The sequence below is a fragment of the Enterococcus sp. M-BR2 genome, from assembly GCF_056612775.1.
Map to the genome: position 1 here is coordinate 2,388,529 of NZ_CM152743.1, position 57,671 is coordinate 2,446,199.

Genomic DNA, 57,671 nt, shown 5'->3' on the forward strand with positions numbered 1-57,671 from the left:
TGGAATGAGCTTTATGGATAAATTAGCCAATGTTTTAGGGAATGTGGCAACGAGAATCAATAATTTAAGGTATATCATGGTGATAAAAAACGCATTTGCTGCATTGATTCCGGTAATTATTACGGGTGCTTTTGGCACGTTGTTTTCAGCAATGGTCTTTGATTCGGAAAATGGGTTAGCACAGATAAGTTTTTTGCGTTTTTTAGAAGAATTAAAACCTATCGCATCTGCCATCAGCTATGTCACGCTAAGTTTCTTGACCATCTATGCTGTTTTTCTGATAGGGATCGAATTAGCAAAGCTGAATAAAGTGAATGGTGTATTCCCTGGTATCATCGCAGTGATGTCTTATTTATCTGTTAATCCAACTGTTTATGAATTAGTGAATGAAAATCAGACTGTTATAGTAGAAAACGTATTGGCTAAACAATATACAGATACGAAAGGGTTATTTTTGGGAATGTTGGTCTCCATCCTTTCCATTGAACTTTATTGCTGGTTGAGGAAACAGAAGAAACTACAGCTGAGAATGCCTGATACCGTGCCAACGAATGTTTCTGCCAGTTTTTCTGCGTTATTTCCCACGATTCTGACAGTATCAGGTATCGCGGCTGCGGGATTTATCATCAAAGAACTTACAGGGATGTACCTTTATGATATCATTTACAATATCGTACAACGCCCATTAGAAGGTGTCGTTCAAGGGCTACCTGGTATCTTGTTACTGATGTTTATTGCACAAGTCTTTTGGGTGATTGGTATCCATGGGAATCAAATGGTGAAGCCAATTCGAGAACCGTTGCTTTTAGCGGCAATTGCTGTAAATACGGAAGCTTTTGAAGCTGGAAAAGAAGTACCAAACATTATCACTATGCCATTTTGGGATATGTATATGAGTATGGGCGGGTCTGGGGTCACGATAGGTCTACTGATAGCAGTATTGCTAGTGGGAAAACGAGAAGATATGAAACAAATCACCAAGTTATCTCTTGCTCCTGGGATCTTCAACATCAATGAACCAGTTATTTTTGGTATGCCGATCATGCTGAATCCTATTTTAGCTATCCCGTTTATCTTAACGCCGCTTGTTACAGGAACGATTGGTTATTTTGCAACCGCTTTAGGATTTGCGGCAAAAGCAGTTGTAATGGTTCCTTGGCCGATGCCGCCGATCGTCAATGCTTATCTGGCCACAGCAGGAAATATCGGTGCAGTTATTACGCAACTTGTTTGTATTGTTGTTTCTATTTTGATTTATCTGCCATTCGTAAAAGTAGCAAATCGTGTGGAAAATGATGGGATCTAAAAAAACAGGAGGAAATCATGAAAATTACTATTCCAGAAAATTTTATTCTTGGTGCAGCATCTTCTGCTTGGCAAACGGAAGGTTGGAAAGGAAAAAAAGAAGGACAGGATTCGTTTATAGATAGCTGGTATAAAAATGAACATTTTGTTTGGCATAATGGATATGGTCCAGCCGTAGCAACTAATTTTATGGAGCAGTACCAACAGGATATAGATTTGATGAAATCCATCCATCTGACACATTATCGGACTTCTATCAATTGGGCTCGTTTTTTCACTGATTACGAGAATTGTATAGTAGATGAAGAATATGCTCAGCATATAAGTGAAATGATCGACTCTTTGATCGAAGCAGACGTAGAACCGATGATTTGTTTAGAACACTACGAAGTCCCTGCTTTTCTTTTGGAAAAATATGATGGCTGGTCTTCAAGAAAAGTGGTTGATTTTTATGCTAAGTACGCAAAGATTGCTTTTGATCGTTACGGTGACAGGGTAAAAAACTGGTTTACATTCAACGAACCAATCGTTCCCCAAACGCGTTGCTATTTGGATGCTGTTCGCTGGCCGCATGAACAAAACACAAAAAAATGGATGATGTGGAATTATCACAAAGTTTTAGCAACGGCTAAAGCTATAGAAATTTACCATAGTGGCAATTATGGCGGAAGGATTGGCTGTATTTTAAATCCTGAGATGGTCTATGCTCGTTCCAGTTCTCCAGAAGATCAAAAAGCTGCTTATATGTATGATCTGTTTTATAATCGAGTATTTTTTGATCCGATGGTAAAAGGATACTACACAGAAGAGTTCCTGGAGTTGTGTCGAAAACAATCGATTTATTTCGATCCTGCAACAGAGGATTTAGAAACGATCCAGCATCATACAGTAGATTTCCTTGGAATCAATCAATATTACCCTAAACGCGTTCGTGCTCCTCGTTATCAATGGAATGAACAGACACCGTTTCATCCAGAACGATATTATGAAGTCTTTGATTTACCTGGAAAGAAAATGAACAATTCCAGAGGGTGGGAGATCTATCCAAAAATCATGTATGATATAGCTATGTATCTAAAAGAAAATTATCGTAATATTCCTTGGCTGATAACAGAAAACGGTATGGGAAGAGAACATGAAGAACAGTATATGGATGAGAAAGGGATCGTGCAAGATGACTATCGTATCGAATTTATCGGACAGCATTTGCGTTATTTGATCAAAGCAGCAGAAGAAGGTGCCAATTGCGAAGGCTATATGCTATGGGCATTCACTGACTGTGTTTCACCAATGAATGCATTTAAGAATCGATATGGATTAGTTCGAATCGAATTGAACGATGAACGAAGCAGAACACTGAAAAAGTCTGCTTCATGGTATCAGTCTCTGATTGATAAGAGAGAATTAAGCTTACCTGATGAAGTCTATAAATAACTAGAATTTTTTCGAAGATATTGATTCTATTTGCTGGCTATTTGAAATAAAAGAGGTTGTGAAAGTAGCATTTTAACCTCTTATTCAAAAAAGTTGTGACAAAAGATTTGTCATAACTTTTTTTGTGCACGTTAAAAGAAATAAACACAATAAAAAAGAATTTGTGTGTTTAGTGTGCGCTTTCTTTTTTAGTGTGTATGCAACTTGGTATAGACCATAAACGTGATAATATCAACTTTTTAAAGCGCTTTTAAAGTTGGCACACTACTTGCTTTATATACAAGTGTAAGAATAGAAAGGAACATGTTTAAAATGGAAAAGAGAACAATCATGCTTGTATGTTCAGCTGGAATGAGTACAAGCCTCCTAGTCACAAAAATGCAAAAGGCAGCAGAAGCAAAAGGAATGGAAGCAGATATCTTTGCTGTCTCTGCCTCAGATGCAGATAATCAACTAGAATCTAAAAATGTAGACGTTTTACTTTTAGGTCCGCAAGTACGTTTTATGCAAAATCAATTTGCTGAAAAGCTAGCACCTAAAGGCATTCCTTTAGATGTAATCAATATGGCTGACTATGGCATGATGAATGGTGAAAAAGTACTTGACCAAGCAGAAAAACTAATAAACAAATAATAAAAATATCGGAGGAAACAAGAAATGGAAGATCAAAAAAATCTAGAAGCCATCATGGGTCTGATTATGTTTGGCGGAAATGCAAAAAGCGATGCAATGGAAGCGATTGCTGCGGCGAAAAAAGGAGATTTTACTTTAGCAGAGGAAAAAATCAAAGATGCAGAGGAATCTTTAGTCCAAGCACATCACTCTCAAACAGAGATGCTGACGCAAGAAGCACAAGGAAACCACGTTGAAGTAACACTTTTGACAGTTCACAGTCAAGATCACCTGATGACATCTATTGCTTTTACAGATTTAGCAAAAGAGATCATTGATCTGTATCGTCGGTTGGACGCGTAATCCACAGTAAAGAAAAGAGGGAAGATTTATGGATAAATTTGTTGCATTTATGGAGAAACATTTTATACCTGTCGCATCAAAAATTGGTGCACAACGGCATTTAGTTGCGATTCGAGATTCATTTATGGTGAGTATGCCGTTAATGATTTTAGGAGCATTAGCAGTAATGATCAATAACTTACCCATTCCCGGTTTCCAAAAATTGATGAATTCAATTTTTGGCGGTGAATCATGGAAAGGATTCGGGGCTGCAGCTTGGAACGGCACATTTGCCATTCTTTCTGTCTTGATTGCTTTCTTACTTGCGTATCATTTAGCTAACGGCTACCGAAAAGACGGTGTTTCCGCAGGTGTGATTTCTTTAGGCTCTTTCTTTGCTTTAGGCGGAGCATTAGGTATGAGCTCAAACGGTTTGTTTATTGCTATTATTGTTGGGATTATTTCAACAGAAATCTTTGTACGTTTAAGCGGAAATGAAAAATTGATCATCAAAATGCCTGATGGTGTGCCACCAGCAGTTGCGAAAGCATTTGCTTCATTACTGCCAGCAATGATCACTATCTCTGCCTTTGCTTTAGTTGCTGCAATTTTTGCTGCATTTGGGGTTGATGATATCGTGGGTTCATTCTATACAGTGGTCCAAGAACCATTTATGGGACTTGCGAACTCTTATCCATCTGCATTATTGCTTGCATTTATCACCCCATTCTTATGGTTCTTTGGTTTACACGGGGCGAATATGGTCGATCCTTTGATGCAAACGATCAATGCGCCAGCAATCGAAGCAAATGTCAATGCGATCGCAGCTGGACATAGCGCGCCATTTATCGTGAACAAACCTTTCTTCGACAGCTTTGTCAATTTAGGAGGAACAGGTGCAACATTAGGTTTACTGTTAGCTATTTATTTAGTAGGACGTAAAAACAAACCATATATGGTTGTAACAAACTTGTCGATTGCGCCAGGTGTTTTCAATATCAATGAACCAACGATGTTTGGTTTACCAATCGTATTGAATCCAATTATGTTCATTCCATTTATTTTGACACCAATGGTTTTAGTTAGTGTTGCGTACTTTGCGACTTCTACAGGTTTAGTGCCAGCAGCTACCGTTATGCCACCATGGGTAACGCCACCAATTATTGGCGGTGTATTGGCAACGAAGAGTATTGCAGGTGGTGTACTGGCCGCTGTCAATCTGATCCTTTCTATTTTGATCTATCTGCCGTTCGTCAAGGTAGCTACGATCCAAGAAAGAAGAAAAGAAGCTTTGGATGCTTAATGAATAAAGAAAGCAGAACCGGTTATCTGGTTCTGCTTTTTTTATGAAAACAAGTAATTTAAAACTTAGGATCGAATAATGAATGAGAAAATCGAGGTATATTTGTCTTGGAATTTGTGTATAAAATAAAAAATCCCATTCATTCAAAAAAATCGAGCGATTGAAAAGCTATTTGAAATACAAGGTGCTATAATAGACCAAATATGAATGGGAGAGAGTACAAATGGAGAGAAGAACAGTCATAAAATTGCGGGATCGACCGACGTTGATAAAAGAAACAGCCGAATGGTTTGCTTCAAAATGGCATCTGCCAGTTGCTGTTTATGAAGAAAGTATCCAAGCAAGCACGAGAAAAAACGCATCGGTTCCGCAATGGTATGTGGTGTTGGATGAGTGGGGAGAGATTATTGCAGGTGCAGGTGTTGTTGACAATGATTTTCATGATCGAGTAGATTTGACTCCAAATGTCTGTGCGCTGTTTGTTGAAAAAGACTACCGAAACCAACGGATTGCCAAAATGATTTTAGAAACGATCAAGCAAGACTTTGCAGAAATGGGCGTAAAGATGCTTTATCTTGTGACGGACCATACGGATTTTTATGAAAAATACAATTGGCAATTTATCGGGATGGCTCAGGATAATGAAGGAATTCCTGTGCGAGTGTACCAAATGCCGCTGTAAGAGTAGGTACATGAAACAGCATATAGAGAAGGAAACCGAAAAATTGTTCTATACTTAGAAATTTTTTCGAATCGCAGTAGGCGAAATATGCACAACACAAGAATAACAAAAAAGCATGGAGAAGGCTAAACGGCCTTCCCATGCTTTTTCCTTGTTCTTTTCTCGTCGTAAATAAAAATGTTCCTAACGATTCTGAGAATAGGACGAATCGTCAAGAAAATAGCACCAGCCAAATAAAAATAGGTGCCATATCGATCGGGGATTTTAGTTAAGGAAGCAAGGCTTCCAAAAATATAGAAAATCCCGGTTAATAAATCGACAGCTAGTGAGATCAATGTGTAACGGTTTTGGAAATAGAAGCGGAAGCGACGCCCTCGTATTTCGATATCTTCTTCTTTTCCTATTTCAATCTCATGGGTATTTCGTTTGATTTTGGGCATAAAGAAAATCACCTGTATTTTTTACTGATTTCAAGGTTTCAAAACAACTTTTATATTTTTATCTTCTTTTTTGTCAAAGATCTCATATGCTTGTGCTGCTTCTTCTAGTGGTAGCGAATGAGTAATGATCTGTGTAGGATCAAATAGTCCTTCTGCAATCATTTCGTAGATTTTCGGCATCAGATGGATAATGGGTGCCTGTCCATGTTTGACCGCAATATCTCGCATGAAAAACTCTTGAAGCGGGTAAGAAGAAGCTGGCGTCATATACACACCAGTTACTTGGACGGTTCCGAATTTTTTGACAGCTTGCGAAGCCATCTGTAAAGGCGAAATCGTGCCACTTTGTAGGCTCACCAAATTTTTTGCTTTTTCTTTTACAGGCTCTAACCCGTCCATTCCTACACAATCGATGATGACATCGGCACCACCTTTAGCCAACTCATATAATTCCGTTCCAGCTTGTGCTGTGTCTTCTAAGAAATAAGTTTCCACGCCGTTGTAATTAGCCGCTTTATCTAAACGATGTTGTACTGGATCCACTGCAATCACGCGCTCTGCTCCAGCCATTACAGCGAATTTTTGAGCAAATAGACCGACTGGACCAGATCCTAGAATCACAACTGTATCGCCTTTTTTTACGCCTGCATTTTCAACGCTCCAATAAGCTGTAGGCAAAATATCTGATAGAAACAAAACTTTTTCATCAGGAAGATTATTATCTGGAACGACAAACGAAGTAGAGTCTGCATAAGGTACTCTTAGGTATTCTGCTTGCCCACCCCAATGATTGCCATTCAACTTGCCAAATCCGAAAAGCCCGCCATATAACTGATCTGGATTTGATTCATCACATTGGCTTTCCATGTGATTCAGGCAGAAATGACAATGACCACAACTGATATTAAAAGGAATAACCACTCGTTGCCCTTTTTTCAATGTTTGAACTTGTGATCCTACTTCTTCAACGATTCCCATAGGTTCGTGACCTACAACATACCCTTTTTCCAAAACTGCTTCACCATGATGGTAAAGATGCAGATCGGATCCGCAAATGGCGGTTGCTGTGATACGGATGATTGCGTCTGTTGGTTCTAATATTCTTGGATCATCTACGTTTCTGATTTCCATTTTTTGTTTTCCTTGCCAAGTGACTGCTTTCATTGGAGATGCTCCTTTCAGATTCACAAAATTGTCTGCATTATTGGTACTACAGATAGTTTCATTATAAAGGAGTTCTTATCTTTTTGATAATGAAACGCTTTTTTCTCAAAATAAAAATCCTCAAAAAAGCAAGAGTTCCAAAATTTTTTTTTATTAGAAAAAGAAGGTGTGTGCCTTCATTGTATCCTTACGTACAGTAAAGTATAGTTGAACTATTGAATCATTTTAACTATTTAAACAATAACCAATCATCATTCGTTTCAGTGAAAAAACAAATACGAGGAGGCGTAATGAAACAAATCCAAAATAAATGGAATAAACGGATCATTGTTATGATTAGTTCTGTCTGCCTGTTTTGCCTGACTGTTATGCTTTGTTTAATAAGCACCTTGGCAAATCAACATTTTATGTTAGAGCAAAACATGCAATCGGACTATGCGAAAAAAGTAGCTGCTGAGATCAATCAAGAGATCCAAAGCTATCATTATGAGATTGGAGCTCCGGCTGAAGCATTGGAAAAGATTGTTTCTGAAGAACTAGTACAAAAAAATATCGAGCTTTTCATCCGCAACAGATATGAAAAAGAACCAGTAGAACTGATCGGAGAAAAGGAAGTAGAAGAAAAGCTCCAAGAGATAATCAATACATACAAACAAGAAGAAGCAGAGGATGATCCATTTGCTAGTGAAGAAAACAATTTACTCATCTATATGACTTCTGGGATTTTTCGACGAGGAATACAATCAATTTATTTGATGTCGTTCATCGATCAGATATTGACGATACGAGAGCGAATGGTTTCTTTTCTTCCAGTGATTAGTAGTATCTTACTTGTATTGCTGAGCGGAGTGTTTTATTTATACAGAATGTCTTGGAAAAAAGTTCTTTGGTCATTTGCAGTGGTGATTGGAGGAGCAGGCTTCCAATTATTAAGTCTGTCAGTCAGTCTCTATTTGTACGATATGACCAGTCAGTTAGATATTCGAACCCAAGCACTGCAACATTTGTTAGACACATATATTTTGTCATTCATCCAATTTTTTAGTGTAGTGGCAATCGTTGAAGTAGTGATAGCAGCTGGATTATGGTGGATTGGCAAGAGAGTGAATACTGAAAAAAAGGTTTTTTCAAAAAGAAACGAATATAAATAACAAGAGGTTGTGACATGAAATCTGTCACAACCTCTTGTTATGAATAAACGGTGTTCCCCTACCAACTCCTCGGTCACAAGTCACAATATTCATAAAACATAGGAAGCTATTTTTTGAAATTGTTCCTTGTGACTCGGAGCTGAACGGTAGGCTCACAACCTCTTGGTAAACGGTGTTCAAAAGCCAGTTTCTCGGTATTAAGCCAAATTTATGCAAAAATGTAGAAAGCCATTTCCCCAAAATTTTTCTTAATACTCGAAACTAAACGACTTTTTCACAACCTCCTGATTATTCAAACATTTTTTTTGCGGCACGAGCTAGAGTAGGGATGTCTTTGTCGTAACGCGGTGTTTTGACAAGACGGGACATAGGGATGCCCGCAAAATGGAAAGCAGCGATTTCTCCAGAACGTACAGCACTTTGTTCAGTAAAGATCATCTGATAAGGCTGCTCAACAAATTCTCCTGTAAAGGCCAGATTAGTTGAATGTTTAGGAATGACTTTTGGTCGATCACTTTTTGCACGGTTATTAAATAATGCGGAAGCATAAGGCATATAGACAGGGATATTATTTATTACGCTGTCGAAAATCTCTGTTTCTTTTTCACGAATATTCACTGGTCCAGGATCTACTTTTGAAAGTTGTCCAATCAGTTCTTCCAACATTTCTTTTCCGTTCATCTTAATATACTGTTTATCCACAAACTCGCCACGTCGTCTTGGATAAAGGAAATAACCCCAAATAACTGTTTCATTTGGTTTTTGAGACGTAAAATGCGGTTGATGATGCACGACGATAGACATATTGACATCTTTTTGGCCTAACGGCGTGATCGGTGTGGTTGAAATAAATGAATTCAAGGCATTTCCTGGTTCTTGAGTCGTGATACGGGTGATTTCATTCAACAACAAATGGTTTTTCGTCGTCAGGGTAAAGCTGACCCATTCGCTCGCATCTCGATCCGCGAAAAATTTATCGGGATTTCCTAAGTTATAGAAACGTTCGCTGGCTTTTTTCCAGAGACTAGAAGCTGCACCATAATCCATATTTTCTACAGCTGGTGTTTCGTAATCTCCCAAAGTAGCTGAATCTGTAATGGAACCATTCGTGAAAATGACCGCTGTATCTTCATCTACCGTGACATGTTCCTCTTCCTGAGTCAATGTATTGGTCATTTTCAAACCAGTCACAGTGATTTCATCTTGCATCGGTGTTTCTTTGAATTCCCAGTCAGTGACACGGCGGTTCAAAATGATTTTGCATCCTTGTTCTTTCAAGTACTCGATCAAAGGAAGCATGATACTTTCGTACTGATTGTAACGTGTTCGATTGACGCCCACTAAATGTTCGATTTGAGTGAATTCATAAATCATTTGATGCATATAGCGACGCAATTCTTGAGCAGAACTACGTGTTCTGAAAGCAAATGTTGTTTCCCACATAAACCAGAAGTTTGTTTCAAAAAAGTGTGGATCATCTTTGAAATATTCTTCGATAGTGATATTGTCTAGTTTTTCTTCTTCTGAATCAGGCATGGCAATCAGTTTAGTCAGAAGAATACGGTCCTTGTTGTTGAAGCCCAGTTTTCCGCCGTCAATGATCCCTTTACCACCTTCCATCAAACGTGCTTTGTCAAAGGTACGGTGTTTTGCATCAAAATCTCTCGTATCTTCTTCAGCAGTCATTCCTGGCTCAGTAACAGAAGGTATTCGACTTAATAGATCCATCAAATCTACATAGGTACGGTAATTAAGCATACGACCGCCTCGAGCAATATAGCCTTTTTGGTTTTCTAATGGATGATTTTTATTCCAATATTCATCCACTACAGTGTCGGTCGGTGCACCATCATTTGAACCGTGATCATCCAATGAATAAAAGGCAATCTGATCCCCTTTCCATTTGCCTTCTTGAATCAAATAAACAGCCGCTGCCATATTGGCAATACCGGCACCAATCATTATTGCTTTACTTTTTCTCATTGTGATTCCTCCAATGTCTTCCAAGTATGTCCGTAGTGATTCAACGAAATAGGATGCTAGATGGATTCAAATTCATCATATAAATGACTGTCATCTTCGAATAGCCCTGTTTTTTTTCCTAGATATGCAGCGCCAAGGGCAAGCAAACCTAAACCGATGCCGACTTTGATTAATTTTTTACTCATGAAAAACGCCTCCTTGTTTTCTCTTTCTATATCCAAGGATAGTTCGTTTTTATGAGAATGCCAAATGATAGGGTGAGAAGAAAAAGGAAATTTTGACAAAAAAGAAGAAGTGTCTGAATGCCGTGTAAGAAAACAAGAAAATGGAAGAAGGAAAAAAGTAGAAAAAGACGTACAAAAAATAACAATAAATATTTTTGATGAATGATAAAACAACGTACAAAAAGTCTGAATAGCAGAAAAAAGTGAATCATATTAAAAAAATTATATGATATAATTTTAGTGAAAATGGTTTCCTGTCTGGCAAGAAGATGAAGGGATGATTTTGAAAAGCAAAGCACAAAAAAAGCGCCGAGAACAGCGCTGCTTTAAAAAAGCTGATGACGGACAAAGCCTTATTTTAACTTGCTATATTGATTTGAATGCTACCAATATATTTATTATAGCAAAAATCACAGCTTTTACAATAGGTGTTTTCGTTTTTTCAATTATGATGAGCTGTTGGATGAAAGGATGATTTAGCGCATGAAGAAAGAGTATACGATCGGATTAGATATCGGGACCAATTCCGTCGGGTGGTCCGTATTGACAGATGACTATCGACTGGTTTCCAAAAAGATGAAAGTAGCAGGAAATACAGAAAAGAGTAGCACGAAGAAAAACTTTTGGGGTGTTCGACTTTTTGACGAAGGCCAGACTGCCGAAGCAAGAAGAAGCAAGCGGACTGCGCGCAGGAGGTTAGCGAGACGCAGACAACGAATCCTTGAACTGCAAAAAATATTCGCACCAGAGATTTTAAAAATAGACGAACACTTTTTTGCTCGACTGAATGAAAGTTTTTTAGTCCTAGATGAAAAGAAACAGTCGAGACATCCGGTCTTTGCTACGATCAAGCAAGAAAAAAGCTACCATCAGACTTACCCGACGATCTATCATTTGAGACAAGCGCTAGCTGACTCTTCAGAGAAAGCGGACATCCGTCTCGTTTATTTAGCGATGGCTCATCTCTTGAAATATCGGGGACATTTTTTGATTGAGGGTGAATTAAATACGGAGAATTCCTCAGTGACAGAGACTTTTCGTCAATTTCTGAGCACATATAACCAGCAATTCAGCGAAGCAGACGACAAACAAACAGAAAAATTAGACGAAGCGGTCGATTGTTCTTTCGTTTTTACAGAAAAGATGTCGAAAACAAAAAAAGCAGAAACGCTCCTGAAATACTTTCCTCATGAAAAATCCAATGGTTATCTCAGTCAATTTATAAAATTAATGGTAGGGAATCAGGGGAATTTCAAAAATGTATTTGGATTAGAAGAAGAAGCAAAACTGCAATTTTCAAAAGAAACATATGAAGAAGACCTTGAAGAATTGTTAGAGAAAATCGGAGATGATTACATCGATCTTTTTGTCCAAGCGAAAAATGTTTATGATGCTGTCTTGTTATCTGAGATTCTTTCTGACAGCACGAAAAATACACGAGCGAAGCTTTCAGCAGGGATGATCAGACGCTATGACGCACATAAAGAAGACTTGGTCCTTCTGAAACGATTTGTGAAAGAGAATCTGCCGAAGAAATATCGCGCCTTATTTGGGGATAATTCAGTCAACGGATATGCAGGGTATATCGAAGGGCATGCGACACAAGAAGATTTCTATAAATTTGTCAAAAAAGAACTGACAGGTATCCGAGGCAGCGAGGTGTTCCTGACAAAGATCGAACAAGAGAATTTTTTGAGAAAACAGCGCACATTTGATAACGGTGTGATCCCGCATCAGATCCATTTGACCGAGCTGAGAGCAATTATTGCAAACCAGAAAAAGCATTATCCTTTTTTAAAAGAAGAACAAGAAAAGCTGGAAAGTTTATTGACCTTCAAGATACCGTATTATGTTGGTCCGTTAGCAAAAAAACAGGAAAATAGTCCATTTGCGTGGCTTATCAGAAAATCAGAGGAAAAGATCAAACCTTGGAACTTACCTGAAATAGTGGATATGGAGGGCTCTGCTGTCCGGTTTATCGAACGAATGATCAACACAGATATGTACATGCCACACAACAAGGTATTGCCAAAAAACAGCCTGTTGTATCAGAAATTTTCGATCTATAATGAGTTGACTAAAGTAAGATATCAAGACGAACGTGGTCAGATGAACTATTTTTCCAGCATAGAGAAGAAAGAAATCTTTCATGAATTGTTCGAAAAGAATCGAAAGGTAACCAAAAAAGATTTACAAGAATTCTTGTATTTGAAATACGATATCAAACACGCGGAACTGTCCGGCATCGAAAAAGCATTCAACGCTTCCTATACAACGTACCACGATTTTTTGACCATGAGTGAAAATAAAAGAGAAATGGAACAATGGCTGGAAGATCCTGAATTGGCATCAATGTTTGAAGAAATCATCAAAACGCTGACTGTTTTTGAGGATCGGGAAATGATTAAAACAAGGCTGAGTCATCATGAAGCGACTTTAGGTAAACACATAATCAAGAAACTTACAAAAAAACATTACACTGGTTGGGGTAGATTATCGAAAGAACTGATTCAAGGAATCCGAGACAAACAATCGAACAAAACAATCTTAGACTATTTGATCAATGATGACGATTTTCCTCATCATCGAAATCGTAACTTCATGCAGCTGATCAATGATGATAGTTTATCGTTCAAAAAAGAAATCAAAAAAGCACAAATGATCACAGACACAGAAAATCTGGAAGAAATTGTCAAAGAATTAACAGGCAGTCCGGCTATCAAAAAAGGTATCCTCCAAAGTTTGAAGATTGTAGATGAAATCGTTGGCATCATGGGCTATGAACCAGCAAACATCGTGGTCGAGATGGCCAGAGAAAATCAAACGACGGGCAGAGGACTCAAAAGTTCACGGCCGCGGTTGAAAGCTTTGGAAGAATCACTTAAAGATTTCGGCAGTCAATTGCTGAAAGAGTATCCGACCGATAACAGCTCCCTGCAAAAAGACCGATTATATCTCTATTATTTGCAGAATGGTCGAGACATGTATACAGGTGCGCCTTTAGATATCCATCGATTATCAGATTACGATATCGACCATATTATCCCAAGAAGCTTTACGACCGATAACTCAATCGATAACAAAGTTTTAGTTTCCTCAAAAGAAAATCGTCTGAAAAAAGACGATGTACCAAGTGAGAAAGTCGTGAAAAAAATGCGCAGTTTCTGGTACGACCTTTATTCGTCTAAGCTGATCAGTAAAAGAAAACTTGATAATCTGACAAAAATCAAATTGACGGAAGAAGACAAGGCAGGATTCATCAAACGGCAGTTGGTGGAAACGCGTCAGATTACCAAACACGTAGCCGGTATTTTACATCATCGGTTCAATAAAGCAGAAGACACAAATGAACAGATACGTAAAGTTCGGATCATCACGCTCAAATCTGCACTAGTCAGTCAATTCAGAAACCGTTTCGGGATCTATAAAGTACGTGAGATTAATGAATATCATCACGCACATGATGCATATCTGAACGGTGTGATCGCTCTTGCTCTTTTGAAGAAATATCCGCAACTAGCACCGGAATTCGTTTATGGCGAATATCTGAAGTTCAATGCGCATAAAGCAAACAAAGCGACGGTAAAAAAAGAATTTTATTCGAACATCATGAAATTTTTCGAAAGTGACACACCGGTTTGCGATGAAAATGGCGAGATTTTCTGGGACAAATCAAAAAGTATCGCACAGGTAAAAAAAGTCATCAATCACCACCATATGAATATCGTGAAAAAAACAGAAATTCAAAAAGGAGGCTTCTCAAAGGAAACAGTTGAGCCTAAAAAAGATTCTTCTAAGCTGTTACCTCGGAAAAACAACTGGGATCCAGCTAAATACGGCGGGTTAGGTAGCCCAAACGTTGCTTACACAGTCGCTTTCACTTATGAAAAAGGAAAAGCGCGCAAACGGACAAATGCGCTAGAAGGCATCACAATCATGGAGAGAGAAGCATTTGAACAATCCCCCGTTTTATTTTTGAAAAACAAAGGGTACGAACAGGCAGAAATTGAGATGAAATTGCCTAAGTACGCGCTATTTGAACTAGAAAACGGGCGTAAACGAATGGTCGCAAGCAATAAGGAAGCACAAAAAGCCAATTCATTTCTCTTGCCGGAGCATCTGGTCACACTTCTTTATCATGCAAAACAGTACGATGAGATTTCTCATAAAGAAAGTTTTGATTATGTGAATGAACACCACAAGGAGTTTTCAGAAGTGTTTGCCCGTGTCCTCGAATTTGCAGGGAAATATACCTTGGCAGAGAAAAATATTGAGAAACTGGAAAAAATTTACAAAGAAAACCAAACGGATGATCTAGCTAAACTAGCAAGTTCTTTTGTCAATCTCATGCAGTTCAATGCGATGGGCGCACCGGCTGATTTCAAATTTTTTGATGTGACGATTCCGCGAAAAAGGTACACTAGCTTGACTGAGATCTGGCAGTCAACGATTATTCATCAATCAATCACCGGATTATATGAAACTCGTATCAGGATGGGGAAATAAATGGGATGGCGCACAGTAGTGGTCAACACACATTCAAAATTAGCATACGTAAATAATCATTTGATTTTCAAAAATGCTGAAAAAACCGAACGTCTCCATCTGTCAGAAATTGATGTGCTGTTATTGGAAACCACAGATATCACTATCACAACGATGCTCTTGAAACGATTAGTCGATGAGAAAATACTCGTGTTGTTTTGTGATGACAAGCGACTTCCTGTTGCTAAGCTGTTGCCGTTCTACAGTAGACATGACAGCAGTTTGCAGTTAACGCGACAATTGGCGTGGTCTCCTGAAAAAAAGGGGCAGGTATGGACAGCAATTATTTCCCAGAAAATCCAGAACCAAAGCAATTTCTTGCAAAAGCAATCATTTACTGAAAAAGCAGAATCAATACAAGAATTGCACGAAGGTTTACTTGAATTTGACCCAACGAATCGCGAAGGCCATGCTGCAAGAATCTATTTTCAAACATTGTTCGGCACGAAGTTTACTCGTGAAGAAAACAATGAGATCAATGCAGGATTAGATTACGGATATACACTGTTGTTGAGCATGTTTGCCCGAGAAATCGTCAAAAATGGTTGCATGACACAATTTGGATTGAAACATGCGAATCAATTCAATGATTTTAATTTGGCTAGTGATTTCATGGAACCATTCCGACCGGTCATAGACGAGATTGTTTATCGCTACCGCAACTGCGAATTTCCTGTGATCAAGCGGCGTTTGTTTGATTTATTTACCAATAAATACAGTTATGGAAAAAAAGAAATGTTTCTTACCAACATCGTATCGGATTATACGAGTAAAGTAATCAAAGTATTGAATAACGAGACGGAAGGAGTCCCTCAATTTCGGATATGAGTTATCGTTATATGAGAATGATTTTAATGTTTGATATGCCTACTGAAACAGCCGATGAACGAAAAGCATACAGGAAATTCAGAAAATTTTTATTGAGCGAAGGATTCATCATGCATCAGTTTTCCGTGTACAGTAAATTGTTGCTGAATCCTACAGCTAGCCAAGCGATGCTGAAACGATTAAAAAGCAGTAACCCTAAAAAAGGATTTGTCACACTACTCACGGTAACGGAAAAACAATTCGCGCGTATGGTTTATTTGAGCGGGGAAAGAGATACAAGTGTGGCTAATTCGGATAAGCGAGTCATTTATCTAGGGGAGGACGAAGATGCTGAATCTTAATTTTCCATTATTGGAACAGCCTCTGTCACTGGAAAAAGCTACATTTTTAATCGTAGAAGATGTCACTGTGTTTGCAAAAATCGTGAAATGGTTCTATCAGTACAGTGAATCCCATGAACTAAAGCTGTTCAACGATAAATACAAAGAATTAAAAGAGTCAGATTTACTGATTATCACAGATGTTTTAGGTTTTGACATCAATTCGGCATCGACTTTAAAATTGATCTACGCAGATTTGGAGCGCCAGCTCAATGAAAAAGTAGAAGTGAAATCAATGATTGATAAACTGACAGCGACAATCAGTGAGCTGATCGGGTACGAGTTGTTGGATCACGAACTCGATTTAGAAGGAGACGAGATCACGGTCTTGGAATTATTCAAAGCATTGGGTATCAAGATCGAGACAAGAAGTGATACTATTTTTGAGAAATTACTTGAGTTGCTTCAGGTTTATAAATACTTGTCTAAGAAAAAATTATTGGTTTTGATCAATGTGTGTTCCTATCTCACGGAAGAAGAAATAAGCGAAGTGCAAGATTATATTTCGTTATATCATATGGAAGTGCTATTTGTAGAGCCGCGTTCGATCAAAGGGATAAAACAATTTGTCTTGGATAAAGACTATTTCTTGAACTTGGAAAACATGGTATAATGGTAAAAAAGAGAAGCGTTCAAAGCTGAAGTTTTGCTATGAACGAGTAGCGTGATTATGAAACATTGACGGAAAAATTTTTTCTGCGAGGTTTTAGAGCTATGCTGATTTGAATGCTTCCAAAACAAAAAGATTATGAAGTATATGAGGAAGTTCGTTTTAGAGCTATGCTGATTTGAATGCTTCCAAAACTACTGGTAAAACTATTGCTCAGAATATTGAGTTTTAGAGCTATGCTGATTTGAATGCTTCCAAAACCAAAGAAATAATTGCAGAAGTCCAAAAGCTGTTTTAGAGCTATGCTGATTTGAATACTACTCTAGCAAAAACAGCCTTGCACTTATCGAAAGAGGATTAGTGTCAAGGGTGTTTTTCATATGAGTGGACGGAATTATCTGTTTTCTTTTACAATTGATAATAGATACTTTGCTGTATAGTCAGTAGCTGATATAAAAGTATCGGCTCTTAAATGGAAAAAAGATAGGTGGCGACGCAATGTTTAACACACAATTGATCGGTTATTTAGAATGGATCATTGCTATTTTAAATATTTGTTCTATCGGTATCTTAATTGCTGGGATCGTTCTTGTTCTATTCAAACTTTTTGATTGGTCTCATGTCAAGAAAAACTATGCAGAACGTAATGCTCGTAATGCAGATACAAGAAAACTGTTAGCAAGTTATATTTTGTTAAGCTTGGAAGTACTAGTCGTTGCTGATATCATCGAGTCAGTTATCAAGCCGACTTGGACAGATATTTTGAAGCTTGCACTTATTATTATCATTCGAACAGTCATTTCTTATTTCTTGAATCAGGAAATAGAAGACAAAGAGAAACAAAGAAGAGGAGAGGTAGGATGACGACAGAGTTGATGCAGTTTCTTCTTCCATATTTTGAAAAACTTGTACTGGGACTTGATATTTTTGCTATCTGTTTATTGATTTGGGGAGTTTGTCTGTCGATTAAGGATTTCTTGAAATACTTATTTGTCCATACAGAAGCGAAAAACGACCGAGTCAGCGAGAACAATGCTATTAAAAAGATGTTAGGAGGCTATATACTTCTAAGTTTGGAAATTCTTGTTTCAGCTGGGATCATCGAATCGATTATCAAGCCTACTTTGCAGGATATTTTCCAACTAGCTGCATTGGTAGTTATCCGAACGATCATTTCTTATTTTTTAAATAAAGAAATCGGGCCAGTAGACGTTCCAAATAAGTGAGGTTATGAGCCCGCTGTTTATCGAGAGGTTGTTAAGAAGTGGGCAGATTCAAGGAATGAGAAGAAATTTACGAAAATTTCGGCTTATTTCCGAAGAAGTTACTTTTGGAATATTGTTTACTCAGAATAAGAGGCTGTGACATGATGTTTTGTCACAGCCTCTTATTTATTTTGCACAGCTGAAACGATTGCTCGTTCGATCGTATTGATTGAAATAGGAATAATATTCTCATATTGGACTGCATCCGGTGTATATAATGTACGTTCACATAACACTCGGTTCGAGGATTGCTGTGCATACTTCTTTATATCAGATATACTTGCATAAATTGTTGGTGCAACTTGAAAATCAAAAATAGTTACAGCTTCCAAGGCTTCCCGATAAATCAGATAATGAACATCCGAATTTGTGACGATATAGATAGTCAGACGTTCTTTTGTCAGACGGAGAATTCCACTTAATTCGATGACAAAAGCTCGCATGCAATTAGGATTAAACCGTAGATCATAAGGTAGTCGTTTGGCCCAACTGGAAAAAAGAGTTTGGACTTCTTTATACAAATTTGTCTGTTCCTCATTTAGAAGATAAAATTTTTCTGGCATGAATAATTGATAGTTATCCCAAGCCGAACGCATCAGATGAATCAGCGCACGTTCAAATGGCTGATTCCCGAATAATTCTTGATGGAAATGAGTTTCAAAGATAGCAACTAGTTCTTTTATTTCGGGAGTATTGTCAATAAACACTTGGTGTAGCTGTTGAAAATCTTCCGCAATCAACTGATAAGAATGGAAACCATAATTACAAAGATTGAACAGTGTCAAAATAAAGGCAAATTCTTCTTTTTTATAATAGGTTTGGAAATCAGTGGTTTCCCATGCTGACTCGACATAATTGTAAATAGGACGTTTTTTGATTTCTTCGATAAATGTTGGATCTATTGTCACAGTACATAACTGTTGGCGTAAGAAACTAATAGCAAAACCAATCGATAAGATTTCTTTATTTTCTTTATCATAAAATCTACCGCTATTCTCCGTTACAGATTCAATGAAACGATCCGCACGTTCAAAAAATGATTCAGGTAGCTCCCAGGACTTAAAGCTGCCTAAACGATAAGCCACATTAAGAAGCAACAGACGTCTTTCCATTTTAGTGAATCGAGGGGAGTAGCGGTCGATTTCGATCCCACAATCATGAAAATAAGCCAATACTTGTTTTTTTTAAGGAGTAAGCTTTGCTGACAGAGATGAATTCACACTCAGTTAGTTGGAGATAATCAGGTTCATTTTCTTCCAAATAAAGCAGGCAAGTTTTTAAAAACAACGAATTTTGGGTCAATTGCTGCATGATCTTACATCGAGGTATATGTTCTGAAAAATATAAAGTGTAACAATCTTTTTCTCGATGCGTATAAACAATTTGTTCTTCAAATTCTTTTTTTATGTTATTGATATCATTGAGTAAAGTGGTTTTGCAAACATGTAGAAGATAGGAGAGCTTTTCTAGATTGACTTCTTTATTTACATAGAATTGCCCACATAAAAACAGCTGTCTCAAAATATTCTTCTCAATATATTCTTCAATCATAGTAAAGCCTCCATCTTGTATTTTTTTGCACAATATGGAAAACATTATGACATGTTTTCTTTTTGAAATCATCAGTTAATTTCTAAAAAAGCCTTTAAAACCCGTTAATAAAAGATTTTTATGTTATAAAAATTGAAAAATAAATATTTTCATTAGAAAATAGATTGTGAATTTTTAACAATTAAACGGAATGCAAATACAGTTGATGAATGAATGATAGTCATTTAAGTTATTTGTTCGTTTTTTTTAGACTATCCATTTTAGAAGTCTGATTTATTAAAAAATTGTTCGTTTTTCCACGTGCAATTATCAGAAAAATCCGACTTTATTTATTTTTGTTTGAAATATTCTACGTGAATCTGATGTTATAAAAAAAATTTTCTCATTTTTGGCGCTATAGTGAAGAGGTGTTACAGATAAGCACATGTATCTGCGAGACATTGACAAACGAAATATGGAGGGAAGAAACATAATGGAAAATAGACAACTGGTTATTCTGGCAAATTAGTTGTATTCCCCCTGTTTTCCATCTATTTTTCCCACGAGATAAGTGCCGTTATCCTATAAGAGGCAACAAGCGACAATCTAATATTTATGTTTTTTGCTCGGCAAAACGAATTATTTCAGACTTCCCTGAAATAATCGATACGCCTGAAAAATCTTCCTACGTATAATAAAAGTATCAATTAAGTAGGAGGAGATAGGATGAACTGGTACAAATTGACGGTAGAAGATACATTGAAAAACCATCAAACATCAACAGAAGGGTTGTCGCAAGAAGAACGGCAGAAACGCCTGACTGATCAAGGATATAATGAGATAGAAGCAAGACAGCAGACAAAACGATGGAAAAAAATAGCAAAACACTTTACTGATCTGCTGATGATCGTGTTGATCATTGCCTCTTTTTTGAAATTTGCTTCGAGCGAATACATCGAAGGAAGTATTATTTTATTCGTAGTGATCGTCAACGGACTCGTTAGTTATTGGCAAGAAAGAAAAGCAGAAGAATCGTTGAATGGTTTGAAGCAGCTGATGGAACAAGAAGCGATAGTACTATCGAACGGGATGCAAGTAAAAATCCCTGCGAAAGAACTAGTAAAAGGAGATGTCATTGTCTTACGTGCCGGATATGTCGTTCCAGCAGATGTTCGGTTGATCGAAGTACATGATCTACTAGTAGAAGAATCGATTTTGACGGGAGAATCAGAAGCATCTGAAAAAAATCATTCCGTTTTGGCAGCAGAAGAATCAATCGGTGACCAGAAAAATATGGCTTTTTCAGGAACACTTGTACAATTTGGTTCTGCAGTCGGTGTCGTTGTAGAAACAGGAAACACGACAGAAATCGGTAAAATCAATCAAGCACTGCAATCGGTCGAACAACAAACGACGCCTCTGATCAAAAAGATCAACCGATTGAACAAACAAATTTTTCAAGGCATTCTTTGTTTAATCTTGTTCTTAGTTGTTTTTACAACATTCCGCTATGGCATGGATTGGCATATCCTTCTTTCAGCTATGATCGCTTTGGTGGTGTCAATGGTACCCGAAGGATTACCAGCTGTTTTGACCATGATCCTATCCGTTGGAGTACATGAAATGGCAAAAGAAAAGGCGATCATCAAAGGACTTCCTTCGGTAGAAACATTAGGTTCTATGACAGTGATCTGTTCAGATAAGACAGGGACATTGACAAAAAATGAAATGACAGTTGTGGATGTAGCAGCAAAAGAAGAAACTCGCGTACTGTCTATTATGAAAAATTGTCAGGAATTAAAGACGAAAGAAGAACAGAAAATAGAAAATTTAAGTGGCAATCCGACAGAACTTGCACTGATTCGACACACAGAAACAGCCAATCTGCCTTTGAAAAAAATAGAAGCAAAGATTCCGTTCAGCTCTGAATACAAATATATGGCAACGATGCATACGGAGGAAAAAGGAACGGTGATTTACGTCAAAGGTGCGCCAGAAGTATTATTGGCTAAATCAACTCTTTCTTATTCAGAACAAGAAGCATGGGGTCAAACAGCCACAGCGTTTGCGAAAAAAGGTCAGCGTGTTTTAGGATTTGCTTACAAAAAAGTAGATTCGAAACAGGAACTCACGCATGAGTCTTTAACCCAATTAACTTTTGCAGGGATTGCCGGGTTGATTGATCCGCCAAAAGAAAGTGCAGTCAAAGCTGTAAAGGAATGCCAACAAGCAGGGATCTCAGTGAAAATGATTACAGGGGATCACAAAGATACAGCAAAAGCAATCGCGGAACAAATTGGCTTAAAACATACTGCTAAAGTTTTAGAAGGAATCGATTTGGATCTTATGTCTGAAGAAGAGTTGACTCGACAAGTACCAAAAGTCGATGTCTTTGCTCGAACGACACCAGAACACAAACTGCGAATCGTGAAAGCTTTGCAGAAAAATGGAGAAATCGTCGGAATGACCGGAGACGGCGTAAATGATGCACCTGCTTTGAAAAGAGCCGATATAGGAATCGCTATGGGAATCAAAGGTAGTGAAGTAAGCAAACAGGCAGCTGATATGGTTTTAGGAGATGATAATTTCCATACGATTGCAAAAGCCGTAAAAGAAGGTCGGCGCATTTTGGATAACTTGCAAAAGACCATCAATTTCTTCTTACCAACTGCATTAGCTCAAGGATTGATTTTGATTTGGGCGCTGATACTGAATCGCCCGCTACCTTTGTCCCCAGTACAGATTTTATGGGTCAATATGGTAACGACAATCACTTTATCTTATGCATTAGGGTTCGAGTCGCCAGATCCAGAAATCATGAAGCGTCCACCGAGAGATCCAAAGCAAGGAATCCTATCTGGTTATCATTTGTTTCGGATCATCTATGTCGCACTACTGATCATGGTTCCTGCCTATTTATTGGCTATGCAATTTGAAGGGCAAAGCTTACAGCAAACCATTCTTCTGCAAAATATCGTCTTAGCTCAAGCTGTTTACATGATCAATTGCAGAGAGTTGTCCAAGCCGTCACTGAACCAAGGTCTTTTGCAAAACAAATCGCTTTTTCTTTCATTAGGTATCCTTGCTTTATTGCAGGGGATGGTTATTTTTCTGCCAATCGGTCAGCAGCTGATCGGTACAGTAAGTTTAACGATGACACAACAGTTATTGATTGGGGCAAATGTGATTCTTCTATTCTTAGTTGTAGAAATAGAAAAAGGGATCATGAATAAACTGTTTCGCAAAAAAGAAAAAACAGCTAGAGAATTCAGTCGCTAGCCGTTACTATAAAAAAGTTTTGAAAGTGAGTTCAGTCAAACGATTGAGCTCATTTTTCGTTGGAATAGAAGAAATGTATACAATAGGGATATCTAGAGAATCCAACGGGAAATTGGAAATCAAGATATCTGTTTTTTCAAAAGAAATAGTGGAAAGATCGGTTAGTTCGATAGGTAAGAAGCAGACACGTTTTCCCAAGTAATCTTTTAATTCCTGCTGCAAGAACGCCTTCCATGAAGGTTCTCCTTGGAAAATAAAATAGACATTGAACAAATTCGGTTTGATAGAAAAAATCGTTTGTTGGATCAGTAAAGACAAGAGTTGAAGAAAGTAATTTGGTTCATTGATTTCCATTTCTTTTTTTAGATCGTTCAGTAAATTCTCTTTCTGCTGATACAAGTGTGCATATTGCTGATCATACGTCTCTAAAAAACGATGGTATTGGCGTTCCAAAGGTTCGATCAGTATTGGCGATTCATGATATTTTAATACGAGGAGAGCCAAGTTATCAGTCAGAGATGTTTTTTTTAGTTGATCAAGAGACAGCTCTGAAGCTAGTTCCTCTACAAACGTTTCGAGGACCTCTAAAAATGGAGAATGATGCAGGCAGCGAGCGATTTCTTGTCCATAGTTATTGTTGTAATTCCAACTTTCCAGAAAGCAGAAAGAAGCAAAAGAAAGCTCAGTGTCTTTAAGGTAAATACCTTCCTTTAAATACAATTTTTTCAATGCAGAGTCATACAGGGAGGAGAGTGTGCTGTTGATATGGATAGAAGAATCTAACCGGCAATTCGCTTTTATACGGATCGTATTGATAAAGAACCAACATGTTCCGAAAATCTCTTCTGTTTCAACAGCTAGTTCAGTTTGACTGAGGTTTCTTAAAAATTGAAAATAATGGGATTCATGGATTGAATAATCCTCGAAAAAATAGTTGTTATGAGTGAAAGGAATCAGCAATCGATGATAGAAAGTACGAATCGCACGCTCTTTTCCAAGAATACAAGCTGTATATTTCGTCAAATCGATCTGCAAGTCGTAACTTGCTAAACGCTGATTGATTTTAGTCACATGTCTTTTCAATGTCCCATAAGAAAGCCCATGATCCGCTAGAAAATCAGGGACAGCAACTTTTTTTGTAAAAAGCAGATTTTTCAGCAGTTCGACACTGACTGATTGTTTGAAAAAAATCTCCCAAAGGTCATTTGTTAATAAATTTTGCTGGTTTTGCAAACTGATTCCTGCTTGATCGCTGAAGATGTCCCAGCCTTCGGGCAGATGAGAGCGAATAGATTGAAGGTCAGAAAAAATCGTTCGTTCGGTTGTCCCTATGATTTCAGCTAATTCATTTACGGTTATCTTTGTATGATTCAGCAATTGTTCGACTAAAGAAACATGACGTCGAATATCTTTTTCGGTAATGATTTTTTTCATTAGTGAATACATAAATCAGACTCCCTTCTATTCTAAGAATACGGAGAAAATAAACGGTGGTCAAGTTTCATCTGATCTTTCAACCAGTATTCATTTTTCTATTCTTACGTGGTATCTTTGAATAAAGAGAATCAATAAGAAAGAGATGGAAGCAGATGCTAACGAAAAAAGAATTAATCGATCACATCGATGAAACATACAATTTGTCTCCAGAATATATTTTTAAAAAATTTCCTGATTATTGCGTATTCAGACATCAAAAAAGCAAAAAATGGTTTGGGGTCCTGATGTCTGTTCCAGAAGAAAAAATCTATGATGATGCAAGTGACCATAGGATCATCGATATCCTTGATTTGAAGGTCGATCCTGAACTTGGCGGTATTTTGCGAGGAAAAGAGGGGTATTTTCCAGCCTATCACATGAATAAAGAACATTGGATCTCTGTTGATCTACGTAAAATAGAAAAACTAGATGAACTAGCAGGTTTGATTGATGAAAGTTTCAAATCAACGCAATGAATGTATAGGACAATAGAGAAGAGGTTGTGACAGAAGTGTTTAGCTTCAAGAAATAAGAAGGAATTTACGAAAATAGCTTCTCAAATTTTTGGGAAATTTGGGCTTATTTCTGAAGAAGTTACTTCTGGAACACCGTTTGTTCGAAAAAAAGAGCTGCGACAAGAATTTTGTCACAGCTCTTTTCTTTTTATTTTCCTAAATAAAATTCTCGCATCGTTTTTGCAATCATTTTGATCAAAGGATGATCTTCTGTGAAGCTAGAAGATAAATAAATTGTTCGTGTCAAGGGCAAATCTTTGATTTCCCGCAAGACGAAAGGATCATTTTTGTCGTAAGACCAAGAAACTTTTGGGAAAAAGCTAACAGCTAAGCCTTGCTTGACAATAGAACGTAATGTCGCAGGATCATCTGTCGTCGAACTGATCGTCAATTCGATACTTTTCGCTTCAAGTGCTGCATCCAGTGTATGACGGAAGGCATTGCTCTTTGACAGCATCAAGATGGGGGTGCGTTGGATATCTTCTAATTGCAGATGTTCTTTTTTCGCAAGAGGATGTTTCTTAGGAATGGCTACATAAACAGGTTCTTTCATGATAGGAATATTGGTCATGCCAGGCTTCATCTCCGAAGTGATGTACAGTACAGGGTCGGTAATATCATCTGGTAAATGATGTTGCATGATCGTTAATTGGATATCAGGATGCTTTTCCATAAAAATTCGGACCAAGTTCGGAATAGAAACAGAGGCTACCTCTAAATACAAAATGACGGAAGTAACGATCTTCTCATTGACCGAAGACAATAATTTGATTCCTTCTTCTAATGTGTCTAATGTCTTGACTGCATATGGATAGAATTCTTCTGCATAAACAGTTGTCTCAATGTTTCTGCCGCTATGGTAAAACAAAGGGACTCCTAATTCGTTTTCCAAATGTTTGATCGCACGGCTCAAGGCAGGTTGAGAAATAAATAATTCTTTGGCTGCTTGGGTGACATTTTTTGTTTCGAACACTTTTTTAAAATACTGTAGATGAAGCAATTTCATAATTATCCATCCCATCCATACCTTTTTGTTATGGTTTTTTCTTTTTTTGGCATTTTTTATTATAGCAGAAATTGACTAAGATAGCAGTGGAAAAAGTAAGTGCTAAGGAGGCGAGGCTCATGAGTACAGGTTTCTTATTTCCTGGGCAAGGCAGTCAGAAGTTAGGGATGTTAGCGGATATCCCTGAAATGTACATGGAACGTTTAGAAAATGTGACGGGGTATCGGTTAGTTGATAAAGAAGAAAACTATCAAGATACGGTTTTTATCCAGCTAGCATTACTGACAAAAGCAGTATTTTATTTAGATGAAATGGAAAAAAACGGTATTCAGCCTGATATTGTAGCAGGACATTCGATCGGTGCTTTTTGTGCAGCTGTTGCTTGTCGATCTTTGACATTTGAGAATGCAGCGGAACTAGTCTATCACCGCGCAGTCTTAATGAAAGAAGCTTATCCAAGCAGTTATGCAATGGGCGTAGTAGTAGGTGTGACGAGAAGTGAAGCAGAGGAAATTGTAGCAAAAACATTTGATCCTGACCACCCAGTTTATTTGTCAAATGAAAATTGTCCCATGCAACATACGTTATCTGGGAGTATCGAAGGTTTATCCGTTACGTTGGCAGAAGCCAAACGGCACCAAGCGCAAACAGCGAAGCTGCTGAAAGTTCCTGTGCCATCTCACTGTCTCTTGATGAATGATACGGTCAAGAAATTCAAGCCGTATATGCAGTCTGTCCATCTATTTGATGCTAGATGTTTGTATATAAAAAATACGGATGGAAGAGCCACTCAGGAGGCAGAAGAGATTCGTAAAGATTTGTTGGAAAACCTAGCTTTCCCTGTGCAATGGAACCAAATGATGGACTTGGCAAAAGAATTAGGAATGGATCTGACGATTGAATTTCCCCCCGGCAATACTTTGACAAAGCTGATTCATACAAAATTTGGTGTAGATAAAGGGATCCGTACGATCAATCTAGACCAACATGGTATTGATGACGCCACGTTTCTATATCAAAAATGGAGATGACTAATTATGGAAAAACCAAACCGCAACTGGGCTTCTAAACGCGAAAAAAAAGCGCAGCGATTGGAAAAAATCAGCAACTTGCTCAATGGCAAGTATGTAGAAACTGAAAAAATCGTAGAAGTGATGGAAAAACTGATTGCTCCCGGCGACAAAGTTGTATTAGAAGGCGACAATCAAAAACAAGCAAGTTTTCTTTCAGAAAGTCTTGAAAAAGTAGATGCAGAAAAAGTGAATGATCTGCATTTGATTATGTCTAGTATCTCACGACCAGAACATTTGAATATTTTTGAAAAAGGAATCGCAAGTAAGATCGATTTTTCTTATGCAGGTGCACAAAGCTTGCGTGTCGCCCAAATGATTGAAGACGGCACAATGAAATTAGGTGATATCCATAATTATTTGGAACTTTATGGACGCTTATTCATCGATTTGATTCCAAATGTCGTTTTAGTAGCTGCAGATAAAGCAGACAAAGACGGCAACTTGTATACAGGTTTCAATACAGAAGAAACACCAACAATCGTCGAAGCCGCAGCTTTCAAAGACGGCATCGTTATTGTTCAAGTCAATGAAGTCGTTGATAAACTTCCTCGTGTCGATATTCCTGGAGACTGGGTAGATGTTGTTGTAAAAGCAGATCAACCTTATCAATTAGAAGCCCTATTTACGCGCGATCCTCAAAACATCACAGAATTGCAAATCCTAATGGCGATGATGGCAATCAAAGGAATCTACGCAGAACACGGCGTACAATCTTTGAATCATGGTATTGGATTCAATACAGCAGCTATCGAATTGTTACTGCCAACTTATGGCGAATCACTAGGGTTGAAAGGGAAAATCGCGAAGAACTGGGTATTGAACCCACATCCAACGATGATTCCAGCTATCGAATCAGGTTGGGTTGAAAGCATCCATAGTTTCGGTGGCGAAGTCGGTATGGAAAAATATATTGCTGCTCGTCCAGATGTATTCTTTGTCGGAAAAGACGGCACGATGCGTAGTAACCGAACATTATCACAAGCTGCAGGACAATATGCCATCGATATGTTTATCGGTTCAACCTTGCAACTAGACTATGAAGGAAATTCTTCGACCGTAACAAAAGGACGTCTATCTGGCTTTGGCGGTGCGCCTAACATGGGACATAATCCTGGCGGTCGTCGTCATTCTACACCAGCATGGCAATCACTTCGCAACAATGATGATCCATTAGGGAAAGGACAAAAATTAGTTGTTCAAATGGTGGAAACATATGGTTCAAATAAAAAACCAGTCTTTGTCGAAGAATTAGATGCACTAGCTGTTCAAAAACAAGCAGGCTTAGCCAATGCACCAGTGATGATCTATAGCGAGGACACCACACATATCGTGACAGAAGAAGGAATTGCTTATTTGTACAAAGCAAAAACAAAAGAAGAACGCCAAGCAGCAATTGCAGCAATCGGCGGTGTTACACCTCTTGGAATGACAAGTACGAAAGAATCACTAGACCGTTTGCGCGATGCCGGCATCGTGAAATTGCCAGAAGATCTAGGCATCAAACGTAGTGAAGCGAAACGTTCATTATTAGCTGCACAAACCATCGATGATTTGATCGAATGGTCAGATGGCCTGTATGAGCCGCCAATGAAATTCAGAACTTGGTCATAAAATTGGCGAGAAAAACCTTTTGTCGCCATTTACCCAGGTGGAAGAAGAAAGACGAATAAGCAGAACGTGTATGCTCTGTTTTACAAAAAGGGGAGAGATCCATGGAACAATTAGATTATAAATATCCAACGAAACAGCCGATCAATAAGAAAATCCATGTAGGAGTGGTCGGTTCAGGTGATTTGGAAATCTTGATGTTTCCAACAGAAAAAAAAGAATCTACTGTAAAAATCTGTACAGGAAGCGATGGCTTCGGCGAAGTATGGAACAACGTATTAACGAGATTTTTTGATCGTTATCCAATTTCAGCAGATATCGTGATCAATGACTTCGGTGCTACACCAGGAGTTGTGTACCTACGATTGACGCAAGCAATGGAGGAACTTTCAGATGAAAAATAGTTTTGTAGAATTAAACGCCAGAGAACGAGTGAACGCTCTACTTGACAATGGACGTGAATTGATTGATCCATTCGATCAAATCATCGCGCCAAGTTTGCCGGCACAAGGAATCGTCCCTGAAAGTGATGACGGGATTGTTGTCAGCCGTGGCACGATCAATGGCAAACAAGCAGTAGTAATCGCTATGGAAGGAAAATTCCAAGGTGGCGGTATCGGTGAAGTTTCCGGTGCAAAAATCGTTGCTGCACTCGAACATGTATTAGAAGAAAACAAAAAAGGAAATGAAATTTTTCCAGTCATCGTACTAGATACAGGCGGTGTTCGTCTGCAAGAAGCGAACTACGGACTGTTATCTATTTCAGAAATCGGAAATGTAATCATTGCTTTGAAACAATATGTACCAGTCATCGGTTTGATTCCAGGACGTGTAGGATCATTTGGCGGTATGTCGATTACTTCAGCATTGATGAGTTATTTGATCTCAACAAAAAAAGCGAGAGTCGGTTTGAATGGTCCAGAAGTTATTGAGCAAGAAGCAGGTGTTCGAGAATTTGATTCTAGTGACAAAGACTTGATTTGGAATACATTAGGATCTCGTCAACGGGTAGAATCAAAAATCATTGATGAACTAGTGACTGATAGTGTAGAAGCAATCAAAGCTGCTGTCATCGCAGCAATGGACGAACGAAAAGACACGCATCGCAGTGAAAGCTCAGCATTTTATTTATCATTACTTGATTCTTTGGATCTTTCAAAACCAATGAGCATTGACGATTACAATGAAGCAATTGCTAACCATCAAGCAAAATCAATGGACTTACCAGAAGTAGCAGAAGGAAATGAACCAGCTGCAACAAGTGTTGGTTACGATTGGTTTGCGGCACTAACTGGCATGAAAAATCCAGCTTCTTCTATTAGTACTGTGTATTATGGCAAATCAAGTAAATTCATAGAAGAAGCCATCGTGACATCGATCGTACCTGATCCTAAAAATCCGATGTACCGTGTACGAAACGGTGAAGTTGGTTTAGTTGAAGGTTTCCGCATGGGACAAATTTTAACTCATGTTTACGAAGAAGATAAAGATAAAAAAGTGAAACGGCCAATCGTCGTTGTGATCGATGTACCAAGCCAAGCATACGGTTATAACGAAGAATTGATCGGTATCCATGTGGCTTTGGCTAATAGTGCTGCTGCTTATGCAAAACTCCGTCAAGCTGGACATCCAGTTATTGGATTGATTGCAGGAAATGCTATTTCAGGTGCGTTTTTAGCACATGGATTACAATCAAGCCGCTTGATTGCTTTAAATAATAAAGAAATCACTGTCCAAGCGATGTCTAAAGAAAGTGCTGCACGTGTGACAAAACGTTCGGTTGCTGAAATCGAAGCAGCTGCTGAAAAAGTTCCAGCTATCGCTTACGATATCAATAATTATACAAAACTAGGAGCAATCTATCATTTCCTAGAAGATATCACCGACCAAGCTGCTTCAGAACAAAATGTCAGCAAAGTCATCGAAGCAATCAATGAAGCCATTCAAGATGTCCGCAATACAAATGATACGATGCTGACAAATCGATACACGAATGAAACAGCCAAAACATTCGGACGTGTCGAAACAAATAAAGTCCGTGCCAAAATGGACGAAGAATGGGATGCATAAAAAATGATTCAAGCACATGATATTGTTGTTTTTGATAAAAAGGAAATCAAGAAAGAGTTGCCAGAATGGTTGAAGCTTTCTCAACAAGTGTATGGTGTCGTTCGGCGTGCTGAACCTGCTGATCGGGGGTTTTTGCCGATTGGTCTGCGAGGTACGGCACGAAATCAGCGCTTGGCTCTTGAGATTCCAAGTGACTCTGTTCAAAAAGTGATCTATCCATGGACAATCATTGATCGAGAATCTTTTCGAGAAAAGGAAGTTGCCCCCTTTCCTGTTTATCAGCAATTTCATGCGGCTAGAAACATATTATCAGGGTGCAAATGGGGGATCGGCGGCAGCTTAGGATTTGAATTATCAACTGGGATTCCGGCAGTAAAAGAAACCAGCGATTTTGATTTGCTGCTGTACGCAGATTCACCGATTGAATTGCCAATTCAGGCAATTCAATCGCATCCTGCTTTTTTTGAGCAATTCGATACCCAAGTCATTACATCAAAAGGCGGATTTTCGCTAAAAGAATACTTGCGGACACCAGAGAAAAAACTCCTGTTGAAAACAACAACAGGGCCAAAACTAACCAAAGAGATTTGGTAATAAACTAAAAGTGAGAGAAAGCGATGTTTGAAAACAAAAAAACCAAAATCAACGTAAGTGACTTCCAGAAAGTATCAGCTGTAACGGCTGTTATGATGCAAACGATATTGAGCTTTGCTTTGGCAAACAGCCACAGCGCAACAAATACAGCTTTTCTTGGTACCTTTTACGTCATCGTTAAATACACAGCACCAATGTTTATTTTTGCAATTGTCTATAATATGGTAAAAACAAGTCAGCATTTGTCTTATTGGGAATTTTTGAAGGAAAAGTTTTTTGAACTAGTCGTTCCGTATCTTCTATGGACGACGGCTTATCTTTGGCTATTCCCAGCAGTCCAACAACAAACTCCGTATACGGATACTGCAAGCTTTTTACTGAAATATGTCACAGGTGATGGAGCGCCTCATTTATGGTATACCGTGATGATGCTGCAGATCCAATTGTTCATGCCGTTTTTTGTTTGGCTCGCTTACAAAGTATTTGCTAATAAAAAATATGTATGGCCAGTATTGATTGGTTCAACGATTTTATATGTTGCATGGTATCTGTTCTATCAAACACAAGTATTGACTGGTCCTTATCATGACAGCTGGTACTTGTTAGATCGGTTTGTTGCTAGTTTCATGATTTACGGGATTTATGGGGTAGCCGCATTTGTTTATCACGAAAAAGTCTATCAATATTTGGACAGAGTACGTTATCTTTTCTTACCTGTTGGCTTAGTTATCGCGTTCTTTTCTGTCCGTTCATTGCTCGCACATCCAGGAGACTTGAGCTTTGCGAATGCGCCTTACTTGAATACGATCCAAAGTTTGTACAGTTTAGTCATCATCTTTGCTGTCTTCATGGGCGCTTCAAAAATGATTGTAAACGATTCGCCAAATTACCATTGTTCAAATGGTTGTCTGTTTATGCTTACCGTACGTATTTAGCAAATGTCTTTGTTTTCCAAGTACTGTTGTTATTGTTTAAAGATAGTTGGCTGCAGTTACCTTCAGGAGTCATGATTCTTGTAGCGTATCTAATGACGGCAAGTTGTGCATTTGCTTTAAGCTGGTTGCTTCACATCATTTGGGTAGCCATCAAAAAAGGGTTCAACAAGTAATAGAAAGAAGTCTAATGGTAATAAGTCAAGATAAAAATGAAACATAGTTTTATTGAGTCACCTGTTTTGAAGCGCACTTAACTAGACCCGACCAAAATCAAAATTTTTTCGGGTCATTTCAAGAATTTGCGTCAATAACAAAGTGTTATTTATCTATCACGCTCCTTGGGGGCGTGTAGAGTTGATGGTTACGTAGTAGCGTATCCACCAGACGCGTAAATTTTCTTGCGGTTAAGACGAGAGCTCGTTTGTGTTGATGTTTTGGAACCTCTTTATATTTGCTTTGATAAAAAGCTTTATATTCGGGAAGATAATTTTTTACAGAGTTGGCAGCTTCAACTAAGTAATAACGGAAATATCGATTCCCTTGTTTTGTCAGAGGCGTGTTTTGTGACTGATAGTTCCCGGATTGTTTGACTTTCCAGCTTAATCCAGCATATTTTGCTAATTTCGTCTGATCTTCAAATCTTTCGATTTGACCGATTTCAGCGATCAATCCAGCGGCGTAGACTTTACCAACGCCTGGAATACTGGTTAAGCATTGGTATTCTGGAATAACAACCACTAATTGTTCGATTGCTTTATCTAGTTCTTTGATGTTCTTTTCAAGAGCCCGTATTTCGCAGACAAGAACACCCAGAACAATATCAATAGACTCTTGGGCTACAGATCCTAAGCGATAGCTTGATCTGATAGCTCGTTGAATCGCCTTGGCAATTTTTTCTGGTTGCTTGAACCGACCTCTTCCTTTTTCTTGAAGTAAGTCACAGAAGGCTTCCAAAGGAAGCTCAGCTAACTCATCGAGGGTGAAGTCTTCTGTCATAAGGGAAATGACTGTGGCACTAAAAAGACTTGTCGATTCGTCTCGCATTTCTCGAGCAAGCGTATTGCATTTGTACGTTAGATTTTCCAGAAAATGTTGTTTTGTACGAGTTAATTGCTTAATGAGTTGATAGCGAGTACGAGTTAAACGCTGTAAAGCCATGTATTTCTCTTCTTTGATAGGGGAAGTTGTGAATCGTTGGATACGCAAAAAGTCAGCAATTCTTAATGCATCGTTTCGATCAGTTTTATCCTCATCAAACATGCGACTGAACTGTTTAATCCGAAAAGGATTTTCAATCGTTACAAGTGTATTGAGTTTCTTCAGCTCCTCATCTTCGTGAAAAAACATGGAAGGGTGAAAGCTGTACATGGACGTTGATTCCATACCAATCACAATCTGATTAAAGTGATAATTCTCATTGAACTCAAGAATCATATCTCGTATGGATGTGGCACCCTCAATATCATTGGTAACAGGGATTTCAGACAATATAGAGAGTTGATCATCGTCAGTTAGAAAACAAACATCTAATTTTTCAGAGCTAACGTCAATACCGACAAATAATTTCATGGAAGAAGGACCTCCTTTCATTTTAAATTTTGGAAAATGCTTCGATACTGTGGGATTCCCCAGAAACTCACTGTATAGCCACAACCTCGCCTAATAGAATACGGTGATAAAAGAGCTAGAAGCTGCCTTCCAACTACTATTTGAAAGTCTAGTCCATTATCGAAACAGCTAATGAGTTGGTAGTGATAACAGTGGCACGGGTAACAGACTTTACAAGGTAGACAAAACTACAGGGGTGAGTAGCAAATTCCCGTTGGATCCTTTCCATACATCCATTGTACTCTGAGAAATCACACAATATCGAAACAAATTCCGGAAGGAATGTGTTATTCAATAAATTTTATGATTTATAGACACCTTGAAAGAAAACTGTTAGACAAAATATATTTTACGAGGAGTGAGTGTCATGATAAATGACGAACGAAAAAAAGCAGTGACTCAGCAACTCGCTGCGTTGGTAGAGGAAGCATTGATCGCAGAAGTAACATTAAACCCAAAACCTGGATTAGTGGATGCACTGGCTGCGGGTGCACATTCCGATATGGACTATGCTTTATTTCTTAAGTCTGCGAAGACGCTGACTCCTTTTTTTGAAGAAATGGCTCAAATAGCATGGCAACATGCTATCGATCAGGAGTTAAGAGAAAAGATTGCTGAGATTGGACGGAAAGCGGAAAAGGCAATGTTGATTGCTACAGATGGCATCAATACCCATAAAGGAGCGATTTGGGCAATGGGGCTATTGACCAGTGTGACTGCACAAAAAATCAGTATGGAACAGCCTTTTTCTTTATCCAAAATACTTGATGATGTCAGTAAACTTGCTGCTTTTCCTGATACAAAATATCGTCATAAAAAAAACACTCATGGGCATACGGTGAAGCAAAAATACGGCGTAAATGGTGCATATGAAGAAGCAGTGTTGGGTTATCCGCATATCAGGCTTGCAATCCAAGCTGCTAAGGAGATAGATAATGATTCTGATGTACAGAAACAAATGCATATGTTGTTAGTTTTGATGAGTTCCTTAGATGACACCTGTGTCTTGCATCGCAGTGATCAGAAAACGTTAGTGGAAATGCAGAAACTTGCTCATGCTGCTAGTCAAAGTGCTTTACCAAATCATCCATTTATAGCACTGTTGCACTTTTGTCAGGAAAACCAAATCTCTCCTGGAGGAAGCGCAGATCTTTTGTCTGCCAGCTTGTTCATGCTGAAGATAGAGGAAATATGGACTGCCAACACCTATGTCTGTCCGATGTCACTTAATGATTAAATTAAGACAAAACTGCTAAAAAAACAGTTTATGCATCTGGTTATTGACTCTTCCTTTTAGCAAGGCTATGATAACAATAGTTTTTTGTAATAAAAGATAACGAGGAAGGCAATGAAAAAAATCAATTATTTAGCAATCATTTTGTTAGTGGGCCTATGTTTGTTTGCTCTGCCGACCCAAGGATTCGCTATCGCGGGTGGTCATGGTGGAGGTACATCTAGCGGTCGAAGTTCGGGCAGAGGTTCATTTGGCGGTCGTTCATATGGGGGCAGTTATTTTAGCAGTCGTTCTTACGGCAGAGATTCTTATGGGTATTATGGTCCAAGTACAGGTCCTTCTAGTTATGAGCAAACGGGATTTCTTGCATTAGCTGTTTTGTCAGTAGGAGGGGTTTCTGCTTTTTCTATCGTCAAGAATAAAAGACAAAAGAAAAGGCTGAAAGCGGAGATATTGTCCCGCATGTCAGGAACGGCTAAAGAAAAGAAAGCACAGTTTCTGGAAATCCAAAAGATATTCATGAAGATCCAATCTGCTTGGGAAGAAGAAACTCCTGAAAAAGCCAGAAGCTGTTATACAGACAAGCTGTTTGCCGAACATCAGAAAGTTCTGCAAAAAAACAAAGCAGACGGTGTAAGAAATCATACTAAAAAAATAACTATTCAGGAAGTAGGGAATTATCGACAGATCCACGAAAATAGTTTTGCCATCCGAATTGATTTCAGATGCTGTGATTATTCAGTCGATCGAAAAGATGGGCGAGTGATCTCAGGAAGTAAGACACAACGACAGTATTTTTCTCAGATATGGTATTTTGATTTTTCTGAGAAAGAAAAAAGATGGCAAGCAGATTTTATCCAGCCGATTATGCTGGATTGACAGAAAATACTTATGAACGGAACTGTGGCAAAAATTTTGTCGTAGCTCCTTTTTCTGAATAAACGGTGTTCCAGAGATAGCCTATCGGCAATAAGGCACGATTTTGTAAAATATGGGAAGCTATTTTTCAAAATCGCTTCTTGTCGCTCAAGGCTGAACATCTCTGTCACAACCTCTCCACTAAATGGTGTTCAAAAGCTTGCATCTACGATAATAAGCCCAACCAAATGAAAAATAGGAAGTACTATTTTTGTTTGGCTGTTCTTATTACTTGATGCAGGACAGCTTTTTCACGACCTCTTTTTTGTATAGATGGGCAAAATTTTTGTAATAATAGGCGTATGTCTTTTTCGTTGAGAAGTTGAAAAAGCATACGGCTTATTTTTTGTTTGCTATGCTTACTTTCTTTCCACTTCAAGTGGCAGAAATATCTACTTTTTATTATGTAAGCGGAATCATATACTTGGAATCAGAAGGAGATCATTTCTATGAAAACAAGAACAATTGAAATACTTCACAGAATCATGACAGCCCAATATCCAGTAAAAGCGGAACATCTAGCAGCTGATTTCCATGTCAGTCAGCGGACGATCCGACAGGAAGTTCTTGAAGCGAATATCTGGTTGAGCAGTAAAAAGCTTCCGGAAATCAGAACAATTCGCAACAAAGGTTTTTTGTTGAAACTGGAGAATGACAAGCAAGTTCGATTAGAAACTGAAATAAAAGAGGTGAAAGACGGCTTTTTGAATCGGCGGGAACGTATTTTTGATTTAGTTTTAGCCATTGCTTACAGCCGAAACCCGATCCATCTAAACAAAAAAGAAGAAGAATTTCAAATCTCTAAAAGTACGTTAGATGAAGATATGCGACGATTACGAGCAACACTGGTCAGTTATGGAATCGAGATCGTCAGTTATGGAAAGCAGGGACTGGTTTATAAAGGTTCAGAACGATCTATCCGTACGATGATCTATGATTTTATCAATCAGAATCTGGGGATGACCGACTTCTTTATGAATCAAGACGCGCAACTAACACCGGCTCAAAAAATCTTTTTCCATTATTTTCCTTTGGTGGAAATCAAAAAAATAGAGGAGATCTATTCCAATAAGTTGTTAAAACAAGAGGATGATATTTATAAAAAGCAAATTCTGATTTTTACATTAATCTGGATCCAGCGAATCAGGAAACATGAATTCATCTCCGCCATTAATTGGAAAAATACAGAAATAAAAGACAGCAGCTTCTCTGCATTTATCGACTACATGATCACGGAATTTCAGTTGAACAATGTCCCACAAGTAGAAAGAAATTATCTTCGTTTCACTATCGAGACGTTCAATGCTAGAGATATCTCCAATTCGATTGAGTGGGTACAAGCTCAACTACTAACGATCCAATTGATCCAATTTGTAGAGAACGAGACACGCATACCTTTTCATCTAAAAGAAGAAGCTTTATTCGAAAATCTCTATAAACACATGGCTGCACTGATCATAAGAATCAAGCATGCTATCCAAGTCATGAATCCATTGAAAGAAAACATCCGAACAAATTATTTTCCAATCCACCGCGCAGTCACTCATTTTGTTCCTACGATCGAAGAAGTAATTGGCGGCAAGATACTGGAGGACGAGATAGCTTTTCTTGTCATCCACTTTTCGACGATTGCCAGTGTGATCAAGCGAGACCTGAATTATGTTTATCAATCAGTTGTTGTCTGTAATCACGGCATGGCTACCGGGAATCTGTTAGCAGAAAATCTGAAAGAAAAATTTCCTCAGATTGAGATTACTGCAGTTTTAAGTTCAAAAGAAATCGAATTAGTGGATAAACTGGATGTCGATTTGGTTTTCAGCACCTTTCAATTGAATTATCGAAACAAGCCGCTTTTAGTTGTCGATCCAATTCTGACTGAGACGAATATTTTAGTTATAGAAGATTTTTTGAAAAGAAATGAAGAACTGCAGCGGTTAAAACCTAACAGTCATGAATCGACGCAGTTATTCACTCAAATAATCGGTGTCATGGAAGAAAGTGGTGGCCGAGTGGACCGCATCATCTATGGCAAGTTGGAAAAATTATTCGAAACAAACAATTTAGAAATCAACAAAAGGGAGGTCCAGCCTATGTTAAAAGATATTTTGACGGACAGCAATATCATAATTAAAGAAAAAGCCGTTACTTGGGAGGAATCGATTGAACGAGCTGCTAAACCATTGGTCAAAGAAAACATTGTTGAAGAACGCTATGTCGAAGCGATGATTCGTGCAGTGAATGAATACGGGCCATATATCGTGATTGGTAAACACATGGCGCTAGCCCATGCTCGACCAGAAGATGGGGTCAATAAGTTAGGAGTCAGCGTAGCTACGATTGAGCAACCAATCGATTTCGGTAATCCTGAAATGGATCCAGTAAAGATCATTTTTTGTTTAGCAGCAGTAGATTCCTACTCGCATCTGAACATCATGAAAGAACTGATCGAACTGATCAACAACGAAGAGAAGTTGGATCGATTGATCGAATGCACCAATGTGGAAGATTTCAAACAACTGCTTTTTCAGTAGTTGAGAAATAATAAATGATACGGGGGAGAACAAAGATGAACAAATTGAACATTTTATTCGTATGCGGCGCAGGTTTAGGAAGTAGTTTTGCAGCACAGATGTCTGCTGAGGATGTTTTGAACAAATTAGGAGTAGAAGCCAAACTGGACCATTGTGATATTTCTTCTGCAGTGTCCATGAAACCAGATGTGATCATCACAGCAGAAAATTTTCGCTCGCAGTTCGAAAAATTCTCAGTCGATCCTAAAACAGCGATGATCTATTTGAAAAATATTGTCTCGAAAAATGAAATTGAAGAAAAAATCACCCCAGTTTTACAAGATAAGGGAGTTATCTAAATAAAAAAGAAAAGAGGATAAAAACATGGGCGTTATCAATTTTATCATCGAAAATATTTTGACTCAGGCATCGATCACCATTGCATTGATTGCTATGTTGGGTCTACTGCTGCAGAAGAAATCAGCAGGACAAGTCATTTCTGGCACGTTAAAGACACTCCTAGGATTCCAAGTGTTGAGTGCTGGTTCGAGTATCATCGTTGGGAGTTTAACTTATTTCGGGAAAATTTTTACTGAAGGATTCCATATGCAAGGGATCATCCCTTCGATTGAATCTATCAATGGTCAAGCAATGAATGATTTAGGTTTAGGCAGAGATATTGCGCTGACGTTCTTAGCCATTTTTGTATTCAATATTCTTTTAGCTCGGTTCACAAAATGGAAGTACATTTTTCTAACTGGTCAAGCCATTTTATGGATGGCGACGATGACGACAGTCTTTGGTTATTTCGCCGGTCTGCGAGGAATCGTATTGATCTTAGTCGGTGGTTTTATCGGAGCTTGTTTCGCCATTGCTATGCCGGCAGTAGCACAACCAATCATTCGTAAAATCACAGGATCAAATGATATTGCTTTAGGGCATTTTTGTACGATTGGGTACTTATTTGAAGCCGGTGTGGCTAAACTTTTTGGTGAGAAAGGCGAAAATAAAAAATCGATCGAAGATATCAAGCTGCCTACACATTTCGAGTTTTTGCAAGATACTTATCTGTCTGTCATGGTCGTGATGGTTCCACTATATATCATCACTGTTTTATTTGCAGGTGAACCATTCGCTTCTGAATTATCAGGAGATCAAAACTATATCATGTTTGCCTTTTTACAAGCCATCCAATTCGTAGTGGGTGTGTATGTATTGCTAGCTGGTGTACGTCTACTGTTAGGTGAAATCGTGCCGGCATTTCGAGGGATAGCTATGAAATTAGTTCCTGATGCGATTCCTGCCTTAGATTGTCCAGTTTTCTTTCCCTACAGCCCAAATGCTGTTATTTTAGGTTTCATTACGACAACGATCGGTACGATTATTGCCATGTTCACTTTGCCGATGTTCGGCTTAGCGATGATTTTACCAGGTATGCTAACGAATTTCTTTGCCGGAGGAACAGCGGGGATATTTGGTAACGCAGTTGGCGGACGTCGAGGAGCGATCATTGGCGGTATTGCTCATGGCTTCTTTATTACATTATTGCCTGCTTTGCTAGTAACGATCTTTAATTCGATGGGGTTCATCAATGCTACAGCAACCGATGTAGATACAGTAGCCGCCGCACTCTTATATGCCTGGATTTTAAGCCCAATTTTGAAAGCATTTTAATTGAAAGTAGGGAAAATGATGTTCGGATTTTTTAAGAAAAAAGAAAATGAACCAAAAAAAAGATCGATAAAAGAGGAAAAAATCCTCTCGCCAGAAGCGATCGAAAAGATTCAATCAGAGATTACACAATTAAATCAAGAGATTTCAACGACCCAAGAGAAGCACGAATTAGCGGAACTTTATGAACAAATTGGACTTAAATTTTCTGAATTGTATGAGAACGATCAAGCCATCCAATATTTAGAAAAGAGCTTGGAAAATAAACAGACGATCGGAGATGGGTATAAAAAACTGATGAGCCTCTATAACCAGAAGCGTGCAGATGCTGCTCGTGCTGGGGATGATCAAGGAATCGATTACTACATGGGCAAAATGGATGAGATGCGACAAATTGCAAAACAAGTAACGATCAAAGGAAATAAATAAAAAGATAAGGTGGCAATAAAAGATGTATACAACATTGAAAGAAGTAACAAAAACAGCAGAAGAATTGAATTTTACAGTTGGAGCTTTTAATACACATAACCTAGAAATGCTTCCTGCCATGCTAGGCGCAGCAAAAGAAATGGGCTCGCCGATCATTATTCAAACAAGTGTCGACACCGCAAAATATATCGGCATGCATGTGTTAGTCAATGTAATGACAGCTATTGCAGAAGAAGAAATGGTTGATGCAGTCTTGCACTTAGACCACGCCCGAGACTTTGATGATATCAAAGAAGCAATCGATAGCGGATATACTTCTGTCATGTATGACGGGTCCCATCTGCCTTTCAAAGAAAATATCTTGAAAACGAAAGCAGTGGTAGAATATGCCCATGCACACGGTGTTTCCGTAGAAGGAGAACTTGGAACGATCGGCGGTACAGAAGAAGGGATCCATGTCGCTGAAAATGACAAGGTATATACAAGACCGGAAGATGCAGTGAAATTTGTAGAAGCTACAGGTGTGGATGCATTAGCTATTGCTATTGGTACGAATCATGGACAATTCAAATCAAAAACAGAAGTGAACATTCCCTTGCTGAAAGAAATCGATGCAGTAGTCGATGTCCCCCTCGTTATCCATGGCGGAACAGGTGTGAAAGAAGAAGATTATCCTGAATTGATCAATAACGGGATCCGCAAATTCAATGTTGGAACGGAGCTTTTAGTCAACTGGACAAAAGTGGCTAAAGGAACCTTTAGTGAAACAGAAATCAACAAGTCTCTTCGCCATAATGTGATTCCAGCAAATGAAGCAGTAAAAGAAATTGTCAAGCATAAGATTGGACTGTTTATGAACTTGGAAAGTCCAATTAACTTAGGAAACAAATGAGATGAAAAAGTATTTCATTCTTCTAGCTGGTAGTCCTGGTACAGGAAAAACATATCTTATGAATAAACTACGGGAACGATTTCCAGATATGTATGCCATCACGCTCGATGAAATCAAGGAATATTATGCAGAATCCATCGGTTTTAACAACTTGGAAGAACGGGCGGAACAAGAAAGGACGAAAGTTTATCCTTTCTATTACAAAGCACTTGATCTGTATATGGAAGCAGGAAAGAAAGTGATTATGTCCGAGTATCCTTTTAGTGATAAGCAAAAAACTCGACTCCAAGAATTAGCAGAAAGATACGGATATCAGGTGATTACGATTCGCCTGACAGCAGATTTTGAAGTGTTATGGCAACGTCGGTACAAACGTGATCGTGAACCAGATCGTCATTTGAGCTATATCATGGATCATTATCACTATGGCGACATATTGGAAGATCGATCGAAAGGGACGAACCATATTACGAAAGAAGCATTCAAAAAGATCATCACTGACCGAAAATATGATGAATTCCAGTTAGGAACACTATATGAATTTGATGTAACAGACTATACTCAAGTGGATTACACTCCATTATTGGATAAATTAGAAAAAGAAATCAATGACAATAAGTAACGAAGAAATGGTTTGATAGTGACAGGTAATAAAGACAGGCGGCTCTTCTCTTGAGGTTGTGAAAAAGCTGTCCTGCATCAAGTAATAAGAACAGCCAAACAAAAATAGTTCCTCCTATTTTTCGTTTGGTAGGGCTTATTACCGCAGATGCAAGCTTTTGAACATCGGTTATTCACAGCACAGAGGAGTCGAATGTCTTTTTGTTCTAAAATGTTTTTTTAATATTCTTTTATTTATTGCCGATTTCCTTGTGTTTATTTGCCGTAATTAGGTCAGTCTTCTATACTTGATTACATAGTCATACATTCGATGAAAAGAAGGGAAGAGAATGAATAACAAGTTGGCTCAATACAAAAGACTACTCGCACTTTCTCAAGCTGGTCTGTATTATGGAAAAGATGTATTCGATAAAGAACGATTTGAGGAGATTCGGACGATCTCATTGGAATTGATCAGTGAAATAGGAAAAGAAACTTTCGAAGAAATAAAAGCACTTACAGTTATTGAAGAAGGTCATCCCACACCAAAAGTTGATGTTCGTGCCTATATCAAAAAAGACGGCAAGATCCTACTAATCGAAGATAAACGGACGAAAGAATGGTCACTGCCAGGCGGATTTGCCGAAATAGGTTTATCTCCTGAAGAAAACGTGCGGAAAGAAGTCTATGAAGAAACGGGTTTAACAGTAGAATCTACACAGCTGCGAGCGGTTTTTGATACGAATAAACAAAAAGATATTCCGCAGCTTTTTCAGTATTATAAGCTTGTTTTTGCTTGTACGATCCACGATGAAGATGCAAAATTTATTGAGAACAACGAAACTTCCGACATGGGTTTTTTTAGCATAGAAGAGTTGCCAAAGCTATCAGAAAAACGAACAACAAAGAAGCAGTTGCTCATTTTAGAAAACAAAAACCAGCTTTATTGCGATTGAGTTTTTTCGTAAAAGAAGAAAGCTATTTACTCTGCGAGTTCTCTAAAAAGAACTCGTTCTTTTATTAAAAAATAGTTGCATTTGCAACAAAAAGAGGTAAACTAGTCTTACAAACAAAATAAAGGTGGGGTGAAATGGCTGAAATTCTTCGAGACATCGGAATGATTGCCCGAGCGCTGGATTCTATCAGCAATATCGAATTCAAAGAAGTTGATTTAACAAGAGGGCAGTATCTTTATTTAGTACGTATTTGCGAAAATCCAGGAATCATCCAAGAAAAACTAGCAGAAATGATCAAAGTAGATCGTACAACGACTGCACGAGCAATCAAGAAATTAGAATCCAATGGGATGATCGAACGTTTGGAAGATAAAGAAAATAAAAAAATCAAGAAACTCTATCCGACTAAAAAAGGAGCAGAAATCTATCCTTTCATCATCCGAGAAAACAACTACTCTAATGCAGTCGCATTAAATGGTCTGTCTGACGAGGAAGCGAAACAATTGGAATATCTTTTAAAGAAAGTATGCAAGAATATTAGCGAAGATTGGAATTTTGTCAAAAAAGGTAATAAAAGGATCTATTGAAAGGAAGAAGCCGTGAATAAATACGAAATTCGAAAAATGACGCCTTCAGATGTAGACTTACTACAACAAATCAGTATCGAAACATTTACAGATACATTTGGAAAAGATAATTCGCCGGAGCATCTAGCTGCTTACTTGAGACAAGCTTATGCGCCAGAAAAACTTACAGAAGAGCTAAAAGAGAAAGAAACTGATTTTTTACTAGTAAGCATCGACCAAGAGCCTGCGGGTTACCTGAAACTAAATATAGGAACGAGTCAATCTGAGGAAATGGATGATCATTTTTTAGAAATCGAGCGAATCTATGTACGAAAAAAATTTAAACATCAAGGTATTGGTACATTTTTACTAGATACAGCTATCAAAAAAGCAAAAGAAAAGCAAAAAACAGCCATTTGGCTCGGTGTGTGGGAACACAACGATGTTGCGCTCGCTTTCTATCGCAAAAGAGGATTTACCAAGTACAGTGAACATATTTTTTATATGGGAGATGATCCCCAAACAGACGATCTATTCATCAAGGAATTATTCTAATCAAGAGGTGTAAACATATGAAAAAAGTAATAGTGGATGCCAATTTTTGGGAAGTATTTCCTGAAGCAACCATCGAAATCTTATCCGCGAGTGGTATCGATAATCACGTAACAGAAGAAACTGAAGAAACGTATCATCAATTATTGAATAGCGCGGCAAAAGAAGCAAGAAATTACCTTACAGAAGAAACATTCAGCCAAAACGAAGTCATTGCTCAGTGGCGTCAGGCTTTTACCACATTCAAGACTAAAAAAGGTGCACGTTCTTCTATTGAAGCTTTACTGAAACGTGCAAATCAAGAACGGGAATTTTTCCCAATCAACCCGCTTGTAGATATTTATAATAGTATTTCCTTGTCTTTTGGCGTACCTTGTGGCGGAGAAGATATCGAAAAGATTTCAGGAAATCTGCATCTAGGAAAAGCCCAAGGTGGCGAATCATTCCTGCCTTTAGGTGCAGATTCCGATGCTCCGGCACTTCCGGAAGAAATCATCTACTATGATGAACAAGGAGCAATCTGTCGCTGTCTCAACTGGCGTGAAGCCCAAAGAACGATGCTGACGGAAGAAACGCAAGCAGCGGTGCTGGTCATTGAATCCATCAATGCTGAACAAGCAGCACGTGGCGCACAGGCAATCGAAGCGTTGAAGGAAAAAATCGATCAAACATTTGGCGTGACTAGTGTCAGACACACACTAACCAAAGCTGAATCAGAAGCAGAATTATAAAAAAATCGAAAAAAGAAGAGCGGCATTTATTGCCGTTCTTTTTTTGTAAAAAAAATTAATGGAGTACATCAAGTCTAGAAACTATTGCTTTATTTTTCTTGAATAGGATCAAACACAAGGTGTTCGCGCTTTCGTGATATAATGGAATCAGTTTATAGACAGGTAAGAAAATCAACTAGAAAGAAGGGTCAAACGATGATACAAAAAACACGTGTGATGCTTTATGTCAATGACGTAGAGATGATTTGCCGATTCTTTGTAGAAAAAATTGGTGCAGAAATTTCAGAAACGATCGAATTGCCAGAAGAATTTAAGAGTATTGTACTGAGTATCTCAAAAGAATTAGAATTAGGTGTATTTCCAAAAGTATTTGTGCAGAAGTTTTCACCAGAAGTATTGGGACCGCCACCTTCTTTAGTCTTTTTTACGGATGAATTTGAAACTATCTACGAGAACATGGACGAACCTGGAGAAATCACAGACAACAATGGCGTCTTGACTTTCAATTTTTCGGACCCTGAAGGCAATTATTTTGTTATAGGAAAAGCTGAGTCGTCTGTTTGAATAAAAAGGAGGAAAAACAGTGGATCTAATGGGAAGGCTAGAAGGTTATTTGAAGTATCGGCGAGCAAAACATAGTGAGAAGCTTCGAGCAAGGAATCTCAAATCAGGTAAAAAGAAGACAAAAGGTTGGGGAAAAATGGTCGATACAGGTTTTGGCGGACTAAATAACCTAAATCCTGTTGATACAAAAGAATTCATCAAAGAAGAGCAGAAACGGATGAATAAAGGGTACGCAAAAAAATGAACGGAAATTTTTGGATAGAAGCTTCATTTCTATCAACCGGATAAATAAAATAAACAACAATAAAGTACTGCTACTTGTTAGTAAGTTTTATTTTTTATAAAATAACTATATGGTTATTGTAGTTATGAAAGGAGTAGCAGATGGAAAAGGGTATCAAAGGGATATATAGATTATTTGCAGTACTAGTTATTTTTTTTATGATTTGGGCGATGGCATCAACTATTTTTTCGCCAAGGATAGGCGCGATATTCTCTTTATTCAGAGATAGTTATTCACCAAAAGTTACTATAGTTGTTAATATATTTTGTCTGTTTTTTGCATTTCTTCTATTTTTTATTTTGAAAAATTTATTAAAGAAAATAAAAATAGATTGGGATTTAAGTGACAAACTGCTCTTTTATATATTTGGGTTAGAGTTAGTTATTTACGCAGTCAGCTTATTTCTTTTTATTAGATTTATTGGTTTTCATCAACCAGTCGATGATACTGCTATTACATTAAAATTTTTAGAGCAATTGAAGGCTGGAGAAAATTGGGGATATAATTATATGTATTCCAATCCTCAAAACCTATTGCTGATGTATATTTTTAGGGGAATACAATTTTTCTTTGGTACGAATTACTATCCGATCATTGCAGTATTTTGTGGCATTCATCTAATAACGATCATCTTTCTTTTTCTTTCTCTGAGAAATTTAAAAGTTAGTAATTTTGCAACATTGATTACTATTCAAATCATGTTATTTGCCTTCCAGATAACATTACATGTTCCTGTAGCCTATACTGATATACTTTCATTGTTTTTTGGCTCAGCCACATTCTTTTTTATAACTAAATATGTAAATAAGAAGAAACAGTATGTGAATAGAAACATTATTTATGTACTGCTTGCAACAGCAACTAGCACGATTGGTTTTATAAGTAAAGGGACGGGTCTTATCTTGATCTTAGCGATGATCTTATTCTTTGCTTTTTATCATACTGGGAAATGGCGGTTGCTAGCATTCCTTCCTTTAGTTTTTTTAGTTTTAGGAAATTTTGGGTGGAAACAATTTATCGATGCACAAAAACTCTATCCGAATAGTCACTATGGACAGCCCAATACACATTATTTGATGATGGGATTGAATAATACGCCTATTCCTGATAATTTATCTGGGGATGACAAGTATCGTTGGGTAGTGGGTGCTTATTCTAGCGCCGATCAAAGATTTACATGGGATATGTTCTTGGATAAAAAAATGCCTAAAAAAGAAGTGGAAGAAAAGCACCTATCTATCATAAAAGAACGATTGAATGCGATGGATTTTAAGCAATTCTTAGCTGCAATCAATAATAAGGTTGCAGTTACTTGGAGCTCAGGTGATCTAAAATCATCATTTGAAATATTTTTGGGTACAGGAAAAAATGAAAAGAATATGTGGGTATTCAGAAGTAAAACAAGTGGATTAATTTTATACGCTGTAATGATGGTGATTCAATACTTGGTTTATCTTGGAATTATTTTTACCAGTATAAAATTTTTCAAGAATATAAATCCACTAGTTTTTTTGAGTAACATATATATTTCTGGTTATTTTGCATTCTTATTGATCTGGGAATCTAGTCCTAGATACGCTATGGGGATTTTTGTACCTGCGATAATAATGATAGGACTGTTGATTGAAAAAGAGAAGACAAAAAGAATCTTTTAGTTTGTAGTCATTCACTAAATGGTGTAATGTAGATAAAAGAAGACAAGTCTAATAAATAAGTTAGATTTGTCTTCTTTATTTACAATAAAGAAATGTTTCTCTCTATAAAGAAGAATCTCAAATAGTGGAAATATGGATTTTTTAATCAAATAGAACGTTCGGATTTTGCTTGAAATCCGAATTTTTTGTTTACTTATGTTTTGTTTTAGTATATGATAAAACACGTTGTTTTATTAATAAATCGAAATTTTAACGGACTTTATTTATAATGTTCGGATTTAGGGGGATGGAAGATGAAGGAAAAAATACTTTCCTACTTCGAAATAGAAAAATTGAACACCACGGTAAAACGTGAGGTACTGGCAGGATTTACGACATTTATTTCAATGGCCTATATCTTATTTGTAAATCCAACTGTATTAGGCGCTTCTGGAATGGATGAAGGAGCGGTGTTCACTGCGACTGCATTAGCCAGTGCGATTGGCTGTATTTTGATGGGGGTATTAGCCCGTTATCCAATTGGAACGGCACCTGCTCTTGGGATCAATGCTTTCTTTGCTTATTCTGTTTGTTTAGGGATGGGGATCCCATGGGAAACAGCATTGTCCGGCGTATTCGTTGCTTCTTTGATCTTTATTTTGATTACAATCTTCAAACTGCGGGAAATGATCATTGATGCGATCCCAGCAGATTTGAAATATGCGATTTCTGGTGGTATCGGTCTATTTATTGCTTTCCTTGGTCTGAGCGAAGGTGGCATCATCGTTTCGAATGAATCTACATTAGTAGGATTAGGATCACTCAACGTTGGTTCTACTTGGTTGACGATTTTTGGATTAGTCGTCACGGCTATCTTGCTTGTTCGACGTGTACCAGGTGGCATTTTCATCGGGATGGCAGCTACAACGATTTTAGGTCTGGTCACAGGTTTGATTCCAATGCCTTCTGAAATTGTTGCCGCAGCACCAAGTTTGAAACCAACATTTTTAGTTGCGTTAAAACATGTAGGGGACATCAATTCTCTTCAAATGTGGGTCGTAGTACTAACATTCTTGCTTGTGACTTTCTTTGATACAGCAGGAACTTTAGTTGGATTAGCAAATCAAGCAGGCTTTATGAAAGACAACAAGATGCCTCGTGTAGGGAAAGCTTTAGCTTCTGATTCAACAGCTATGCTTGCGGGCTCCTTATTAGGTACTTCTCCTGTTGGTGCATTCGTAGAATCGTCAGCTGGAATCGCTGTTGGAGGACGCTCAGGAATCACAGCAATTACTACAGGAATCTTTTTCTTGTTAGGTTTGTTCTTTTCTCCATTACTATCAGTTGTTACTTCACAAGTAACTGCACCAGCATTGATCATGGTAGGTGTTTTGATGGCTCAATCATTACGTCAAATCGAATGGGGAAAATTAGAGATTGCGATCCCTTCCTTCTTGATCTTGATCGGCATGCCTTTGACTTATAGTATTTCAGATGGGATTGCATTAGGTTTTATTTTCTATCCAATTACGATGTTAGCGGCTAAAAGAGGAAAAGAAGTATCTCCAATCATGTATGGTCTGTTCTTTGTATTCGTGGGATTCATGTGGATATTGAATGTGAAATAAAGAGGTTGTGAAATCAGTGTTCTGGCCTGAGTATTAGCTCAAAAAACGAAAAAATAGTTCCTCCTATTTTGCCGTTTTTTGAGCTAATACCGAGGGACAGCTGAGTGAACACCGTTTATAAAGAGGTTGTGAAATCAGCGTTCTTCCCTACATCAATCAATCCTTTCAAAAAACAGTTGAGGAAATTTCCTCAGCTGTTTTTTTGTTTTATTCTGTTACCGATAACAAGGTGCAATGACTGTTTGAAAGCGTTACAATTTTTGGTGGAAGAAACTAAACTAGATGATTAAGTGAAAAATAGAAACATCCATTTATAGGAGGGAAATCATGGAACGAAAATGGTGGCACCATTCAGTTGTTTATCAAATCTATCCAAGAAGTTTTCAAGATTCAAATCAAGATGGGATTGGAGACTTGCAAGGGATTATTTCTAGATTGGATTATCTGGCATATTTGGGCATTGATGTGATTTGGCTTTCGCCAGTGTACGAGTCTCCAAATGATGACAATGGCTATGATATCAGTGATTATCAAGCAATCATGGCAGAATTCGGTACGATGGAAGAATTGGAGGAACTGATTGAAGAAGCAAAGAAAAGAAATATCCGTATCGTTATGGATCTGGTGGTGAATCATACTTCGGATGAACACCCGTGGTTCATTGAGGCACGTAAAAATAAAGAAAATCCTTATCGTGACTACTATATTTGGCGTGATCCAGTCAATGGAGAGGAACCTAATGGATTGCGCTCGATATTCAGTGGGCCTGCTTGGCAGTTGGATGAGCAAACAGGGCAATATTTTCTGCACTTGTATAGCAAGCGTCAACCTGATTTGAATTGGAAAAACAAACAGGTTCGCCAAGCGATTTATCAAATGATGAATTTCTGGATCGACAAAGGTATTGGTGGCTTTCGTATGGACGTGATCGATATGATTGGCAAAGAACCGGATAAAGAAATCACAAGTAATGGACCTAAACTGCATGAGTATCTTCAGGAAATGAATCAAGCAACTTTTGGCGACAAAAATCTGATGACCGTTGGCGAAACATGGGGAGCAACTACCGAGATTGCTAAACTTTATTCCAATCCTAAAAGAAAGGAATTATCCATGATCTTCCAATTCGAACACATAGGATTAGATCAGCAAGAAGGCAAAGACAAATGGGATTTGAAACCTTTAAGTATCTCTGAACTGAAAAAAGTATTATCGAAATGGCAAACTTCTTTGGGGGATGAAGGATGGAATAGTTTATTTTGGAATAATCATGATCTCCCGCGAATTGTTTCTCGTTGGGGAAATGACGATATGTATCGAAAAGAAAGTGCCAAGATGTTTGCTATCTTGCTTCATATGATGAAAGGCACTCCTTATATCTATCAAGGAGAAGAATTAGGCATGACGAATTGCCCAATTGATGATATCGCGGAAGCAAAAGATATTGAGACAATCAATATGTATAACGAAAGGATTTCTTCTGGATTTACAAAAGAGGAAATCTTGGAATCAATCAATGCGAAAGGAAGAGACAATGCTAGGACGCCTATGCAATGGAACGCCAGTGAACATGCTGGGTTTACTATGGGAATTCCATGGCTTCGAGTCAACCCAAATTATAAAGAAATCAATGCAGAAGAAGCGTTAGCAGATCAAAAATCTGTTTTTTATATGTACAAAAAATTGATCGATTTGCGTAGAAAACACGACATCATCGTCTGGGGTGACTATGAATTAGTAGAAGAGACGCCAGAGCATATCTTTGCCTATTCTCGCACATATGAAGACCAGCGATGGCTCGTTGTTTGCAATATGTCCAGTGAAAAACAGGTGTTCACTGTTCCACGTGAAGCTTTAAGGGTTATTGTATCAAATTATCCTCTGAAACAGTTACCAGACGGCAAAGTTGAGTTACGACCATATGAAGCATTTGTGGTGGAAGTAAAATAAAGAAAAGCTTATTTGATTGAAACGTATTACCGAGAAGTTGTGACATATTTTTTGTCACAACTTCTTTTTCTCAAAACTAAACAGAGGAGGCGGTCATTACTCCGTGTTTTTTGACAAAAAATAAAAATCATACTATGATATGTACGCCAATGGAGGGGATGAAATGGAAAAGCCAATTGAAAAAGCGTTGGATGAATGTCTTTTCTTTAGTGTGAAAAAGCTTGATCGCATGTTGAATAAATTAGCTGATGAAGCATTTAGAAAAACAGGCCTGGCACCAACATATGGATTTATTTTATTGATATTAAAAGAAAAAGATGGTATACCGCAAAAAGATATTGCGCAAATGCTCTATTCTGCGCCTTCAACAATCGCTCGTTTTGTTGAAAAATTAGAATATAAAGGATACGTCAAAACAGTTAGCGAAGGACGCTTGTCATTGGTTTATCTTACAGAACAAGGACGCCAATTTACTAAGGAAGTCGATGGTAGCTGGGAAGAACTCCATCAGTCGTACAAAGCAGTCTTGGGAAATGAAGCAAGTAAAGAATTAGCCGAGATAATGAATGAAGCAACAGATAAGTTACAAAAAAAATAAAAATTTTTTTAAGCAAAATAGTTGCATGTACAACTAATCGAGTGGTTTAATGATAGATGATTCTCGATAGGTTAATTAGAGCAATTCATGGGAGGAATAACAATGTCACAATTTGATCAATCAATTACTTTACCTTCAGGAGTTCAATTGAAGAATCGATTGATGCTGTCGCCTATGACGACACAACTCAGCTTCTTCAATGGTGTGATCACCGAAGATGAGATTACTTATTATAAACAACGTTCTAAAGGACTTGGTGCTGTTATTACTGGTGCTGCAAATGTCCAAGATATCGGAAAAGGTTGGCCAGGTGAACTGAGCATCGCTCATGATGAAATGATTCCTCGGTTAAGTGAACTAGCTAAAGCAATCCAAGGAGACGGTGCAAAAGCGATTGTTCAGATTTTCCACGGTGGACGAATGACTAGTCGAGCTACTCTATCCGGAGAACAGCCTGTATCTGCAAGTGCAGTTGCAGCGGAACGACCTGATGCAGAAACACCGCGAGCATTAAGTGAAAATGAAATCAAAGAAACAATCCAAGCATTTGGCGAAGCCACACGCAGAGCGATTGAATCAGGATTTGATGGTATCGAGTTGCATGGAGCAAATACGTATTTGATTCAACAATTTTTCTCTCCACATTCGAATAGACGAGAGGATCAATGGGGCGGTAGCTTAGAAAATCGCTATCGTTTTATTGACGAATTATTAACAACGGTTTTCTCAACGGTTGAAAAATATGCAAAAAAACCATTCATCGTAGGGTATCGTTTCTCACCAGAAGAATATGAAACACCAGGTATTCGTTTTGAAGACACGATCTGGCTTCTTGAACGATTACGTGAGACAAAACTAGATTATCTGCATGTTTCATTAAATGCGTATGATCGAAGAGCCCGTTCTGATAAATACAGCGATCAGTCGATTCTTGAAGCTGTCCACGACACGATCCAAGGAAAGATCCCTTTAATTGGTGTCGGAGGCATCCGTACTCGCAAAGATGTAGAGCAAGTACTGAAATATGCAGAACTTGCAGCAATTGGACAGCAAATGATCGTCGATCCTGACTGGGCAGAGAAGTTATTGGAAAACCGTGAGGATGAATTTGTAACGAAACCTTTTGAAGAAGCATATAAAGAGCTTTATTTGCCAAGTCCATTATATAATTTCTTGAAAGCACGTTATCAATAACTCAATTTTTATAGAAAGAGGATGGAAAAATGAAAGTATTGATCGTATTAACAAATGTAGAAAAGTACGAAAAGATCGAGCGTCCTACAGGTTTGTGGTTAAGTGAACTAACTCATTTTTATGATGTATTAGTAAAAAATGGAATCGATGCAGATTTTGTCAGTCCTAAAGGTGGATATGTACCTTTAGAACCGCAAAGCGTTTTGAATATGGATGAAATCGATTGGGCCTATTATAAAGATGAAGATTTCAGAAATCGGGCCTTGGGAAATACCTTACGTCCTGATGATGTGGATGCAAAAGATTATGCAGCAGTTTATTATGCTGGTGGCCACGGAACAATGTGGGATTTTCCAGAAGCAACAGATCTTGGGAAAGTTGCTTCACAAATCTATCGAAATGAAGGACTGGTCTCAGCTGTTTGTCACGGTGTTGTCGGATTGTTGCCAGTTACAGATGAATCTGGAAAGTCTATTTTAGCTGGACGCACAGTGACTGGATTCAGTAATGAAGAAGAGGAAGCCAATGGTACAACGAATGAAGTACCATTCTTAGCAGAAGATGCTTTGAAAGAAAAAGGAGCTGACTATCAGTCAGGTCCAGCTTTTTCAGAAGTCGTTCAAATCGATGGACGTCTTCTTACAGGGCAAAACCCTCAATCTGCTCATCAATTGGGCGAAGTAGTGGTTGAAGCATTAAAGCATTAAAAATTGTCAACATAAAAATGATAGGTCTATTCTAACTATTACATTACACACGCTAAAACTCGTCTTTTCGTTCTTTTCTGTTTCCTATTTGGACAGAGGTACGCAAAAGGCGAGTTTTTTGCCTTTCTAAGAGTACATTTTTTGAAACATCTCTTCAGAAATGATACTCTTCAATTAGGTCAACTAATTTATTACTGAGAAGCAGACCTAGTCACACGGTAGGATGGACAGAGTGTGTTCTGCTACGCTGCTATGGATCATAGGAATGAGTAAACATGGTTTAAGAACATTGTGATTTCAGCCCATTGGCAGTCGCACACTTAATAAGAAAGAGGAATGCAGATGAACATTATAATTGTCGGCGGGTCGTTTGCAGGGATTCATGCGGCTATTTATCTTCGCCAATTGATACCAACAAGTGAAATATATTTGATTGAAAAGCAATCGAAGTTAGGGTGGATTCCCAGCGGATTCAATCTGATAGTAAAAGGAAAGGTCACCAGTGAAAAACAACTTTCTTGGATCACCAAAGAAGAGCTGATTGACCGCTATCGTATCCATGTTTACACAGAAAAGACGGTAATAGGATTGGAAGAAAAGAAAGTCATTTTAGCAGGCGGAGACAAACTGGATTTTGACCGTTTGATTTTGGCGACTGGCTCAAATCAAAATTTTCGAAATGTTCCTGCAGAAGCAAGATTCATTCACTCAGTTAAAAAGATACAAAACATAGCTTCTCTTCAGCAAAAGATCATGGATGCAAAAAAAATTGCCATCATTGGAGCAGGTCAAGCAGGGATCGAAATAGCTGAAGGGTTAGCATCAGGAAAAACACAAATCCATCTTTATGAAAGTCGAAAGTCGATTCTTTTTCGTTACCTAGACCCTGAAATGACGGAACCGTTAGTAAAGGAAATGAAAAATCAAGGGATATCGCTTTTCTTAGAAGAGCAAGTCGTATCTTTATCCGAAAATGAAACCGCTGTAGTAGAGACGGAAAGAAGAAGGGAAAACTATGATCTTGTTTTGCTGGCTAACCATTCTCGCCCCGACAATCAGATGTGGGAAGAACAATTAACATTGAATGATGATGGAACGATCTGGGTAGATGACTATTTGCAAACGTCTCAAAAAGACGTCTATGCAATTGGCGATGCAATCCAAGTCACTTTTCGCCCAACAAATGAAAAAATGTACGTTTCTCTAGTAAACAACGCTGTCCGTACAGCGCGAAATGTCAGCAAGACAATTAGCGGCTCCGCGACAAAGGATCAGGGAACCTACCGACCAGTCGGCAATCAGTGGTTTGGCTATTTCTTAGGAAGCGTAGGTATGACAGAAGAAGAAAGCATTTTTTATCTCCAAAAAATTGAAACAGGGTACGCGGAATACAAGCTTGCAGCAATAAACCAAAGCAAAGTCAAAATCAAATTCCTATTTGATTCTGAAAAAAAGATTCTTGGAGCACAGCTCCAAAGCAGAAAAGAAATGTTCCATCTTCTTGACCAACTGACAATCGCAGTAGAAGAAGGCTGGACGTTCGAACAGTTAGAAGAACATGAGCTGTTTTTCCAGCCAGAATATCGTGTGCCTGATATGGTGTGGTCAAAGGTGGCGAATACTGCCTATGAAGATTGAAGCATTATTAGAAAGAAAAGAGCAGTTACAGATCCTGATTTTGCGAAACCTTGTTCTGCAAGGGGGAACAGCCTCTATCAATGGATTGAGAGAGCATGTCCAACTGTCAAAAACTTCTTTTGATCAATATTTGGAAGATATTGAATTGATTGGCCGGATGATGGGAAAAAAAGTAGAAGTACAGCGAAACGAGTATCAGGCGCTGCTTGTGTTGGACGAAGATGTCAGTTTGGAAAAAATTCTTTTGTTTTTATTACAGGAAAGCTTGAAGTTTAAAATGCTTGTCTATTTATTAGAACACCAGCAAGTATCCATCGTTCGATTAGCGACAGCGTTTAATATCAGTGAGTCTTCTGTTTTTCGAAAAATCAAAGAATTGAACCAGCTCTTAGAGGAATTTGGATTACAAATCAAAAACGGTCAATTATACGGAGAAGAGCTACAGATCCGATATTTTTATTATGAATTATTCCAATATATCCCGGAAGACCAACGACCGTTTTTTTTGCAAAATACACCAGAAAAAAGACCATTCATTCTAGGATTGGGTCGCGTATTAGAAACGACGTTTACGGCATCAGCAGAAGCACAGATTGCTTGCTGGCTCGGGATCACGAAAAAAAGACTATTGAATGAAAAAAGTACGTACGCAACTTTGGAAGAAAAGAAATTACTCTATCAGTCGGATCGGCTTTATCAAGCAATCGATCCAATCATCGTGATGCATCTTAGTCGAACAGCAGCAGAACTGAATGTATACGAAACAATGATGTTTTACAGCTTTTTTGTTTCTTTTTCGATAGTAGACGAAGAAATATTTTATCAATATGATTTGACACGGAGCAAAAAGTTACCCACAGCTGTTTTGGATACTTATATTCGGGAAACTATGCTATGGCATTATCGTCCTCGTCGTTTGAAAATCAAAGAGGAAAAAGCAGTAGGCTACCAAATTTCACAAATCAACAATGAATGGTTTTTCTTTGTTGGAAAGATCGAAGTCTACGAGCGTGATCGGCTTTTGGAGCAGCAGAAAAAAATGCTTGGGCATTCCTTAACACAGTTATTGGAGAAACTGCAGGAAACAGCGATGCAGCAATTGCCAAGGAAAAGCGCCGAAGACAGTGCACTTAGTTATCTGATGATCCAGTATGCCAATGTTCTTTTGATGATCGATTTTTATATTGCGAAACCAGTAGTGATAGGGATCGATTTAGAAAGTTTGCCTATTTATCGTATTGCTTTCCAACAGTATCTGATCAGAGAACTGAGAGGAGTCAGCGGTATTGAGATTGAAAGTTATGAAGAAGGAAAAAACTATGATTTGGTCATAACGTTTTGTCAGAGAAACAAGCAACAGAGTGAATATTATCTATCAGAATTTGCGTCGCCTTATGACATTATCCGATTGAAAAGAAGAATAGAAATGTTGAAAAAAGAAAAGAATTAATCAAAAACTAGCATCATAATGAAAAACTGTCAAAAAAAGAAAAAACGAATAAAATTTTGACAGTTTCTTTTTTTAAATGAGTAGTATGATAAAAGTAGTTAAAGAAAGCGTTTGCAGATAATGGAGGGAATCACAATGACAGAACCAACGTATATCATGGCGATTGACCAAGGTACAACTAGCTCACGAGCAATTATCTTTGACAAGAAAGGAAGACATATCGGCAGTTCTCAAAAAGAGTTCACGCAATATTTCCCGCAAGAAAGCTGGGTTGAACATGATGCAAATGAAATCTGGAATTCTGTACAGTCAGTTATTGCCGGAGCTTTCATCGAATCAGGGATCAAACCAAATCAGATTGCTGGGATTGGCATAACGAACCAGCGTGAAACAACAGTAATCTGGGAAAAAGATACAGGACGTCCAATCTATCATGCAGTTGTTTGGCAATCCAGACAATCAGCTGGAATTGCAGATAACTTAAAAAATGAAGGCTATCAAGAATTTTTCCACGAAAAAACAGGGTTAGTGATCGATGCCTATTTCTCAGCAACGAAGATACGCTGGATTCTTGATCATGTAGAAGGTGCGCAAGAACGCGCTGAAAAAGGCGAGTTAATGTTTGGAACGATTGATTCGTGGTTAGTATGGAAACTGACCGATGGACAAGCACATGTTACTGATTACTCGAATGCTAGTCGGACGATGTTGTTCAATATCCATCAGCTAGATTGGGATCAGGAAATTTTGGATTTATTGAATATTCCTCGAGTGATGTTACCAAAAGTTACTTCTAACTCAGAAGTTTATGGTTATACGCAAGGTTATCATTTTTATGGAAGCGAAGCACCAATTTCAGGGATGGCAGGAGACCAGCAAGCTGCATTATTCGGACAAATGGCATTCGAACCAGGGATGGTCAAGAATACTTATGGTACAGGTTCATTTATTGTCATGAATACCGGTGAAAAACCGCAATTATCCAAAAATAATTTATTGACGAC

51 protein-coding genes and 2 pseudogenes (2 of these 53 only partly in view) are annotated in these 57,671 nt (G+C 38.1%); 45 read left to right on the forward strand and 8 right to left on the reverse strand.

The window, feature by feature from the left end:
• The 6 genes from AC1F25_RS11620 to AC1F25_RS11645 all read left to right on the forward strand — a co-directional run.
• Positions 1-1,306: the 3' portion of a PTS sugar transporter subunit IIC gene (locus AC1F25_RS11620; protein ID WP_002312687.1), read on the forward strand. The gene continues 11 nt to the left of window position 1, outside the view; only the last 1,306 of its 1,317 coding nucleotides appear in the window; the start codon falls outside the window, past its left edge; the stop codon is at positions 1,304-1,306.
• Between the two features lie 17 nt (positions 1,307-1,323).
• Complete coding sequence (locus AC1F25_RS11625) at positions 1,324-2,739, forward strand: glycoside hydrolase family 1 protein (protein WP_151668767.1); 1,416 nt, start codon at positions 1,324-1,326, stop codon at positions 2,737-2,739.
• A 312-nt stretch (positions 2,740-3,051) separates the two neighbouring features.
• Entirely contained in the window at positions 3,052-3,372 is a 321-nt protein-coding gene (locus tag AC1F25_RS11630) for a PTS sugar transporter subunit IIB (RefSeq protein ID WP_002292494.1), read from the forward strand.
• A 24-nt stretch (positions 3,373-3,396) separates the two neighbouring features.
• Positions 3,397-3,714, forward strand: a complete 318-nt coding sequence (locus AC1F25_RS11635; protein ID WP_002310632.1) for a PTS lactose/cellobiose transporter subunit IIA — start codon at positions 3,397-3,399, stop codon at positions 3,712-3,714.
• Positions 3,715-3,742: 28 nt separating this feature from the next.
• Positions 3,743-4,996 (forward strand): PTS sugar transporter subunit IIC, encoded by a 1,254-nt coding sequence (locus AC1F25_RS11640; RefSeq protein ID WP_479994127.1) that lies wholly within the window; start codon positions 3,743-3,745, stop codon positions 4,994-4,996.
• A 223-nt stretch (positions 4,997-5,219) separates the two neighbouring features.
• A complete protein-coding gene (locus tag AC1F25_RS11645; RefSeq protein WP_002310634.1) occupies positions 5,220-5,678 on the forward strand; it encodes a GNAT family N-acetyltransferase in 459 nt (152 codons plus the stop codon).
• A gap of 125 nt (positions 5,679-5,803) precedes the next feature.
• Here the strand turns inward: AC1F25_RS11645 and AC1F25_RS11650 are convergent, their stop codons facing one another.
• Both AC1F25_RS11650 and AC1F25_RS11655 read right to left on the reverse strand, forming a co-directional pair.
• On the reverse strand, positions 5,804-6,118 hold the full coding sequence (locus tag AC1F25_RS11650) for a YrhK family protein (RefSeq protein WP_002316627.1): 315 nt from the start codon (positions 6,116-6,118) through the stop codon (positions 5,804-5,806).
• 30 nt (positions 6,119-6,148) lie between these two features.
• On the reverse strand, positions 6,149-7,282 hold the full coding sequence (locus tag AC1F25_RS11655; RefSeq protein WP_002292500.1) for an alcohol dehydrogenase catalytic domain-containing protein: 1,134 nt from the start codon (positions 7,280-7,282) through the stop codon (positions 6,149-6,151).
• 290 nt (positions 7,283-7,572) lie between these two features.
• Between AC1F25_RS11655 and AC1F25_RS11660 the strand changes: the two genes are divergently transcribed.
• Positions 7,573-8,433 (forward strand): hypothetical protein, encoded by an 861-nt coding sequence (locus tag AC1F25_RS11660; protein ID WP_025477152.1) that lies wholly within the window; start codon positions 7,573-7,575, stop codon positions 8,431-8,433.
• A gap of 288 nt (positions 8,434-8,721) precedes the next feature.
• Here the strand turns inward: AC1F25_RS11660 and AC1F25_RS11665 are convergent, their stop codons facing one another.
• Positions 8,722-10,416, reverse strand: a complete 1,695-nt coding sequence (locus tag AC1F25_RS11665) for an oleate hydratase (RefSeq protein ID WP_151668768.1) — start codon at positions 10,414-10,416, stop codon at positions 8,722-8,724.
• Positions 10,417-10,472: 56 nt separating this feature from the next.
• Positions 10,473-10,601, reverse strand: a complete 129-nt coding sequence (locus AC1F25_RS11670; protein ID WP_002287569.1) for a hypothetical protein — start codon at positions 10,599-10,601, stop codon at positions 10,473-10,475.
• Between the two features lie 316 nt (positions 10,602-10,917).
• Here AC1F25_RS11670 and AC1F25_RS11675 point away from each other — a divergent pair, with 316 nt between their 5' ends.
• The 7 genes from AC1F25_RS11675 (at position 10,918) to AC1F25_RS11705 (ending at position 18,229) form a co-directional block, all read left to right on the forward strand.
• Positions 10,918-11,115, forward strand: a complete 198-nt coding sequence (locus AC1F25_RS11675) for a hypothetical protein (RefSeq protein ID WP_002310643.1) — start codon at positions 10,918-10,920, stop codon at positions 11,113-11,115.
• Between the two features lie 8 nt (positions 11,116-11,123).
• On the forward strand, positions 11,124-15,146 hold the full coding sequence (gene cas9 / locus AC1F25_RS11680) for a type II CRISPR RNA-guided endonuclease Cas9 (RefSeq protein WP_138315015.1): 4,023 nt from the start codon (positions 11,124-11,126) through the stop codon (positions 15,144-15,146).
• Positions 15,147-16,013, forward strand: a complete 867-nt coding sequence (cas1, locus tag AC1F25_RS11685; protein ID WP_002348338.1) for a type II CRISPR-associated endonuclease Cas1 — start codon at positions 15,147-15,149, stop codon at positions 16,011-16,013.
• Positions 16,010-16,354, forward strand: a complete 345-nt coding sequence (gene cas2 / locus AC1F25_RS11690; protein WP_479994128.1) for a CRISPR-associated endonuclease Cas2 — start codon at positions 16,010-16,012, stop codon at positions 16,352-16,354. The genes cas1 and cas2 overlap by 4 nt, the downstream gene beginning before the upstream one ends.
• Positions 16,344-17,006 carry a type II-A CRISPR-associated protein Csn2 gene (csn2, locus tag AC1F25_RS11695; RefSeq protein ID WP_025477066.1) on the forward strand — a complete coding sequence of 221 codons (663 nt, stop codon included), beginning with the start codon at positions 16,344-16,346 and terminating at the stop codon, positions 17,004-17,006. Before cas2 ends, csn2 begins: the two co-directional genes overlap by 11 nt.
• 495 nt (positions 17,007-17,501) lie before the next feature.
• Positions 17,502-17,867, forward strand: coding sequence for a DUF1622 domain-containing protein (locus AC1F25_RS11700; protein ID WP_002310651.1), 366 nt, complete (start codon positions 17,502-17,504; stop codon positions 17,865-17,867).
• Complete coding sequence (locus AC1F25_RS11705) at positions 17,864-18,229, forward strand: DUF1622 domain-containing protein (protein WP_002292507.1); 366 nt, start codon at positions 17,864-17,866, stop codon at positions 18,227-18,229. The genes AC1F25_RS11700 and AC1F25_RS11705 overlap by 4 nt, the downstream gene beginning before the upstream one ends.
• A gap of 161 nt (positions 18,230-18,390) precedes the next feature.
• On the opposite strand, the pseudogene AC1F25_RS11710 reads toward AC1F25_RS11705, so the two are convergent.
• Positions 18,391-19,819 (reverse strand): annotated as a pseudogene (locus AC1F25_RS11710) (helix-turn-helix domain-containing protein).
• 705 nt (positions 19,820-20,524) lie between these two features.
• On the opposite strand from AC1F25_RS11710, the gene AC1F25_RS11715 reads away from it, so the two are divergent.
• The gene (locus AC1F25_RS11715) at positions 20,525-23,077 is read left to right on the forward strand and encodes an HAD-IC family P-type ATPase (RefSeq protein ID WP_479994129.1); all 2,553 of its coding nucleotides are present in this window, start codon (positions 20,525-20,527) and stop codon (positions 23,075-23,077) included.
• 6 nt (positions 23,078-23,083) lie between these two features.
• Here the strand turns inward: AC1F25_RS11715 and mafR are convergent, their stop codons facing one another.
• On the reverse strand, positions 23,084-24,523 hold the full coding sequence (gene mafR, locus AC1F25_RS11720) for a global transcriptional activator MafR (RefSeq protein ID WP_002310654.1): 1,440 nt from the start codon (positions 24,521-24,523) through the stop codon (positions 23,084-23,086).
• A gap of 143 nt (positions 24,524-24,666) precedes the next feature.
• On the opposite strand from mafR, the gene AC1F25_RS11725 reads away from it, so the two are divergent.
• Positions 24,667-25,029 carry an MmcQ/YjbR family DNA-binding protein gene (locus AC1F25_RS11725; protein ID WP_002348321.1) on the forward strand — a complete coding sequence of 121 codons (363 nt, stop codon included), beginning with the start codon at positions 24,667-24,669 and terminating at the stop codon, positions 25,027-25,029.
• 187 nt (positions 25,030-25,216) lie between these two features.
• On the opposite strand, the gene AC1F25_RS11730 is transcribed toward AC1F25_RS11725, so the two are convergent.
• On the reverse strand, positions 25,217-26,074 hold the full coding sequence (locus AC1F25_RS11730) for a LysR family transcriptional regulator (RefSeq protein ID WP_002287551.1): 858 nt from the start codon (positions 26,072-26,074) through the stop codon (positions 25,217-25,219).
• A 119-nt stretch (positions 26,075-26,193) separates the two neighbouring features.
• On the opposite strand from AC1F25_RS11730, the gene AC1F25_RS11735 reads away from it, so the two are divergent.
• From AC1F25_RS11735 to AC1F25_RS11760, 6 genes and pseudogenes are all read left to right on the forward strand, one after another.
• A complete protein-coding gene (locus AC1F25_RS11735) occupies positions 26,194-27,105 on the forward strand; it encodes an ACP S-malonyltransferase (RefSeq protein ID WP_151668772.1) in 912 nt (303 codons plus the stop codon).
• A 6-nt stretch (positions 27,106-27,111) separates the two neighbouring features.
• On the forward strand, positions 27,112-28,758 hold the full coding sequence (gene mdcA, locus AC1F25_RS11740; RefSeq protein WP_479994130.1) for a malonate decarboxylase subunit alpha: 1,647 nt from the start codon (positions 27,112-27,114) through the stop codon (positions 28,756-28,758).
• Between the two features lie 101 nt (positions 28,759-28,859).
• Positions 28,860-29,159 (forward strand): malonate decarboxylase subunit delta, encoded by a 300-nt coding sequence (locus tag AC1F25_RS11745; protein WP_151668773.1) that lies wholly within the window; start codon positions 28,860-28,862, stop codon positions 29,157-29,159.
• On the forward strand, positions 29,149-30,825 hold the full coding sequence (gene mdcD / locus AC1F25_RS11750; protein ID WP_151668774.1) for a biotin-independent malonate decarboxylase subunit beta: 1,677 nt from the start codon (positions 29,149-29,151) through the stop codon (positions 30,823-30,825). Before AC1F25_RS11745 ends, mdcD begins: the two co-directional genes overlap by 11 nt.
• A gap of 3 nt (positions 30,826-30,828) precedes the next feature.
• Complete coding sequence (locus AC1F25_RS11755; protein ID WP_002335165.1) at positions 30,829-31,419, forward strand: malonate decarboxylase holo-ACP synthase; 591 nt, start codon at positions 30,829-30,831, stop codon at positions 31,417-31,419.
• Positions 31,420-31,442: 23 nt separating this feature from the next.
• A pseudogene (locus AC1F25_RS11760) lies at positions 31,443-32,527 on the forward strand (acyltransferase family protein).
• Between the two features lie 145 nt (positions 32,528-32,672).
• Here AC1F25_RS11760 and AC1F25_RS11765 read toward each other — a convergent pair.
• The gene (locus tag AC1F25_RS11765) at positions 32,673-33,923 is read right to left on the reverse strand and encodes an IS110 family RNA-guided transposase (protein WP_119364931.1); all 1,251 of its coding nucleotides are present in this window, start codon (positions 33,921-33,923) and stop codon (positions 32,673-32,675) included.
• A 406-nt stretch (positions 33,924-34,329) separates the two neighbouring features.
• Between AC1F25_RS11765 and mdcB the strand changes: the two genes are divergently transcribed.
• From mdcB to glpK, 23 genes are all read left to right on the forward strand, one after another.
• A complete protein-coding gene (gene mdcB, locus AC1F25_RS11770; RefSeq protein ID WP_479994131.1) occupies positions 34,330-35,199 on the forward strand; it encodes a triphosphoribosyl-dephospho-CoA synthase MdcB in 870 nt (289 codons plus the stop codon).
• A gap of 111 nt (positions 35,200-35,310) precedes the next feature.
• A complete protein-coding gene (locus AC1F25_RS11775) occupies positions 35,311-36,075 on the forward strand; it encodes a TIM44-like domain-containing protein (protein ID WP_002310667.1) in 765 nt (254 codons plus the stop codon).
• A gap of 488 nt (positions 36,076-36,563) precedes the next feature.
• Positions 36,564-38,645, forward strand: coding sequence for a BglG family transcription antiterminator (locus tag AC1F25_RS11780; RefSeq protein WP_104835745.1), 2,082 nt, complete (start codon positions 36,564-36,566; stop codon positions 38,643-38,645).
• A gap of 35 nt (positions 38,646-38,680) precedes the next feature.
• The gene (locus tag AC1F25_RS11785; RefSeq protein ID WP_002292534.1) at positions 38,681-38,983 is read left to right on the forward strand and encodes a PTS sugar transporter subunit IIB; all 303 of its coding nucleotides are present in this window, start codon (positions 38,681-38,683) and stop codon (positions 38,981-38,983) included.
• Between the two features lie 25 nt (positions 38,984-39,008).
• Positions 39,009-40,298, forward strand: a complete 1,290-nt coding sequence (locus AC1F25_RS11790) for a PTS sugar transporter subunit IIC (RefSeq protein WP_002312716.1) — start codon at positions 39,009-39,011, stop codon at positions 40,296-40,298.
• Between the two features lie 18 nt (positions 40,299-40,316).
• Positions 40,317-40,724, forward strand: coding sequence for a hypothetical protein (locus AC1F25_RS11795; protein WP_002330731.1), 408 nt, complete (start codon positions 40,317-40,319; stop codon positions 40,722-40,724).
• Between the two features lie 22 nt (positions 40,725-40,746).
• On the forward strand, positions 40,747-41,616 hold the full coding sequence (locus tag AC1F25_RS11800; protein ID WP_002310673.1) for a class II fructose-bisphosphate aldolase: 870 nt from the start codon (positions 40,747-40,749) through the stop codon (positions 41,614-41,616).
• 1 nt (position 41,617) lies between these two features.
• Complete coding sequence (locus AC1F25_RS11805; RefSeq protein ID WP_151668777.1) at positions 41,618-42,238, forward strand: P-loop nucleotide/nucleoside kinase family protein; 621 nt, start codon at positions 41,618-41,620, stop codon at positions 42,236-42,238.
• A gap of 328 nt (positions 42,239-42,566) precedes the next feature.
• Positions 42,567-43,172, forward strand: a complete 606-nt coding sequence (locus tag AC1F25_RS11810) for an NUDIX hydrolase (RefSeq protein ID WP_002335169.1) — start codon at positions 42,567-42,569, stop codon at positions 43,170-43,172.
• 134 nt (positions 43,173-43,306) lie between these two features.
• The gene (locus AC1F25_RS11815; protein ID WP_002310676.1) at positions 43,307-43,759 is read left to right on the forward strand and encodes a MarR family winged helix-turn-helix transcriptional regulator; all 453 of its coding nucleotides are present in this window, start codon (positions 43,307-43,309) and stop codon (positions 43,757-43,759) included.
• 36 nt (positions 43,760-43,795) lie between these two features.
• The gene (locus AC1F25_RS11820) at positions 43,796-44,293 is read left to right on the forward strand and encodes a GNAT family N-acetyltransferase (protein ID WP_002316636.1); all 498 of its coding nucleotides are present in this window, start codon (positions 43,796-43,798) and stop codon (positions 44,291-44,293) included.
• A gap of 17 nt (positions 44,294-44,310) precedes the next feature.
• Entirely contained in the window at positions 44,311-45,021 is a 711-nt protein-coding gene (locus tag AC1F25_RS11825; protein ID WP_002312721.1) for a B3/B4 domain-containing protein, read from the forward strand.
• A gap of 141 nt (positions 45,022-45,162) precedes the next feature.
• Complete coding sequence (locus tag AC1F25_RS11830) at positions 45,163-45,585, forward strand: VOC family protein (RefSeq protein ID WP_002316637.1); 423 nt, start codon at positions 45,163-45,165, stop codon at positions 45,583-45,585.
• Between the two features lie 19 nt (positions 45,586-45,604).
• Positions 45,605-45,829, forward strand: coding sequence for a hypothetical protein (locus tag AC1F25_RS11835; RefSeq protein ID WP_002312725.1), 225 nt, complete (start codon positions 45,605-45,607; stop codon positions 45,827-45,829).
• Between the two features lie 140 nt (positions 45,830-45,969).
• Positions 45,970-47,523 (forward strand): glycosyltransferase family protein, encoded by a 1,554-nt coding sequence (locus tag AC1F25_RS11840; RefSeq protein ID WP_123830674.1) that lies wholly within the window; start codon positions 45,970-45,972, stop codon positions 47,521-47,523.
• A 293-nt stretch (positions 47,524-47,816) separates the two neighbouring features.
• Positions 47,817-49,130: an NCS2 family permease gene (locus AC1F25_RS11845; RefSeq protein WP_002292548.1), complete on the forward strand. Its 1,314-nt coding sequence runs from the start codon at positions 47,817-47,819 to the stop codon at positions 49,128-49,130.
• A 327-nt stretch (positions 49,131-49,457) separates the two neighbouring features.
• A complete protein-coding gene (locus AC1F25_RS11850; RefSeq protein WP_002344625.1) occupies positions 49,458-51,080 on the forward strand; it encodes a glycoside hydrolase family 13 protein in 1,623 nt (540 codons plus the stop codon).
• Positions 51,081-51,243: 163 nt separating this feature from the next.
• Positions 51,244-51,678 carry a MarR family winged helix-turn-helix transcriptional regulator gene (locus AC1F25_RS11855; protein ID WP_002310682.1) on the forward strand — a complete coding sequence of 145 codons (435 nt, stop codon included), beginning with the start codon at positions 51,244-51,246 and terminating at the stop codon, positions 51,676-51,678.
• Between the two features lie 102 nt (positions 51,679-51,780).
• A complete protein-coding gene (locus AC1F25_RS11860) occupies positions 51,781-52,872 on the forward strand; it encodes an NADH-dependent flavin oxidoreductase (RefSeq protein WP_002320708.1) in 1,092 nt (363 codons plus the stop codon).
• Between the two features lie 29 nt (positions 52,873-52,901).
• Positions 52,902-53,579, forward strand: a complete 678-nt coding sequence (locus AC1F25_RS11865; RefSeq protein WP_002310684.1) for a type 1 glutamine amidotransferase domain-containing protein — start codon at positions 52,902-52,904, stop codon at positions 53,577-53,579.
• Positions 53,580-53,921: 342 nt separating this feature from the next.
• Entirely contained in the window at positions 53,922-55,217 is a 1,296-nt protein-coding gene (locus AC1F25_RS11870) for an NAD(P)/FAD-dependent oxidoreductase (RefSeq protein WP_151668781.1), read from the forward strand.
• On the forward strand, positions 55,207-56,667 hold the full coding sequence (locus AC1F25_RS11875) for an AcpB/EbpR/MafR family transcriptional regulator (RefSeq protein ID WP_479994132.1): 1,461 nt from the start codon (positions 55,207-55,209) through the stop codon (positions 56,665-56,667). The genes AC1F25_RS11870 and AC1F25_RS11875 overlap by 11 nt, the downstream gene beginning before the upstream one ends.
• 135 nt (positions 56,668-56,802) lie before the next feature.
• Positions 56,803-57,671 carry the 5' portion of a glycerol kinase GlpK gene (gene glpK, locus AC1F25_RS11880; RefSeq protein ID WP_002314031.1) on the forward strand. The gene runs 628 nt beyond the window's last position, so only the first 869 of its 1,497 coding nucleotides appear in the window; its start codon is at positions 56,803-56,805; its stop codon lies beyond the right edge, outside the window.

Excerpts from the sequence above, each read along its gene's own strand:
- AC1F25_RS11790 (WP_002312716.1), top strand. The coding sequence starts at position 39,009 with ATGGGCGTTATCAATTTTATCATCGAAAATATTTTGACTCAGGCATCG.
- mafR (WP_002310654.1), bottom strand. The coding sequence starts at position 24,523 with ATGTATTCACTAATGAAAAAAATCATTACCGAAAAAGATATTCGACGT.
- AC1F25_RS11815 (WP_002310676.1), top strand. The coding sequence starts at position 43,307 with ATGGCTGAAATTCTTCGAGACATCGGAATGATTGCCCGAGCGCTGGAT.
- AC1F25_RS11735 (WP_151668772.1), top strand. The coding sequence starts at position 26,194 with ATGAGTACAGGTTTCTTATTTCCTGGGCAAGGCAGTCAGAAGTTAGGG.
- AC1F25_RS11845 (WP_002292548.1), top strand. The coding sequence starts at position 47,817 with ATGAAGGAAAAAATACTTTCCTACTTCGAAATAGAAAAATTGAACACC.
- cas9 (WP_138315015.1), top strand. The coding sequence starts at position 11,124 with ATGAAGAAAGAGTATACGATCGGATTAGATATCGGGACCAATTCCGTC.
- AC1F25_RS11875 (WP_479994132.1), top strand. The coding sequence starts at position 55,207 with ATGAAGATTGAAGCATTATTAGAAAGAAAAGAGCAGTTACAGATCCTG.
- mdcD (WP_151668774.1), top strand. The coding sequence starts at position 29,149 with ATGAAAAATAGTTTTGTAGAATTAAACGCCAGAGAACGAGTGAACGCT.
- AC1F25_RS11870 (WP_151668781.1), top strand. The coding sequence starts at position 53,922 with ATGAACATTATAATTGTCGGCGGGTCGTTTGCAGGGATTCATGCGGCT.
- AC1F25_RS11785 (WP_002292534.1), top strand. The coding sequence starts at position 38,681 with ATGAACAAATTGAACATTTTATTCGTATGCGGCGCAGGTTTAGGAAGT.
- mdcB (WP_479994131.1), top strand. The coding sequence starts at position 34,330 with ATGATAAATGACGAACGAAAAAAAGCAGTGACTCAGCAACTCGCTGCG.
- AC1F25_RS11725 (WP_002348321.1), top strand. The coding sequence starts at position 24,667 with ATGCTAACGAAAAAAGAATTAATCGATCACATCGATGAAACATACAAT.
- AC1F25_RS11840 (WP_123830674.1), top strand. The coding sequence starts at position 45,970 with ATGGAAAAGGGTATCAAAGGGATATATAGATTATTTGCAGTACTAGTT.
- AC1F25_RS11865 (WP_002310684.1), top strand. The coding sequence starts at position 52,902 with ATGAAAGTATTGATCGTATTAACAAATGTAGAAAAGTACGAAAAGATC.
- AC1F25_RS11635 (WP_002310632.1), top strand. The coding sequence starts at position 3,397 with ATGGAAGATCAAAAAAATCTAGAAGCCATCATGGGTCTGATTATGTTT.
- AC1F25_RS11810 (WP_002335169.1), top strand. The coding sequence starts at position 42,567 with ATGAATAACAAGTTGGCTCAATACAAAAGACTACTCGCACTTTCTCAA.
- AC1F25_RS11745 (WP_151668773.1), top strand. The coding sequence starts at position 28,860 with ATGGAACAATTAGATTATAAATATCCAACGAAACAGCCGATCAATAAG.
- AC1F25_RS11645 (WP_002310634.1), top strand. The coding sequence starts at position 5,220 with ATGGAGAGAAGAACAGTCATAAAATTGCGGGATCGACCGACGTTGATA.
- AC1F25_RS11670 (WP_002287569.1), bottom strand. The coding sequence starts at position 10,601 with ATGAGTAAAAAATTAATCAAAGTCGGCATCGGTTTAGGTTTGCTTGCC.
- AC1F25_RS11700 (WP_002310651.1), top strand. The coding sequence starts at position 17,502 with ATGTTTAACACACAATTGATCGGTTATTTAGAATGGATCATTGCTATT.
- AC1F25_RS11805 (WP_151668777.1), top strand. The coding sequence starts at position 41,618 with ATGAAAAAGTATTTCATTCTTCTAGCTGGTAGTCCTGGTACAGGAAAA.
- AC1F25_RS11625 (WP_151668767.1), top strand. The coding sequence starts at position 1,324 with ATGAAAATTACTATTCCAGAAAATTTTATTCTTGGTGCAGCATCTTCT.
- AC1F25_RS11630 (WP_002292494.1), top strand. The coding sequence starts at position 3,052 with ATGGAAAAGAGAACAATCATGCTTGTATGTTCAGCTGGAATGAGTACA.
- AC1F25_RS11665 (WP_151668768.1), bottom strand. The coding sequence starts at position 10,416 with ATGAGAAAAAGTAAAGCAATAATGATTGGTGCCGGTATTGCCAATATG.
- cas1 (WP_002348338.1), top strand. The coding sequence starts at position 15,147 with ATGGGATGGCGCACAGTAGTGGTCAACACACATTCAAAATTAGCATAC.
- AC1F25_RS11775 (WP_002310667.1), top strand. The coding sequence starts at position 35,311 with ATGAAAAAAATCAATTATTTAGCAATCATTTTGTTAGTGGGCCTATGT.
- AC1F25_RS11730 (WP_002287551.1), bottom strand. The coding sequence starts at position 26,074 with ATGAAATTGCTTCATCTACAGTATTTTAAAAAAGTGTTCGAAACAAAA.
- AC1F25_RS11640 (WP_479994127.1), top strand. The coding sequence starts at position 3,743 with ATGGATAAATTTGTTGCATTTATGGAGAAACATTTTATACCTGTCGCA.
- AC1F25_RS11795 (WP_002330731.1), top strand. The coding sequence starts at position 40,317 with ATGTTCGGATTTTTTAAGAAAAAAGAAAATGAACCAAAAAAAAGATCG.
- cas2 (WP_479994128.1), top strand. The coding sequence starts at position 16,010 with ATGAGTTATCGTTATATGAGAATGATTTTAATGTTTGATATGCCTACT.
- AC1F25_RS11655 (WP_002292500.1), bottom strand. The coding sequence starts at position 7,282 with ATGAAAGCAGTCACTTGGCAAGGAAAACAAAAAATGGAAATCAGAAAC.
- AC1F25_RS11705 (WP_002292507.1), top strand. The coding sequence starts at position 17,864 with ATGACGACAGAGTTGATGCAGTTTCTTCTTCCATATTTTGAAAAACTT.
- AC1F25_RS11850 (WP_002344625.1), top strand. The coding sequence starts at position 49,458 with ATGGAACGAAAATGGTGGCACCATTCAGTTGTTTATCAAATCTATCCA.
- AC1F25_RS11820 (WP_002316636.1), top strand. The coding sequence starts at position 43,796 with ATGACGCCTTCAGATGTAGACTTACTACAACAAATCAGTATCGAAACA.
- AC1F25_RS11780 (WP_104835745.1), top strand. The coding sequence starts at position 36,564 with ATGAAAACAAGAACAATTGAAATACTTCACAGAATCATGACAGCCCAA.
- AC1F25_RS11660 (WP_025477152.1), top strand. The coding sequence starts at position 7,573 with ATGAAACAAATCCAAAATAAATGGAATAAACGGATCATTGTTATGATT.
- AC1F25_RS11860 (WP_002320708.1), top strand. The coding sequence starts at position 51,781 with ATGTCACAATTTGATCAATCAATTACTTTACCTTCAGGAGTTCAATTG.
- AC1F25_RS11755 (WP_002335165.1), top strand. The coding sequence starts at position 30,829 with ATGATTCAAGCACATGATATTGTTGTTTTTGATAAAAAGGAAATCAAG.
- AC1F25_RS11715 (WP_479994129.1), top strand. The coding sequence starts at position 20,525 with ATGAACTGGTACAAATTGACGGTAGAAGATACATTGAAAAACCATCAA.
- mdcA (WP_479994130.1), top strand. The coding sequence starts at position 27,112 with ATGGAAAAACCAAACCGCAACTGGGCTTCTAAACGCGAAAAAAAAGCG.
- AC1F25_RS11855 (WP_002310682.1), top strand. The coding sequence starts at position 51,244 with ATGGAAAAGCCAATTGAAAAAGCGTTGGATGAATGTCTTTTCTTTAGT.
- AC1F25_RS11830 (WP_002316637.1), top strand. The coding sequence starts at position 45,163 with ATGGAATCAGTTTATAGACAGGTAAGAAAATCAACTAGAAAGAAGGGT.
- AC1F25_RS11650 (WP_002316627.1), bottom strand. The coding sequence starts at position 6,118 with ATGCCCAAAATCAAACGAAATACCCATGAGATTGAAATAGGAAAAGAA.
- AC1F25_RS11765 (WP_119364931.1), bottom strand. The coding sequence starts at position 33,923 with ATGAAATTATTTGTCGGTATTGACGTTAGCTCTGAAAAATTAGATGTT.
- AC1F25_RS11675 (WP_002310643.1), top strand. The coding sequence starts at position 10,918 with ATGATTTTGAAAAGCAAAGCACAAAAAAAGCGCCGAGAACAGCGCTGC.
- AC1F25_RS11800 (WP_002310673.1), top strand. The coding sequence starts at position 40,747 with ATGTATACAACATTGAAAGAAGTAACAAAAACAGCAGAAGAATTGAAT.
- AC1F25_RS11825 (WP_002312721.1), top strand. The coding sequence starts at position 44,311 with ATGAAAAAAGTAATAGTGGATGCCAATTTTTGGGAAGTATTTCCTGAA.